The following is a 56,966-nucleotide window of genomic DNA, read 5'->3' on the forward strand; positions in this document are numbered from 1 at the left end:
TCATCACGCGCACCGAGGCGTCGTTCTGCAGCACGTCGGCCAGCGTGCGCGACTGCTGGTCGCGCATCAGCTGCTCGGTGTAGTTCAGCGTGCTGAACGGGATGTCCATCGCGTCCTGCGAACCCAGGATGCCGACGCTGCCGCGCGAACCCAGGCCGGCCTTCTGGCGCTCGGCCTTGCCCTGCACGGTGACCTTGCCCAGCGCGGTGTTCGACGAGGTCGACGACGTCGAGACGGCGGAAGCGGCCTTGGCCGGAGCGGCGGGTGCCTCGGCGGTCTGAGCCATCACGCCGGCGGCGCCGACGGCCAGGCTGGCGCCCAGCAGCGATTTCAGGGCTGCGGACAGCGGCGTCAGGACAACGGGCAGATCAGATCGGATGGACATGGGCGACGGCATTGTTGCAAATGAGAATTCTTCTCATCATAGAGGCGCAGCATGTGAACGTCGTGAATGCCCGTGCGATTGATGGAAGCGGTGGCAGCGGTACCACCCTTTCCGTCAAGCCTCGAGACCGTCGAGGTTGTCGGGCTACGCGGCGTCGCCCGTCGAGCCCCGCAGCACCAGTTGGAAGCCGATGTCGACGATCGCCGGACCGGAAGCCTCCCCCCGGCCGCGGGCGATGAGCACGTCGGCCGCGCGGCGGCCGATCTCGGCGCCGTCGATGTGGACCGTCGACAAGGACGGGTGCAGGAAGGCAGAGAACTCCGCGCCGCCGAAGCCGATCACCGCCAGATCCTCGGGCACGCGCAGCCCGCGCGCCAGGGCCTCGGTCAACACGCCTTCGGCCATGCCGTCAGAGCTGCAGAACACGGCGCGCAGGTCCGGCGCCTGCGCCAGCAAGGTCGACAGGGCACGTCGTCCGTGCGGCACGCCCGCCGGCACCTCGGTGACGGCGGTGGGGACATCCTTGCCGATCACCGAGAGAAAGCCGGCACGCCGCTGTCCTGCGCGCTGATCGCCTCCGGTGGCCAGGCCCACGCGGGTCCACCCTCGCGCCATGAAGTGGCCTGCCACCGCGGCGCCCACCTGCACATGCGAGAAGCCGACGACCGTGTCGAGCGGCCGTTCGGTCATGTCCCAGGTCTCCACGACCGGCACGCCCAGCCGCGCCAGACGGCGCGCGGTGTCGCCATGCTGCAGCAGTCCCGCCACCACGATGCCGTCGACGCGTCGGCCGATCATCGTGTTCAACAGCGCTTCCTCCCGCGCGTGGTCGTAGCCGGTCTGGCCGAGCAAGACCTGGTACCCCGCGCGATCGAGTTGCTCGGTCAAGACCTGGATCGTGGGCAGGAACTGCGGCACCGAGATCACCGGCACCAACGCCGCCACCGTCATGCTGCGCCGCGACTTCAGCCCGCCCGCCAGCAGGTTGGGGATGTAGCCCGTCTGCGCGACCGCCTGCATCACCTTCTCGCGCGTGGCGGCGGACACCACCTCCGGCGTGCGCAGCGCACGGGATGCGGTCATCAGCGACACGCCCGCCGCGGCGGCAACGTCATGCAGGGTCACGGCTCCAGCGCCGGGGCGGACAGGCGGCATCGATGAGGGCGGGTCGAAGGGGTGGCGCGGCGATTGTCCCGGCTTTGCCAATGGAATCTTGCAAACCCGGTAATGTTACCGTTACCATCGATCATCGCGGCGCTGAACAGCCACGGGCAATGACTGCCCAGTCTTTCAGCGCCTTTTCATTCACCTGAATGTTAACGTTAACAATCATGCCAGGTATCGCCTCCAACGACCGCATCGAGTGGCTCCGGCTCTCGTCGTGCTACCTCCCGCTGGCCACGCCGATCAGCGACGCCAAGGTGCTGACCGGCCGGCAGAAGCCGATGACCGAGATCGCGCTGCTGTTCGTCGAGGTGGTCACGCGGGACGGCCACGAAGGACTCGGATTCAGCTACTCGAAGCGCGCCGGCGGACCGGGTCAGTTCGCCCACGCGAAGGAGATCGCACCCGCGCTGCTCGGCGAGGATCCGAGCGACATCGCCAAGCTCTGGAACAAGCTCTGCTGGGCCGGCGCGTCGGTCGGACGCAGCGGGTTGTCGACGCAGGCGATCGGGGCGTTCGACGTCGCGCTCTACGACCTGAAGGCGCGTCGGGCGCGGCTGCCGCTGGCCAAGCTGCTGGGCGCGTATCGCGACTCGGTCGCCTGCTACAACACCTCGGGCGGCTTCCTGCACACGCCGCTGGAGCAACTGCTGGTCAACGCGTCGGCGTCGATCGAGCGTGGCATCGGCGGCATCAAGCTGAAAGTCGGACAGCCGGACGGCGCGCTCGACCTGAAGCGGGTCGACGCGGTGCGGCGGCACCTCGGCGACAACGTGGCGCTGATGGTCGACGCCAACCAGCAGTGGGACCGGCCAACCGCGCAGCGCATGTGCCGGACCTTCGAGCCGCTGCGGCTCGTGTGGATCGAGGAACCGCTCGACGCCTACGACCACGAGGGGCACGCGGCGCTCGCGGCGACCTTCGACACGCCGATCGCCACCGGCGAGATGCTGACCAGCGCGATGGAGCACGGCGACCTGATCCGTCACCGCGCCGCGGACTACCTGATGCCGGATGCGCCGCGCGTCGGCGGCATCACGCCGTATCTGAAGATCGCCGCGCAGGCGGAACAGGCGGGCCTGATGATCGCGCCCCACTTCGCGATGGAGCTGCATGTGCACCTCGCGGCGACCTATCCGACCGAGCCCTGGGTCGAGCACTTCGACTGGCTCGAACCGCTGTTCAACGAGCGCCTGGAGATCGCCGGCGGCCGGATGCTCGTGCCAGACCGGCCGGGGCTCGGCCTGAGCCTGAGCGAGCAGGCGCGCGTGTGGACGCGTGAACAGGTGGAGGTGGGCAAGCGCCCCTGATCCATTTCAACACGACCCGATCCATCGCCTACACAACGACACCAGGAGACAACGATGATCCGATCCCTTCGCCCCCTCACCCGCGCCTTGAAAGCGGGCGTCGCGCTCGCCCTGCTGAGCGCCTTGTCGATGAACACTGCGCTTGCGCAGACCTGGCCGGCGCGTCCGGTCACGCTGCTCGTGCCCTTCCCGCCCGGCGGTTCCACGGACATGGTCGCGCGCACGCTCGGCGTGAAGCTGCAGGAGAAGCTGGGCGGCACCTTCGTCGTCGACAACAAAGCCGGCGCCGGCGGCATGATCGGCGCGGCGGCGGCCAAGCGCGCAGTGCCCGACGGCTACACGCTGTTCGTGTCCTCGCTCGGTCCGTTCGTCATCGGACCGCACCTGACGAAGACCGCGGGCTACGACCCGCTCAAGGACTTCGACTACATCACCATCGCCGTGCAGGCGCCCAACGTCCTGGCGGTGCCGTCGGGCTCGCGCTTCAAGACCCTGGCCGACGTGATCGCCTTCATGAAGGCCAATCCCGGGCAGATGACCTTCGCCTCTGCGGGGCCCGGCACCTCGGACCATCTCACCGCGGCGCTGTTCTGGCAGGAGACCGGCACCACCGCCACCCACGTGCCCTACAAGGGCGGCGCGCCGGCGATCACCGACCTGCTCGGGGGTCAGGTCGACACCACCTTCATGAACATCAACACCGCCCTGCCCCACATCAAGGCCGGCAAGATGCGCGCGCTGGCCATCACGAGCGCCAAGCGCTCGCCGCTGCTGCCGGACGTGCCCACGATGGAGGAGCTCGGCCACAAGGGCGTGACGGTCTACTCGTGGCAGGCGGTTGCCGCGCCCAAGGGGCTGCCGGCGGATATCAAGACCAAGGTGCGCAGCGCCGTCGTCGAGAGCCTGAACGATCCGGCGGTCAAGCCCAAGCTGCTGGAGCTGGGCTTCGAGATCGTGGGCAACACGCCGGAGCAGTTCACCGCGTTCCAGTCCGCCGAATTCGCGCGCTGGAAGCAGGTGATCGAGCAGGGGAAAATCAGCATCGATTGACGAGCGACGCCCAGGGACGCAAAGCCCTAGACTCGCTCCCCGATGAAAACGCCCGGTCACGCCGGGCGTTCCGCATTCCACGGAGGATCTTCATGCTTCATCACATCTCATTCCCGGCGAGTTCATTGGAGGTCAGCGGCAGGTTCTACGACGCCGCGTTCGGTGCCCTGGGTTATCGCCGCGTCTTCGAGGACGACGAGGCCATCGGCTACGGGCTCGAGGACGACAAGGACCTGTTCTGCCTCAAGCTGCGCTCGCCGGTCGTCGCGCCGGGGCCCGGCTTCCATCTGGCCTTCGCGGCGCCCAGCCGCGCGGCGGTCGATGCCTTCCATGCGGACGCGCTGGCGATCGCCGGTACGGACAACGGCGCCCCGGGCCTGCGACCGGACTACGGCGCCACCTACTACGCCTCCTTCCTCATCGATCCCGACGGGCACCGCATCGAGGCCGTCTTCAAGGGCGCCGCCTGACGTCGCATCGACTTCTGCCCGCTCCAGACAAAGCGCCCGGCCCTGCCGGGCGCTTTGCATTGGGGCGCTGCAGAGGGTCGTGATTGTTGCGAGCGACACAACAACCCATTCGCGTCTGGGCCATTTATGCGATCCGGGCCCGCACCTAACCTTCAGTCATCGGCAAACGAAGCCGGCCCCAGACCCCAGACACCCCGATCCAACGCTCTCTCAAAGGAAACCCATCATGACCGCCAAGACCCTGATCGCCACCGCCCTGATCGCTCTGTCCGCCGCCGCCGTGCCGGCCTTCGCGCAGAGCTACAGCCACCTCGATCCGATCACGCAAAGCCAGAAGAGCCGCGCTGAAGTGCTGGCCGATCTGGAGATCTATCGCGAGTCCGGCCTCGCCGCAGTAGACCGCACCGAAGACTTCGACCTGAGCGCCGGTCAGCGCGCCAAGGCCCAAGCCCGCTACGCCGAGCTGAAGTCCTCGCCGACGTATGCCGCGCTGGTCCAGCGCTTCGCGGCGAAGGACGCCAAGGGTTCGACGACTGAAGGTGTGTCCGCTCGTTGAGCAGCCTCCCCGCCTCTCCTGTCTCCCCGGCCCCAAAGCGCCGGCAGGACTTCGGGTCCTGTCGGCGCTTCGCCTTTTGAGGCTTCGGGCCCAACGGTTCATCCGCCGCGCATGCAGTTCACGCCGCCGCGGTGAAGGTTCGTCGCCAGGCGCTCGAAAGGCGGGGTTCCGATGACGACACTGACTCCATCGACACAGCAAACGCCTTCAGGAGAACGACATGAACGCCACCCGCCTCAGCATCACTTCCGCCACCAGCACCACTGTCAAGGCCGTCGCCTTCGGTGCCATCGCGGCGCTGGCCCTGGGCCTGGGTATCGCTCATGCACAAGGTCAACGCGAGATGCGTGCCTCGATCGTCACGCTGGATCCGGTGGTGATCACCGTGAAGCGCGAACAGCTGCCCACCGTCTACATCACGGGCCGCCGCAGCGCCGACGCCGCCGACACGCAAGTCGCCTCGGCCGAATGAACGCCACAGGTCGCGCTGTTTCGGTGGAGCGATACACGGACTGATAACGACCGGTTCGCTCACGCAAGACGCCTGGCTGATGCCAGGCGTTCTGCATTCTGAGCCGCCGGTCCTTGATCAGGCACCGGCGCGCAGGAAGACCCGGTCGCCCGCGTCGTAGGTCATCAGGTCGGGCGCCGTGGCCGGATCGACCTCCTCGTAGCCGCATGCGATCAACAGCCGGCTGCTTCGCACATTGGCCGGCAGGGTCGTGGCCCAGCATGGCGACTGCGGGGCGACGCGCGACAACTCGTCATGCAGCCAGCCCAGTCCCTCCTGGGCGAAACCATGGCCCCAGTGCAGCGGGGCCAGCAGGAAGGCCACTTCCGCGATCCCGTCGTGCACCGTCGCTTCCAGCCGTCCGATCAGTCGACGGTCCGCGCGAAGTCTCACGGCGTAGTTGAGCCACCGCTCCGACGTCCGTCCGGCTGGAGGACCTGCCAGAGCACGCCGCAGCCCGAGCGCCACCAGGTCGGCGCCTGAAGGCAGACCGCCGATGTGTTCGTAGACACGTTCATCCCAGAGCAGACCCGCCAGTTCATCGATGTCGGCATCGACGAGCGGGGCAAGAGTGAGGCGGGCAGTCTGCATGGATCGGGAACTCTCAAGCGTCGACGGTGGCCAGGATTATTGCGGCCACCACAACGAGGCATTGCGGCGCAACCCGTTTATCCCAACAGGGTCCGCATCTAACCTTCAGTCATCGGCAAACGAAGCCGGCCAAGACAACAGACACCCCGATCCAACGCTCTCTCAAAGGAAACCATCATGACCGCCAAGACCCTGATCGCCACTGCCCTGATCGCCCTGTCCGCCGCCGCCGTGCCGGCCTTCGCTCAGAGCTACAGCCACCTCGACCCGATCACGCAGAGCCAGAAGAGCCGCGCTGAAGTGCTGGCCGATCTGGAGATCTATCGCGAGTCCGGCCTGGCCGCCGTCGACCGCACCGAGGACTTCGACCTGAGCATCGGCCAACGCGCCAAGGCGCAAGCCCGTTACGCTGAGCTGAAGGCTTCGCCGACCTACGCCGCGCTGGTGCAGCGCTACGCAGCCAAGGAAGCCAACCAGGGCGCCGCCACCGAAGGTGTCGCAGCCCGCTGAAATCGCTCGGGCTGCGAAGCCCGGAACGATGAGCGCCGACAGGACCTCGATCCTGCCGGCGTTTTCGCTTGTGACGATTGACAGACCAGTCGTCAGTGATGACCAGCGCGCGCGGCCGCATTGCGCTTGCGCGTCGCCGCGGCCTTCTTCGCGGAGGCTGAGCGCTCCGCCGCCGTGCGGCTGGCCGCGGCCTTGCCGCCCAGGCGCCCGCCCTTGCGGGAGGGCTCATGGTTCTCGGGCTGGCCGCGTCCGGAGCCGGATTTCTTTCCGCCGCCGGTTTCCTTGTTGACCGTGGCCCAGGCGCGCTTCTCCGCTTCGGCCTTGGGGACGCCGCGATCCTCGTAGCCGCTCTCGATGTGCTCGGCCTGCCGCTTCTGCTTGTCCGTGTAGGACGACTTGTCGCCTCTGGGCATGATGATCTCCAGTGGGTCGTCGATCAGCAATGGAGAGCGCCGGCTGATCCCCAGGAGGATCCGCCAGACCCGTCACCGCCTCACTTCATGCGCACTTCGCCGGTCTCGGCCAGGCCGGTGGGCGGCTTGCCGGTCACCGCCGCCTTCGCCATCGCGTAGAGCTGCGTCAGCTTGGACGCCTTCACGTCCCAGTAGCTGGCGTGGCTGATGCGCACGCGCACCACCGCCAGGTCGGGATCGTCGATGCCCTTGGTGAACCAGGCCTCTGCGGCCTTGTTCCAGAGCTCCTGGCGCTTGGCGCGATCCTCGTTGAGCTCCGCGGTGCCGGACACGGAGACGTAGGTGTCCTCGCTCCGATCGGCGAAGCCGACGTTCACCTGCGACGACGACACGATGTCGCTGTAGGGCTCCCCGCTGCGGGACATGAAGAACCACAGCGATTCACCCTCGTCGAGGTCCTTGTTCTGCAGCGTCATCGGGCGCGAGTGCAGATGCCCGTTCGTATGGTGGGTCGTGAACAGTCCGACCTTGACGTCCTTGATGAGATCCCAGAGCTTCTCGCGTCGCTCGGTATCGGAGAGGGGCTTGTCGGTCATGGGTTGCTCCTTGAAAGAGGTGGAAGGTTTCCCTTCTCAACAGCAAGCCCCGCTCCCGGCCTGCCCCGCCCCGCTCATGCGTTCAAGCCGCGCCGTTGCCTCGCACCGGATCGTGGATCGGGCATCGGTTGAACGACGACCGGAACTCGCGAGAGGCCGCCATGACGATCTTGCGCGCGCGGTTCACGCCGCCCAGCGGGCGATGCGCGGCGAGGCCGTTCCACGGGCTGAAGGCCAGCGCGTCCTCTTCGGCCTGCGTCGTGTCGCCCTGCCAGCTGTGCTGCGACGCCAGCGAGAGCGTCGCCACCTGCACCCAGGGGCTCATCTCTTCGTCCCATTCGACGGAGGCATCCTCGATGGGCATCTCGTCGGTGTTCACGCAGAGCTGCACGCGCAACGCCCACTCGACCGGCTCGGTCTGCGCGGCGAAGAACTGCGCGATGGTCTCGCGTTGCGCATCGTCCCCGTCGGTCTCCAGCGCCGCGCCCTTCAGCGCGGTCAACGCGGGTGACAGCGGGGCCAGCGAGAACTTCGCCACGTACGGTCCGAACAGGTAGGGCGTCTGCGAGAAGTAGGTCTCCCCGAGCGGATGCACCTTCGGGTGGCCGCCGAGCGACTTGAGCTTGCCGCTCTCACCGCCGATCGCCTCCAACGCGTGCTCCGCCCCCCGCAACACCGCCGACAGCACTTCCTTGCCTCGCGGCGACTTCTCCGTCGTGGCGGCCAGCATCTTCACGTCCTTCAGGAAGCCGCGCGGATCGGGTCGGGAGAACGCCGGCCCGTTGACCATGAGGAAGTCCTGCGCGTCCGGACCCAACGCGTCCGGCAGGCGATCGCCGGGAACGCCGAGGATCTTGAGCGCGACCGCGCGCGGCGTCGACACGTCATCGGTCAGTTGCTCCGCCGGCGGCGCGGACAGTCGCATCAGCGCCGCGTAGACGCCGGGCCCGGCGAACAGGCCCTGCGCGAAGATTTCCGGCAGTCCGTCCGCCACGGTGAGTTCGCCGCGCAGCAGCCCCTGGCCCTTCGCATGCACGGCGCGGAAGGCGTGGCCTTCGGTGTCGGCCACGGTCCGGGCCATGCCGACGAAGGTCTTCACCAGCTCGGCGATGGTCGTCGCTTCGCTGGGCTCCTCGCGTTCGAGCGCGGACTCGAAACGCACGGGCATCACATCGGTAGAAAGGTTCATGGCGACGGCTCTGAAGTGGAGCCCTCCAAAGGCAACGGCCATGCCCGTGCCCAGGCGGGTATCCACGCCAGTTTCCGTAGGCATCCAGCTTGCTGCTCACTCACACCGACCGATACTTCGCCCCCGCCATCCCGTCGTTCCAGCGCGCGTCGCGCAGATCACCCGAGGTTCCGTCTTGGCCAAACGCCCTGCCCCTGCTCCGCAGCCTTCCCCATCGCCAATGCCCGCACCGACGCCGACGCCGATCGACGATGCCATCGGTGAACGCCCCGGACGCTCCGCCTTCGTGCAGGTCCGCGGCGCGCGCGAGCACAACCTCAAGAACGTCGACGTGGACGTGCCGCGCGACGCGCTCGTGGTCTTCAGCGGCGTGTCGGGTTCCGGCAAGTCCTCCCTCGCCTTCGGCACGATCTACGCGGAAGCGCAGCGGCGCTATTTCGAATCAGTGGCGCCGTACGCGCGACGGCTCATCGACCAGGTCGGCGTGCCCGCCGTCGATTCGATCGACGGCCTGCCGCCCGCCGTCGCGCTGCAGCAGCAGCGCGGCACGCCGAGCGCGCGTTCGTCCGTGGGCAGCGTGACCGGGCTGTCGTCGCTGCTGCGCATGCTGTATTCGCGCGCCGGCCGCTATCCGGCGAAGCAGCCGATGCTGTACGCCGAGGACTTCTCCCCCAACACGCCGCAGGGCGCCTGCCCGCATTGCCACGGGCTGGGACGCGTGTACGAGGTCACCGAGGCCTCGATGGTGCCCGACGACACGCTCACCATCCGCGACCGCGCCGTCGCCGCCTGGCCGCCCGCCTGGCATGGCCAGAACCTGCGCGACATCCTGGTCACGCTGGGCATCGACGTCGACAAGCCCTGGCGCGAGCTGCCGCGCAAGACGCGCGACTGGATCCTGTTCACCGACGAGCAGCCCACCGCGCCCGTCTACGCCGGCTTCACGCCCGCGGAGACCAGGGATGCGCTGCGCCGCAAGATGGAGCCCAGCTACCAGGGCACCTTCAGCAGCGCGCGGCGCTACGTGATGCACACCTTCGCGACCACGCAGAGCGCGCTGATGAAGCGCCGCGTGTCGCGCTACATGATCGGCGGCGCCTGCCCGGTCTGCGACGGCAAGCGGCTCAAGCGCGAGGCCCTGTCCGTCACCTTCGGCGGACTGGACATCGGCGCGCTGTCGCAGTTCCCGCTGGCGCAGCTGGCGGACCACCTCGGCGACGCCGCCACCGACGGGCTCAGCGAGGAGAAGCGCCTCGCCGCCCGGCGGCTGGTCGACGACGTGCTGATGCGGTTGCGTCCGCTGCTGTCGCTCGGACTCGGCCATCTGTCGCTGGACCGCGCGACACCGTCCGTGTCGCCCGGCGAGCTCCAGCGGCTGCGGCTGGCCACGCAGATCTGCTCCAACCTCTTCGGCGTCGTCTATGTGCTCGACGAGCCGTCCGCGGGACTGCATCCGGCCGACAGCGAATCGCTGCTCGCCTCGCTGCGATCGCTGAAGGCGGCGGGGAATTCGGTCTACGTCGTCGAGCACGACCTGACCCTCATGCGCGCGGCGGACTGGATCGTCGACGTTGGGCCGGCCGCCGGAGAACTCGGCGGCCGCGTGCTGTACAGCGGTCCGCCGGACGGACTGCGAGGCCTCGCGGAATCGCGCACCGCCGATTACCTCTTCCCCGATGGCGCCGACGCGGAGGGCCGATCCGGGCGCAAGCACGCGCGCCGTGCGCCGAAGGACTGGCTGCGCCTCGAAGGCATCACGCAGAACAACCTCGTCGATGTCGACGCCGCATTCCCGCTCGGCGTGTTCACGGCGGTGACGGGCGTGTCGGGCTCCGGCAAGTCGTCGCTCGTGAGCCGCGCGCTGGTGGACCTGGTCGGCGCGCACCTCGGGCACGAGCCCGCGTCGACCGAGGATGAAGAGGATGCCGATATCAGCGCCGACCTCCAGGCGGCCACCGGCGGCCGGATCGCCAGCGGCGCCGACACGATCCGCCGGCTGGTGCAGGTCGATCAGAAGCCGATCGGCCGCACGCCGCGCTCCAACCTCGCGACCTACACGGGGTTGTTCGATCACGTGCGCAAGCTCTTCGCCGCGACGCCGGCCGCGCGCACGCGCAAGTTCGACGCGGGGCGCTTCTCCTTCAACGTCGCCAAGGGCCGCTGCGAGACCTGCGAGGGCGAAGGCTTCGTCAGCGTCGAGTTGCTGTTCATGCCCAGCGTCTTCGCGCCCTGCCCCGCCTGCCACGGCGCGCGCTACAACGAGGCCACGCTGAAGATCCGTTACCGCGATCGCAGCATCGCGGAGGTGCTCGGCATGACGGTGGATGCCGCGTTCGAGTTCTTCGCTGAGGAACCCGCGCTCGCGCGACCGCTGGGGCTGCTGAAGGGCATCGGCCTGGGCTATCTGCGGCTGGGCCAGCCGGCGACCGAGCTGTCCGGCGGCGAGGCGCAGCGCATCAAGCTCGTCACCGAGCTGCAGCGCACGCAGCGCGGCCACACGCTCTACGTGCTGGACGAGCCCACCACGGGCCTGCATCCGTCCGACGTCGACAAGCTGATGGTGCAGCTGCGCGATCTCGTCGACGCGGGCCACACGGTCGTGGTCGTCGAGCACGAGATGCGCGTGGTCGCCGCCGCGGATTGGGTCATCGACCTCGGTCCCGGCGCGGGCGGCGACGGCGGTCGGGTCGTGGTCGCGGGAACGCCGGACGAGGTGGCCGCCAGCGCGGACTCGCGCACGGCCCCGCATCTGAAAGCGGCGATCGACAGCGAGCGCTGACGCTGATCATCGACTCGGCTGGAAGCCTTCGGGATCCAGCGCGAACTGCCATGCGCTGGAGCGCTGCAGCGCCGCCTTCAACTCACGCGAACTGGGTCGCACGAGCGCGGACAGCTCCTCGCTGAAGAACTCGCAACCCAGCGCGTGGGCGACGTCGCAGACGACCTCGATGAAGTGGTCGGTCTCGCTCGCGCAGGCGTCCAGGCGCGCGTGCAGTTCGTAGCGGCCATCGGGGTCGGAGACCATGTCGATGCAGTTGCCCGCTTCGTTGCCGAAGTAGCGCCAGCCTTCGAGCATCGGCGTGCTCGGACCGACGCGCGAGGCGAGGTAGTGCATGACATCGGAGCGCGAGGCCGGCAACCACGATGCCGCCGCGCCGCCTTGTGCAAAGGCGAGATCGAATTGCCAGACGGACATGACGGGGGACGCATGAGTCCGAGGAATCTCGATGCTACGCCCCGGTCCCTGGCCTTGTCATGCTGCGCCGCGGCAATGCGCGGCGCCCCGTTCACCGGTGGTTCACTGGTGGACCAGCTCGGGCAGCAGCATGAATTCGAAGGGCCGCAGCAGGCGGTTCACCGCCTCGGCGGACAGGGCGGGCGGACGGTCCTCGTCGGCGAGCAACTGGCTGCGATGCGCGGCCAGCGCGGTGCGCTTGTCTTGCAACGCCCGGGCGTTGAGCGGCAGACGCCGCATCAGATGCCAGGGCACGGCGGCATCGCCGGGACGCGCCCAGTGCCACGCCCAGATCGGCAGCTCGACGAGCGAGGCGCCGGTCAACAGCGCGGCGCGAGCGCAGGCGCGGCCGGTCGCCTCATGATCCGGATGGCCGTCCAGGCGCCACGACGTCAGGACGACGTCGTCCGGCCGCAGACGGCGGCACAACTCGAGCACGAGGTCATCCTCGTGCTCCGCCACGTGCCCGTCCGGCACGCAGAGCGAATGAACCGGCACATGCAGGCCGAGGCGCCGCAGGCCTGACGCGCGCTCGTGACGGCGCTGCACGGCGAGCCGCTGCGGCGTCCAGCGTGGCGAGCCGGGATGGCTGGCTTCGCCGTCGGTCACGGCCACCAGCTCCACGGGCGGCGTGAAGGCTCGATCGGGGGGGAGGCTCGCCCGGTGGCGCGTCACCAGCAGCGACAGCAGGCCCCCGCAGCCGAGGACCTCGTCATCGGGATGCGGCGCGACGACGACGGCGCGACGGCCTTCAGGCACCAGCTCATCGAGCGAGGTCAGCGGCGCGCCCCACAGCGGCTGCCATTGGCGCCAGGCCCATTCGGGCGTGCCCTCGCCGTCGAGGCGGCGATCGGACGGCGAGCGCAACAGCGGCTCGCCGGAGGCGAGACCGGCGGACATGCCCTCGTTCACGGTACGGAACGGGCGTCGATGCATCAGAGCGTCCATGGCGTGGCGGTTCCTTCCAGGTTTTCGGTATCCCGGGCGATCGTCAGTCGATCGCCAAGGGCTGGCGGAGGAACAGAGGCAAAGGGCCTGCCAGGGTCGTGAAACGGTTTGTGTCCGGGGACAGCGTGTACCGCTCAACAGCGTCGGAGCCGTCGGCGCAGCTTGAGTTCACACGCTCGGCTTTTAAAGTCAAACGCTGCGCGCCTCACCGGCACTTCTGGGGAGCGCATGAATAGATTCCTGCGCATCGCCGGTTTCATGTTGGCCACGCTCGCGGCGAGTTCGAACTCGACCGCGCCATCCGTTCCCGCGGTGGCCGGCACCGTCAGCTTTAATGCCGCGACCCAGCTCTACACCTACACGCTCGATGCTTTCCCGGCCATGGCCTTAGCGCCCCGCGTTGTCCGGACTCGCCTTCTCAACGACAGTCACGCGAATCGGAAGATTGCGTGGGACGGGAGGCGCCGCAACCATGTCGCCGGGTCCAGAGCTTCCCGGAAAGAACTGAGGCGGCGGCACATCAATTTCCATGCCTTCGTCTTCTCCGACGAAAAGCACTTTCCAAGCAAGCAGCAAACAGAGGCCGACCGCCGTGGTGAACGGAATCGCGATCTTCAACCGGGAAGGTTGCTGCATTTCGTTCCTCAGGAGACGTAACAGCGGGTGCCGATGGACTACATCGGCAAAATCAACACCACTGATACTAACAATCTATTCCGGACGCGCTTGTGGCGACGACGATGGAGAGAACGTTCCATGACGCCCATAGCGGCCAAACGCGGTTATCGCGGCGGCCCTGAATCTGGTTCAACCAGTGGAAACGGCGTAAAGCATCGTCCTTGGGAGGGTCCCGCGTCGCAGTCATACGTAAAACGAAACCTCCTCACACCTACGCCGATCTGCCCGCAGACTCTGTCGTCCCATTCGCGGAGCGCGTAGGTGACGGACGACTTTGGGACGGGAAGCGCTGTTGATCGCTGCGCCTCGTCCCGCGGATTAATAGCTGGGCCATCGAAACCGGAACGGACGACAGTTCCCGCTATGACGGCAGTCCGATGCTTGCGCTCAACCACATAGTGAGGGGTGTCTCGCGGAGCCGTAAAAGTGACAGCCGAGCATGTTTGGACGTTGACGTCGATCCACACCCAATTGTTCGGAGGTGGCGCGTCGGCTCGCGCCCGTGACGTGATAGCGGCGATCAAAAACAATGAGCAGAGCGCAAGAGCGGAACGGCTCAATTTGAAGCGCGTCCTTCTTTCGATGTCGCCGCAGAACACTGCCATTGGCACCCCCTCCTTGCTCTCAAGCGCAAAGTGGGCATGTTAAGCGCCATGACCAGCGCGTCAACGTGCCAGATATGCAATGCAAGACGCAATGCCGACCACGCGCGCAAAAAAGAAAAAGGGCCCGGACGAAACGTCCGGGCCCTTTCAGGAAGATGGTGGAGCCGGCGGGAATTGAACCCGCGTCCGCAAGCCTTCATCGGGCAGTTCTACATGCTTAGCTCTCTGATTTGGTTCTCACCTACCCGGTCGCGCAGGAGCACGCTACCGGACGGGCCAGCACCCTAAATCTCGCCATCATCCAAGGTGCCCGGATAACAGCCAGCCAATGTGTATAACCTCTCTGTGTCAGGACTTGCGTCCCATCACCCGGCCCATTGGCCAACCGGTGAGAGGTCCGCGGGGTTTAAGCCGCGAGAGCGTACGTGTTATCGTTCGCAGTTGGTTTGTTCCAGATGGATTTACGAGGTGCCTGGCCCTCGGCATGCCCTACTCCAAATCCGTACCCACGTCGAAACCAGGTCGGCCCCAGAGAGAGAAGTCTCACATTATGCCTGCCGCCGGGACTTCAAGAGCCATGTCCGAGCGACTCTACAAAAATAGGCGCTGAAGTTCGACAGGCGTGTGTCACCCGACAAGCACACGCTCAACGCGATGCGCGCAGCCACTCGATCAGTTGCGACGGCGTCTCCAGCACCACGTCCGCCCCCCAGGCCTCGATGGGCTCGCCATCGCCGAGGTAACCCCAACGCACCGCCACCGTGAGCATGCCCGCCGCGCGACCCGCCACGATGTCGCGCGCATCGTCACCGACATAGATGCATTCCTGCGCAGACACGCCGGCACGGCGCGCTGCTTCGAGCAAGGGCGCAGGGTGCGGCTTGCTGTGCGGCGTCGTGTCGCCACCGATGACCGCCGCGGCTTGCACGTCCCAGCCGAGACCCCGCGTCAACGGCAGCGCGAAACGCTCGGACTTGTTGGTCACGATGCCCCAGCTCAGGCTGTCGTCCTTCAGCGACTGCAGCATCTCGGCGACGCCATTGAACGGGAAGGTGGAGCGCAGCAGGCGCTGCTCATATCGATCGAAGAATTCGTCGCGCAGCGCGGGGAACGACCTCTCCATCGGGGACACGCCGAAGGCCACGCCCATCATGCCGCGCGCACCCGTGCCGACCATCGGACGCAGCCGCTCGAACGGGACTTCGGGCAGACCGCGTGCCACCAGCATCTCGTTGGTCGCGCCCGCCAGATCAGGGGCGCTGTCCACCAGCGTGCCGTCGAGATCGAACAGCACCGTCCGGATCGTCGTGCGCACCGGCGCATCGACCGGCGCATCGACCGGCGCATTCAGCATCACCGTGTTCATGCGGGACGGCGGCAGGCCAGCAGGTAGTTCACGTCGGTGTCCGCGTTCAATGCATACCGCTGCGTGATCGGATTGAAGGTCAGCCCCTTGGCGCCCTGCACTTCCAGACCCGCGTCGCGGCACATCTGCGCCAGCTCCGACGGACGGATGAAACGTGCGTATTCGTGCGTGCCGGCCGGCAGCATGCGCAGCACGTATTCAGCCCCGACGATCGCGAAGAGGAAGGACTTGGCGTTGCGGTTCAGGGTCGACAGGAAAACCCATCCACCCGGCTTCACCAGTTGCCCCAGTGCGGTCACCACCGACGCAGGATCCGGCACGTGTTCCAGCATCTCCATGCAGGTCACGACATCGAAGGACGCGGGCCGCTGCGCAGCCAGCTCCTCGACCGCGATCTCCTGGTAGGCGACGTTCTCGGTGCCCGCCTCCATCGCGTGCAGCTCGGCCACGCGCAAGGACTTCGTCGCCAGGTCGATGCCCAGGACGTTCGCGCCCTTGCGCGCCATGGCATCGGTCAGGATGCCGCCGCCGCAGCCGACGTCGAGCGCCGTCTTGCCTTGCAGGCTGCACAACCCGTCGATCCAGTTCAATCTCAAGGGATTGATCTGGTGCAGCGGCTTGAATTCACTTTCGGTATCCCACCAGCGGTGGGCCAGCTCGCTGAACTTCTCGAGCTCTTTTGCATCGACATTCGCCATGGTCGCAATGGTAGCCGAGCAGCGCCGCGGCAATACCCGAGATCGCGCAGATTGCCGATGCCATGCCCCCTCCCGGGCGCCACCCACGTGACACGGGAATGAAAAAACCCCGCGAGCCTGACGGCTGGCGGGGTTTGTCGGATGGCGACCGGAGTCGCCATCGCATCGTCGCTTACTTGACGGCGCGAGTACCGACCACTTCGATTTCGACGCGGCGGTTCTTGGCGCGGCCTTCCGCGGTCTTGTTGTCGGCGATAGGCTGCTTCTTGCCCTTGCCTTCGGTGTAGACGCGGTTCTTTTCCAGACCCTTGGACACCAGGTAGGACTTGACCGATTCAGCACGCTGAACCGACAGCTTCTGGTTGTAGGCGTCGGAACCGATGCCGTCGGTGTGACCCACGGCAATGATCACTTCCAGGTTGATGCCACCGGTCTTGGAGACCAGGTCATCCAGCTTGGCCTTGGCTTCCGGCTTCAGGGTCGACTTGTCGAAGTCGAAGAAGGCGTCAGCGGCGTAGGTGACCTTTTCGCTGGTCGGTGCCACCGGCACCGGCACGACGGCAGGAGCCGCCGGCTTGGCTTCCGGCGCCTTCTCAGGCTGGGCCGCCGGAGCCTGCGCGACCACCGGCTTCAGCGCGCCGTCGCAGTCCTTGGCAGCCGTGGCCGGGGTCCAGAAAGCATCGCGCCAGCACAGTTCGTTGGTACCGTTCTTCCAAACGGTGCCATCGGTAGCGCGCCAGTTATCCACGGTTTGGGCCATAGCGCCCGAGGTGGCGACGGCGGCGACAGCGAAGAGCGCTGCCACGCGGTTCAATTTCTTCATGATTCTCCTCTCAAGGAAAGCCGCAGTTGCCCTGCGAAACGTCCAATGTCGGAACTAAAACCTCAGGAGTCTCCCTGACCAAGGGTTTCTCCTAGGGACGAACCGATTGTGCCATAGGGCAACAGGACGTCTGCATTCTCACGGCAGCCGGGACTTCCGTTCATGAAGCTGTTGCAGAAGCACGACAAGCGCGCGCAATTAGAATCACCGTCTTCCGATCTCTCCAGAGGCCGCGCAGTTCCCTGCGCGCCCCACGCGCATGACCCAGTTCGCCAAGGAAACCCTGCCGATCAGCCTCGAGGAGGAGATGCGCCGCTCCTACCTCGACTACGCGATGAGCGTGATCGTCGGCCGCGCGCTGCCAGACGCCCGCGACGGCCTCAAGCCGGTGCACCGGCGCGTGCTCTTCGCGATGCACGAGCTCAACAACGACTGGAACCGGCCCTACAAGAAGTCGGCCCGTATCGTCGGCGACGTCATCGGTAAATACCACCCGCACGGCGACAGCGCCGTGTACGACACCATCGTGCGGCTGGCGCAGGACTTCTCGCTGCGCCACATGCTGGTGGACGGCCAGGGCAATTTCGGCTCGATCGACGGCGACAACGCCGCGGCCATGCGATACACCGAAATCCGGTTGTCGAAAATCGCCCATGAAATGCTGGCCGATATCGACAAGGAAACCGTCGATTACGGTCCGAACTACGATGGCAGCGAGAAAGAACCGCTGGTATTGCCGGCCCGCCTGCCGAATCTGCTGATCAACGGATCGTCCGGTATTGCGGTCGGCATGGCGACGAATATCCCGCCGCACAACCTGAACGAGTCGGTCGACGCCTGCCTGCATGCGCTGAAGAACCCGGACTGCTCGATCGACGAGCTGATGGAGATCATCCCGGCGCCCGACTTCCCCACCTCCGGGATCATCTACGGCCTGAGCGGCGTGCGCGAGGGCTACCGCACCGGCCGCGGCAAGGTCGTGATGCGCGCCAAGGTCCATTTCGAGGACATCGACCGCGGCCAGCGACAGGCGATCATCGTCGACGAGATCCCCTACCAGGTGAACAAGAAGACCCTGCTCGAGCGCATCGCCGAGCTGGTCCAGGAAAAGAAGATCGAGGGCATCAGCCACATCCAGGACGAGTCCGACAAGGACGGGATGCGCGTGGTGATCGAGCTCAAGCGCGGCGAGGTCCCGGAAGTCGTGCTGAACAACCTGTACAAGCAGACGCAGCTGCAGGACAGCTTCGGCATGAACATGGTGGCGCTGATCGACGGTCAGCCCAAGCTGTGCAACCTGAAGGACCTGATCACGGTCTTCCTGGAGCACCGCCGCGAGGTCGTCACCCGCCGCACCGTCTTCGAACTGCGCAAGGCCCGCGAGCGCGGCCACGTGCTGGAAGGCCTGGCCGTCGCGCTGGCCAACATCGACGACTTCATCGAGATCATCAAGCGCAGCCCCAGCCCGCCGGTCGCCAAGGCCGAGCTGATGGCCCGCGCCTGGGATTCGTCGCTGGTGCGCGAGATGCTGTCGCGCGCCGAGACCGAAGCCGCCGGCGGCCGCAACGCCTACCGTCCGGAAGGCCTGCCCGCGCAGTACGGCATGCAGGACGACGGCCTCTACAAGCTGTCCGATGACCAGGCCGGCGAGATCCTGCAGATGCGTCTGCAACGCCTGACCGGACTGGAGCAGGACAAGATCGTCGGCGAATACCGCGACGTGATGGCCCAGATCGCCGACCTGCTCGACATCCTGGCCACGCCCGCCCGCGTGACGACCATCATCGGCGACGAGCTGGCCTCGGTCCGCCAGGAATTCGGCCAGACCAAGCTGGGCGCGCGCCGCAGCGTGATCGAGCACAACGCGCAGGAACTCGGCACCGAGGACCTGATCACGCCGACCGACATGGTGGTGACGCTCTCGCACACCGGCTACATCAAGAGCCAGGCGCTGAGCGAGTACCGCGCGCAGCGTCGCGGCGGCCGCGGCAAGCAGGCCACCGCCACCAAGGACGACGACTGGATCGACCAGCTCTTCATCGCCAACACGCACGACTGGATGCTGTGCTTCAGCAACCGGGGCCGCGTGTACTGGCTCAAGGTCTGGGAAGTGCCGCAAGGCTCGCGCAATGCGCGCGGCAAGCCGATCGTCAACATGTTCCCGCTGCAGCCGGAAGAGAAGATCAACGTCATCCTGCCGCTGACCGGCGAGTTCCGCACCTTCCCGGAAGACCACTTCATCTTCTTCGCCACGGCGCTGGGCACGGTCAAGAAGACCTCGCTGAAGGACTTCAGCAACCCGCGCAAGGCCGGCATCATCTCGGTCGACCTGGACGAGGGCGACTACCTGATCGGCGCCGCGCTGACCGACGGCCAGCATGACGTGATGCTGTTCTCTGACGGCGGCAAGGCGGTGCGCTTCGACGAGGACGACGTCCGCCCGATGGGCCGCCAGGCCCGCGGCGTGCGCGGCATGATGCTCGAGCCCGACCAGCGCCTGATCGCGATGCTGGTGGCCGAGGACGAGACGCAGAGCGTGCTGACCGCGACCGAGAACGGGTACGGCAAGCGCACCAACATCGCCGAATACACGCGCCACGGCCGCGGCACGAAGGGCATGATCGCCATCCAGCAGAGCGAGCGCAACGGCAAGGTCGTGGCCGCGACGCTGGTCCGGCCGGAAGACGAGATCATGCTGATCACGGACACCGGCGTGCTGGTGCGCACGCGGGTTGCCGAGATCCGCGAGCTGGGTCGCGCCACGCAGGGCGTGACGCTGATCTCGCTGGACGAGGGCGCGAAGCTCTCGGGCCTGCAGCGCATCGTGGAGAACGATGCGGTTGAATCGATCGAACCGACAGAATCGACCGACGCGGACGCCACCGGCGCCGACGGTTCCGATGCCGGAGACGCCACGGGCGCCGCCGGTGACTCCACCCCCGACGTGAAGGAATGACCTTGTTGCTGAAGTCCATCCAAGCCGGCGCCATCGCCGCCTCGCTGCTGGCGAGCCCCGTCGTCTTCGCGCAGAAGGCTGACAGCCCGCAGTCCAAGAAGGATGTCATCGCGAAGATCCTCAAGATCCAGCAGCCCGCGATCGAGGCGCTGACCATGGGCGTGCTGAGCCGCCCGGTCAACGAGCTGGCCGCCAAGGCCGCGCCCGCGCTGCGCAACGTGCCCGAAGCCAAGCGCGAAGCCACCGCCAAGCAGATCGACGCCGACCTGCGCAAGTTCCTGGAAGACAACGCCAAGCCGCTGGTCGACAAGGGCACCAAGCTGGCCCCCTCGACGATGGGCGTGGCGCTGGACGAGAAGTTCACCGAGGACGAGCTCAAGCAGCTGCTGGCCTGGCTCGAATCGCCGGTGAGCAAGAAGTTCGCCGAGTCCTCGGGAGAACTGCAGAGCCTCTACACGAAGAAGCTGATCGACGACAACGGCAAGCAGCTCGACGAGAAGTTCACCGCGCTGCAGCAGAACATCGCCAAGCAGCTCGGCCTGGAAGCGGGGCCGCCGCCGTCGGGCGCCGCCTCGGCACCGAAGCTGAACACCAACAAGCCGGCGACCACGCCCAAGAAGTAAAGCGCCCACACGCTCATGCCCGCTGTCCGCCCGTTCAACTTCTCTGCCGGTCCCGCCGCGCTCCCTCCCGAGGTCCTGAGCCTGGTCGCGGAAGAGATGCTCGACTGGCACGGCTCCGGCATGAGCGTCATGGAGATGAGCCATCGCGGCCGCGAATTCATCTCGATCTATGAAGCCGCCGAAGCGGACCTGCGCGAACTGCTGCAAGTCCCGGCGAACTTCCGCATCCTGTTCATGCAGGGCGGCGGCCTCGGCGAGAACGCCATCCTGCCGTTGAACCTGTCGCGCGGCGGCGCCGTCGACGTGGTCGTCACTGGCTCGTGGTCCAAGAAGAGCGCCGGTGAAGCGAAGCGCTACGCCGACGTGAAGATCGCCGCCAACGCTGCCGAACTGGACAGCGCCGGCGGCCGCTACCTCGACATCCCCGATCCGTCGACCTGGCGGCTGCGCAAGGACGCCGCGTACGTCCACGTCTGCAGCAACGAGACGATCGACGGCATCGAATTCCAGACCCTGCCCGACCTGAAGGCGCTGGGCTGCGACGCCCCGCTGGCGATCGACTTCTCGTCGCATGTGGCCTCGCGCTCCGTGGACTGGCCGAAGGTCGGCATCGCCTTCGCCGGCGCGCAGAAGAACATCGGTCCGGCCGGCCTGACGCTGGTCATCGTCCGCGAGGACCTGCTGGGCCATGCCTTGCCGATCTGCCCGTCCGCCTTCGACTACAAGATCGTGGCCGACGCGGAGTCGATGTACAACACGCCGCCGACCTTCGGCATCTACGTCGCCGGCCTGGTCTTCCAATGGCTCAAGCGCTTCGAGTACGCCGGCAAGACCGGCCTCGCCGCGATCGAGCAACGCAACATCGACAAGGCCGCCCTGCTCTACCAGGCGCTGGACGGCTCCTCCCTCTATGAAAACCGCGTGGCGGCGCATTGCCGCTCGCGGATGAACGTTCCGTTCTTCCTCCGCGACGAGCGTCTGAACGACGCCTTCCTGGCCGGCGCCAAGGAACGCGGACTGCTGCAACTCAAAGGCCACAAGTCGGTGGGCGGCATGCGGGCATCGATCTACAACGCGATGCCGCTGGAGGGCGTACAAGCCCTGGTGAGCCACCTCCAAGACTTCGAGACCCGACATGGCTGACACGCCGTCCCCTTCCGATCCGGTCGAGCCCATCGATCTGGCGGGCGCTCCGGTGCCTCCCGCGCCGGTGGCCGATCCCGAACTGCTCGCGCTGCGCGACCAGATCGACGCGCTCGACTCGCAGCTGCTGACGCTGCTGAACCAGCGCGCCCACGTCGCCGAGCAGGTCGGCGAGATCAAGCGCCGCGACGGCACGCCCTTCTTCCGTCCCGACCGCGTCGCGCAGGTCATCGCCAAGATCAAGACCGCCAACCCCGGTCCGCTGAAGGGCGAGCATGTCGCCGCGATCTGGCGCGAGATCATGTCCGCCTGCCTCGCGCTGGAGTCGCCGCAGCGCGTCGCCGTGCTGGGCCCGTTCGGCACCTTCTGCGAGCAGGCCGCGATCGAATACTTCGGCGGTGCGGCCGACCTCATCTACTGCAACAGCTTCGACGAGGTCTTCCACGCGACCGCCTCCGGCAGCGCGCAGTACGGCGTGGTCGGCGTCGAAAACATGACCGAGGGCGTGGTGACGCGCTCGCTTGACCTCTTCCTGCACACGCCCACGCACGTGGTCGGCGAGGTCAGCCTGCTGATCCGCCACAACCTGCTGCGCAAGGAGAACACGCTCGAGGGCGTGGAGGCCGTGCTGGCCCACCCCCAGGCGCTGGCGCAGTGCCAGAACTGGCTGTCCAAGCACCTGCCCAACGCCGAACGCCGCGCCGTCTCCAGCAACGCCGAAGGCGCCCGGCTGGCCGCCGAGAACCCGGCCTACGCCGCGATCGCCAGCGAGCGCGCGGCCACGCTCTTCGGCCTGCACATCACCGCGCACGCGGTGCAGGACGAGGCGTACAACCGGACCCGTTTCGCCGTGATCTGCCTGCCGCAGACCATGGCCACCCCCCCGGCCACGGGGCGGGACTGCACCAGCCTCATCGTCTCCGTGGCGAACCGCCCCGGCGCGATGCATGATCTGCTGGTTCCTTTGAAGAAGCATGGCGTGTCGATGACACGCCTGGAATCGCGCCCGGCCCGCACCGGTCAGTGGGAGTACTACTTCTACATCGACCTGGACGGCCACCCGTCGCAGCCGCATGTCGCGGCCGCACTGGCGGAGTTGCGGGAGCTGTGCGCGTTCTACAAGGTCATCGGCGCCTACCCGCTGAAGTCCTGACGCTGACGTCCTGAGCGAAAGAGGTTTCTCGCGATGTACAACCAACTCGGCGTGATCGGTTGCGGCCTGATGGGCGGATCGTTTGCGCTGGCCATGAAGAAAGCCGGCCTCGTGCGCCGGGTGGTCGGCTACAGCAAGAGCCCGTCGACGACTGAGACCGCCCGTCGCATGGGCGTGATCGACATCGCCGCGGAGTCGGCGCTGCTGGCTGTGTCCGGCTCGGACATCGTGCTGGTGGCCGTGCCGGTCGCCGCCACGGAGTCGACGCTGAAGGCGATCCGCCACCTGGTGCGCGCGGACGTGCTGCTGATGGACGTGGGTTCGACCAAGAGCGACGTGGTCGACGCCGCCAAGCGCGCGCTGGGCAAGCAGTTCTCCAGCTTCGTGCCCGCGCACCCGATCGCCGGCAAGGAGAGCGCCGGCGTGCAGCACGCCGACGCGGCGCTGTACCAGGGTCGCCAGGTCATCCTGACGCCGCTGGAACAGACCAAGCCGGAGATGGTGCAGAAGGCGACGGACCTCTGGTCCGCGCTGGGCTGCCAGGTGCTCAAGATGGCGCCGCACCACCACGACGAGGCCTTCGCCGCGGTCAGCCACCTGCCGCACCTGCTCGCCTACGCCTACTTCAGCTCGGTGCAGAAGCAGCCGTCGGGCCGCGACTTCCTGAGCTTGGCCGGCCCCGGCTTCCGCGATTTCACCCGCATCGCCGCGAGTGATCCCACGATCTGGCGCGACATCCTGGTGGCCAACAAGCAGGACCTGCTCACGCAGTCGCAACGCTTCCGCGAAGTGCTCGACCAGATGGAACAGGCCATCCGCGAGGGGGACACCCACGCGCTGGAGGCGATGATCCGCCAGGCCTCCGAGGGCAGAGCACAGTGGCAGCTGGGCGCACCCGCGCCGTCCTCGTCGAAGTCCAAGTAGCCCTCTCCTTCTCCTCTTTCTCCGCCGGCACGCCTGCGCGTGCGCGGACAGCGCCATGTACAAGATCCCCTTCCTGGACCTGCCCCCGCTGCGCGGCGCCGCCGGCACCGTGTCGCTGCCCGGCTCCAAGAGCATCTCGAACCGCGTGCTGCTGCTGGCCGGACTGTCCGACGGCGTGACGCGCGTGCACGACCTGCTGGATTCGGACGACACCAAGGTCATGCTCGCCGCGCTGCGCGAGCTCGGCTGCCGGCTTGAGACGGATGCCGACGGCGTGCTGTCGGTGACCGGCATCGGCGGCACGCTGCGGACGAAGGAAGCCAAGCTCTTCCTCGGCAACGCCGGCACGGCGATGCGTCCGCTGACGGCGGCGCTGGCGCTGCTGGCCGCGACGCAGGGCGGCGCGTTCGAGCTCTCCGGCGTGCCCCGCATGCATGAGCGTCCGATCGGTGACCTCGTCGACGCGTTGCGGGCGCTGGGCTGCACCATCGATTGCCTGGGGCAGGAAGGTTATCCGCCGCTGCGCCTGAGCGGGCCGACGACATTGACGCTTGACGCGCCCGTGCGCGTGCGCGGCGACGTGTCCAGCCAGTTCCTGACCGCGCTGCTGCTGGCGCTGCCGCTCGTCGCGGCGAACGACATCGTCATCGAAGTCACCGGCGAACTGATCTCCAAGCCCTACGTCCACATCACACTGGAACTGCTGGCGCGCTTCGGCGTGAATGTCCGCCGCGACGACGATTGGCAGCGCTTCGTGATCCCCGCCGGCAGCCGCTACCGCTCGCCGGGCGAGGTGCACGTCGAGGGCGACGCGTCGTCGGCCTCCTATTTCGTCGCGCTCGGTGCGATCGCGGCCACGGACGCGCCGGTGCGCATCGAGGGCGTGGGCTCGACGTCGGTCCAGGGCGACGTCCGCTTCGTCGAGGCCGCCCAGGCGATGGGCGCGCGCGTCGAGATCGGCCCGAACTGGCTCGAGGTCCGCCGCGGCGCCTGGCCGCTGAAGGCGCTGGACCTCGATTGCAACCACATCCCCGACGCCGCGATGACGCTGGCCGTGATGGCGCTCTACGCCGACGGCCCGACGACGCTGCGCAACATCGCCTCGTGGCGCGTGAAGGAAACCGACCGCATCGCCGCGATGGTGGCGGAACTCGGCAAACTCGGCGCACAGGTCGAGGAAGGCCCCGACTGGCTGCGTGTCCACCCGCTGAAGGCCTGGAAGCCCGCCGCCATCCACACCTACGACGACCATCGTGTGGCGATGTGTTTCTCGCTGGCCACGTTCAACGGTCTGCAGGATGACCAGCAAGGCCCGGCCGTGCCGGTGCGCATCCTCGATCCGCAATGCGTCGCCAAGACCTTCCCAGACTACTTCGAGACGTTGTTCGGCGTGGTCCGCGCGAACGTCGAGGACATCCCCGTCATCACCATCGACGGCCCCACCGCCTCCGGCAAGGGCACGCTGACGGACGAGGTCGCCCAGGCCCTGGGCTACGACGTGCTGGACTCGGGGGCGCTGTACCGGGTGACCGGCCTGGCGGCCTCGCGCAAGGGCATTTCCCTGGACGACGGCGAGGCCGTGGCCGCCGTGGTCCCGACGCTGGACCTGAAGTTCGAATCCGGTCGCGTGCTGCTCGATGACGAAGACGTCTCCGGCGACCTCCGCCAGGAAGCCACCGGTCTGATGGCCTCGCAGGTCGGCGCCCATCCGGCGGTCCGCCGCGCGCTGCATCAGCTGCAGCTCGACTTCCGCCGCCTGCCCGGGCTGGTGGCCGACGGACGGGACATGGGCACCGCGATCTTCCCCGCCGCGCCGCTGAAAGTCTTCCTGACCGCCAGCGCCGCCACGCGGGCCGAGCGGCGCTACAAGCAATTGATTTCCAAGGGCATTTCGGCTAGTATCGAGGGCTTGCGCGCTGATCTTGAGGCGCGGGACGCTCGCGACAAAGGTCGCAGTGCGTCTCCGCTCCAGGCCGCCGCGGACGCGATCGAGCTGGACAACTCGCAGCAGACCATCGGGGAATCCCGTGATCTGGTGTTGAGCTGGTGGAACGAACGGCGTCCGTTCAAGGCCTGACCCTCGCGGTCCGGATCCTCCGCAAGACAGAGCGTCACCCCTCCCTCCGGACGTCAGTCCACTGGGGGTGACGTGTTCTACAACCTAACCCGCAAGTCCGCTTGCAACACACGCCCGCGCACCTCTCGGATCAGGCAGCCTGAATCGCTCTTCAGCGCTCAAGCCGCCGGACGCTCTGTGCCTGGCAAGGAAATCTCACATGTCCCAAATGGAATCTTTCGCCGCCATGTTCGAGGAGTCGCTGCAGCGCGCAAACATGCGCACTGGCGAAGTGATCTCGGCTGAAGTCGTCCGCATCGAGCACAACTTCGTGGTGGTGAACGCCGGCCTGAAGTCGGAAGCCTACGTGCCGGTCGAAGAGTTCAAGAACGACCAGGGCGAAGTCGAAGTCCAGGTCGGCGATTTCATCTCGGTGGCGATCGACGCCATCGAGAACGGCTACGGCGACACCATCCTGTCGCGTGACAAGGCCAAGCGCCTGGCCTCGTGGCTGTCGCTGGAGAACGCGCTGGAATCCGGCGAGTTCGTGACCGGCACCGTCTCCGGCAAGGTCAAGGGCGGCCTGACCGTCCTGGTCAACGGCATCCGCGCCTTCCTGCCCGGTTCGCTGCTCGACACCCGCCCGGTGAAGGACATGAGCCCGTTCGAGGGCAAGACCATGGAGTTCAAGGTCATCAAGCTGGACCGCAAGCGCAACAACGTTGTGCTGTCGCGTCGCGCGGTGGTCGAGGCGTCGATGGGTGAAGAGCGCGCCAAGCTGCTGGAAACGCTGACCGAAGGCGCCATCGTCAACGGCGTGGTCAAGAACATCACCGAGTACGGTGCGTTCGTGGACCTGGGCGGCATCGACGGCCTGCTGCACATCACCGACATGGCCTGGCGCCGTGTCCGTCACCCGAGCGAAGTGGTGACGGTGGGTCAAGAGCTGACCGCCAAGGTCCTGAAGTTCGACGCCGAGAAGAACCGCGTCTCGCTGGGCCTGAAGCAGCTGGGCGACGACCCGTGGTTCGGCGTGTCGCGCCGCTACCCGGCCAACACCCGCCTGTTCGGCAAGGTCACGAACATCGCCGACTACGGCGCGTTCGTCGAGATCGAACCCGGCATCGAAGGCCTGGTGCACGTCTCCGAAATGGACTGGACCAACAAGAACGTCGCGCCTTCCAAGGTCGTCTCGCTGGGCGACGAAGTGGAAGTCATGGTCCTGGAGATCGACGAAGACAAGCGTCGCATCTCGCTGGGCATGAAGCAGTGCCGCGCCAACCCGTGGGAAGAGTTCGCCGAGAACGTCAAGCGCGGCGACCGCGTCAAGGGCCCGATCAAGTCGATCACCGACTTCGGCGTGTTCGTGGGCCTGGCCCAGGGCATCGACGGCCTGGTGCACCTGTCCGACCTGTCGTGGAACGAGCCGGGTGAAACCGCCGTCCGCAACTACAAGAAGGGCCAGGAAGTCGACGCCATCGTGCTGGCCGTGGACGTCGAGCGCGAGCGCATCTCGCTGGGCATCAAGCAGCTGGACGGCGATCCGTTCACGACCTTCGTCTCGGTCAACGACCGCGGCATGATCGTGACCGGCAAGGTCAAGACCGTCGACGCCCGTGGCGCCGAGATCGACCTGGGCGAGGAAGTCACCGGCTACCTGCGTGCTTCGGAAATCGGCCGCGACCGCGTGGAAGATGCCCGCAACGTGCTGAAGGAAGGCGACGAAGTCTCCGCCGTGATCGTCAACGTCGACCGCAAGTCGCGCAGCATCCAGCTGTCGATCAAGGCCAAGGACAACGCCGACGAGCAGCAAGCCATGCAGCGCCTGTCGCAGTCGAACGAGCGTGAAAACGCCGGCACGACCAGCCTGGGCGCCCTGCTGCGCGCCAAGCTGGACAACCAGAACAACGGCTGATCTTCTTGAACATCGGGCGTGGCGCGCAAGCGTCGCGTCCGGTCTCAAGAGAATCCCTTGTTCTGGCTGCAGGCGGGCTGAGTTAGCCTGTCTTCCCAGACGCCAATTCGACGCACAAGCGCTTCGACAGGCTCGCTCCAAGGCGAGCCTGTTTTTCTTCAGATGCCGACAACCATGACCCGATCCGACCTGGTGGCCCACTTGTCCGAGCGCTTCGGCCAGCTCACGCAACGAGACACCGAGTTCGCGGTCAAGACCATCCTGGACGCGATGTCCGACGCGCTGGCCCGTGGCCACCGCATCGAGATCCGCGGCTTCGGGAGCTTCTCGATCAACCGCCGTCCGCCCCGCATGGGCCGCAACCCGCGCAGCGGCGAACAGGTGCTGATCCCCGAGAAGCTGGTGCCCCACTTCAAGCCGGGCAAGGCCCTGCGCGAGGCCGTCGACGCGCAACTGCCCGTCACCGACGACGACCAGCAGGCCGCCTGAGCCGCAGGCGAACACGCACTGAAGCACCGACCAAGGCGCCGCGATCCGCGGCGCTTTTTTTTCGTCCCCGGTTTGCCGAATGTATTCAGGGGTTAACTCGCCCTGCCATCGGTCATGGCGTACTCCGCACGCGCCTAGAATCGCCCCCCATGCGAATCCTGGTCTGGCTCTTCAGAGCATTCCTGTTCTTCTGTCTCTTCGCCTTCGCGCTGAACAACAGCCAGGAGGTCGTCGTGCACTGGTTCTTCGGCCAGTCATGGCGGTCTCCGCTGGTGATCGTGGTGCTGCTCACCTTCGGGATGGGCTGCGCCTTCGGCGTGCTGGCGATGGTCCCGGCCTGGTGGCGCCACAAGCGCGCCGCCGCCCGCTCGTTGCCCCCGGCGGACGACCTCCCGCCTCCTACGGCGACCGCGACCGCCAACGACCCCAAGATCCCCGATGGAATTTGATCTCAGCTGGCTGCTGATCGGCGTGCCCCTGGTTTTCGGACTGGGCTGGCTGGCCTCGAAGCTCGACGCCCGCCAATGGAAGCGCGAACAGCGCGATGCGCCGCGCGCCTACTTCAAGGGCCTGAACCTGCTGCTGAACGAGCAGCAGGACAAGGCCATCGACGCCTTCATCGAAGCGGTGCAGGCCGATCCCGACACGTCCGAGCTGCACTTCGCGCTGGGCAACCTGTTCCGCCGCCGCGGCGAGTACGAGCGCGCCGTGCGCGTGCACCAGCATCTGCTGTCGCGCGGCGACCTGCCGAAGTCCGAGCGCGACCGCGCGCAGTACGCGCTGGCGCAGGACTTCTTCAAGGCCGGGCTGTTCGACCGTGCCGAGTCCGCCTACGAGGCGCTCAAGGGCACGAGCTTCGACCACGACGCGGCACTGGCGCTGCTGTCCCTGTACGAGCGTTCGCGCGAATGGGCGAAGGCGGCCGACGTCTCCGAGCAGCTCGAGGCCGCCGGCACCGGCAGCTTCGCGAGCCGCATCGCCAACTACTGGTGCGAGCTGGCGCTCGAGGCGCAGGCCCGCCAGGACGAGCCGCAGGCCCGCCGCTGGCTGGACCAGGCCCGCGAGCGCGCGCCGCAATCCGCGCGCGCCTACGTGCTGCTGGGCCAGATGCTGGCCCGCCAGGGCGACCAGACCGGCGCGATGGGCCTCTACGGGGATCTGCTGAGCACCAATCCCGACGCCTTCAACCTCGTCGCGCGCGACTACGCGCAGGGCGCGCAGGCCACCGGCACGGTGGCGCAGGCGCTCGCGCTGATCGAGGCCCAGTACCGTCGCCATCCGAGCATGGCGCTGCTCCAGGCCATCGCGCTGCTGGAGCCCGCGCCCGAGGCGCAACGCCGCCGCCTGACCGACCACCTGCGCGTCGAGCCGGCGCTGTCGGCCGCGACGCAGCTGCTGCAGCAGAGCCAGGCGCGCCAGCAGCCGCTCAATGACGACGAGGCCCAACTGGTCGGCACCGCGCTGCAACGCGCCGTGCGGCCGCTGCAGCGCTACCGCTGCGCCGCCTGCGGCTTCGAGTCGCAGCACTATTTCTGGCAATGCCCGGGCTGCCTCAGCTGGGACAGCTATCCGCCCCGCCACGTCGAAGAGCTCTGACTGCCGATGAACACCCCGATGAGCGCCGCACCAGGCCCGGCCACCGCCGCGATGACCGGCACGACGGCCGGCACGCCGGCAAGGACTGACCCCGCGTCCGCCGGCCGCGTCATCCTCTGCATGAAGTGGGGCACGAAGTACGGTCCCGAGTACGTCAACCGCCTGTACGCGATGGTGCGCCGGCATCTGCGCGGCGACTTCCGCTTCGTCTGCCTGACCGATCGCGGCGAAGGCGTGCGGGCCGAGGTCGAATGCCTGCCGATCCCGCCGCTGGACCTGCCGCCCGGCAGCCCCGAGCGCGGCTGGACCAAGCTGACGACCTTCAGCGACGACCTGGTGCAGAAGTACGGCCTGCGCGGCACGGCGCTGTTCCTCGACCTCGACGTGGTGATCGTCGACGACATCACGCCCTTCTTCGAGGAGCCCGGCGAGTTCCTCATCATCCATGACTGGAAGCGCCCCTGGCGCATCACCGGCAACTCCTCGGTCTACCGCTTCACGCTGGGCGCGCACCCTGAGGTGCTGGCCAAGTTCCGGCGCGAGTTCGACACCATCCGGAAGCAGGTCCGCAACGAGCAGGCCTACCTGTCCGACGAGATGCACCGCAAGGGCCTGCTGAAGTACTGGGACGACCGCTGGTGCGCCAGCTTCAAATACCACAGCATCCCGCGCTGGCCGATGAACTACTTCCAGGCGCCCTTCATCCCCGACGGCGCGCGCATCCTGATCTTCCACGGCGTGATGAATCCGCCCGACGCGCTGGCCGGTCGCAGCAACGGCAACTGGCGCCGGCCCAAGCCCGCGCCGTGGATCGCCGACCACTGGCACGAGTGAGCCACGCATCATGAGCCATTCCCTTCCGTCGGCGTCCCCCTGGCTGTCCGTGCTCATCCCCGTGCACAACGTCAAGGACTACCTGCGCGAATGCCTGGACTCGGTGCTGGCGCAGGCCGATGCGGGCGTCGAGGTGCTGATGGTGGACGACTGCTCCACCGACGGCTCCGACGAACTCGTGCGCTCGCTGGTCACGGCCCATGCCGGCGGTCCGGTGCGCGTGCGGGGGCTCTTCCATGAGCAGAACCAGGGGCTGTCCGGCGCGCGCAACACGATGCTGCAGGAGGCCCGCGGCGAGTACGTCTGGTTCCTCGATTCCGACGACTACCTGATGCCCGGCGCGATCCCGCGGCTGCGCCAGATCGTCCAGGGTCACGCGCCGGCGCTGGTGCTGTGCGACTTCTTCATGCTGCGCGAGCGGACGAAGCTCAAGCACCGGCTGCGCGGCGAGCTGCACCGGCGCACCTTCGCCGGTCCGGAGCGCCAGCTGCTGCGCGACCCGTCACCCTTGATCCGCGGGCTGTTCGAGGCCGGCCAGATGCACAGCTGGTCCAAGATCGCGCGGCGCAGCGTCTGGGGCGAGCAGGTGCGCTTCCCGGTCGGCCGCTACTTCGAGGACATGGCGACCACGCCCCTGCTGGCGCTGCTCGCGGAGAGTTCCTGGTACGAGCCGGAAGTCTGGGTGGCCTACCGCCAGCGGGCCGGCTCCATCCTCAGCACGCCCAACATGACGAAGGCGGAGCATCTGGCCCACGCGCTGGCCAACCTGCGCGACGCGGCCCTGGCCGCGCCGCTGGACGACGCGGCGCGTTTCGCCTGGGCGCACTTCGCGGCGCGCAACTTCATCGGCGCCTCGCGCATGGCCGACAAGGCGCAACCCGAGGGCTGCGCGGACCGGGTGGCGATGTTCCGCCAGGCCTTCGAGGAAGCGTCGCCGATCCCGCTGCGCGAACTCGATCGCGCCTACAAGCGCCGAGGCTGGTTCATGCGTGCGATGCGCCTGCGCTACTGGCTGCGTCGGGCCGAGGACCAGCGCAGCGCCGCCACGGCCTGAAGCGGACGATCACGCGGGCGGTCATGCGGACGGTCACGCCGGCGCCGGGCCGGACGATGCCGGCCCCCAGGTGACGCTCCCAGATCAGAGCGCCAGCAGCATGTCCTCGTAGCGCCGCATCATCAGGTCGACGCCGTGCTCCTCGATCGCCCGTGCGCGCGCCGCCGAGCCGAGCCGTCCGGCCAGCGCGGGATCCCGCAGCAGCCGCTCCAGCGCACCGGCCAGCGCCTCCGGATCCGCGGCCGGCACGAGCAGGCCGGTGCGGCCGTCCTCGATCACGCCTTCGACGCCGGGCACCAGCGACGCGACGCAGGCGCAGCCCGCTGCCATCGCCTCCAGCAGCGCCAGCGGCATGCCTTCCCAATGCGTCGACAGCACGAAGATCCGCTGGCTCATCAGCAGACCCGGGATGTCGCCGTGATGCCCCAGGAAGCGCACCTGGTCGCCGAGACCGAGCTGCCGCGTCAGGCGCTCCGTGGCGCGCCGATAGGCCTCCTTGCCGCCGCCGGCCAGGTGCAGCACCGGCTGCAGCCCGCGCTCGCGCAGCAGCGCCAGCGCCCGGATCAGCGTCTGAGGATCCTTCTGCCGTGCGAAGCGGGCCGACATGACGATGCCGGGCTCGCGACGGTCGACCGGATGCTCGTCGGCCGTCGCGAAGCGGTCGAGGCGGATGCCGTTCGGGATCGCCGTGGTCTTCTCCTCCGGCATGCCCAGCGCGACGAGGCGTTGTCGGACGCCCTCCGACACCCCGACCAGCTTCGCGCTGAACCCGCTCAGCCGACGCGCCTGCGCGCGCTTGCAGCGGGTGTAGCGCTCGCGCGAGTTGTGCTCGACCTGCACCAGCACCGGCACGCCGGCCAGTCGCCCGGCGCGACGGCCGAGCAGGTGTTCGGGGAAGCCATGCGCCATCAGCACGTCGGGGTGCAGCTGCATGCAGAGGCGACGCAGCGCCCAGATCGTCGCCAGGTGCGCCCAGCCGGGCACGACGTACACCGGCAAGCCCTGCTCGCGCAGCGCCTGGATGCGGGCCAGCTTGGTGGCGTTCTCGGTGCGCATCTTGCGGCGCAGCACGAGGATGGGTTCGATGCGGTCGCTCTTCAGCTGCGCCAGGCACAGATCCACCGCCACCTGCGTGGCGCCGGAGAAGCCGCCGGTCACGAAGTGCAGCACGCGGCGACGCCCGGGCGACGGCGACGTGCTCGAGGAAATCTCAGACATCGCGGCAGTGTATTCGGGGCACGTTCGGTTACTGGCGAGGTACGGCCGCCCGCCGCAGGAGGTTCGTCGTTGCCGCGGCGCGGCAGCGTGGGGCCCCTCGCCGCGCCAACATAATGGCGGGATGAGCGTTTACTCCGAAGACCGGACGCCTCCCGCGATCCGGCGTCCCGTCGTGCTGGTGTCCTGGGACGGCACCAGCGAACCGCTGAGCCTGGTCCACCTGGACACCGTGCCGGAATTCGACTGGATCCTGTTCGACTACACCGGCCGGCAGGCCCCCGGCCCGCGCATCCTGCGCGGCCAGCCCACGACGGTGCTGTCCGCGAAGACCGAGTGCAAGGGCGAGATCTTCAAGCACCTGGCGGAGCACCTCGGCACCACTGCGGAGAACGCCGGATCAAGTCCCTGGCCCGAGTACGTCGGCGTGATCGACGACGACATCCTGTTGTCCGTCAGCCAGATCAACACCACGCTGCACCTGGGGCGTGCCGAGCGGCTGGACGTGTTCTCGCCCTCGCTGAGCCACGACAGTCCTTACTCGCACCAGTGGATGCGCCATCAGCCCAACCGCCTCTACCGCGAGGTCGACTGGGTCGAGGTGATGATGCCCTTCTACCGCGGCGACCTGTTCATGGCGGCGCGCGCGCACTACCAGGACAACGTCTCGTCCTGGGGGCTGGACCGTTTCCTCATCCCGACCCTGCAGCAGCTGCGCGGCCAGACCCGCACGGCGCTGCTGGACGCGGTGATGGCCAGCCACCGCCGCCCGGTGACGAGCGGCGGCAAGGTCTACCGCAACGGCCGCACCGCGTGGGAGGAACGACAGATCCTGCGCCAGGCCAGCATGGACCTGATCGCGCGCGAAGCGCCGCAGCTCGTGAACGGCCCGTGGTACCACCGCACCTTCGTGCAGCGGGAGACACCCAACAAGTGGATCCGCTGGAAGCGCCGCGCCGCGCGCGTCGTCACGGCCTGGCTCGATGCATCGAGCTGAGCCGCGACTCCGGCACAATCCCCGCTTCCTCCCATCGATCCCCTGGCCGGGGCCGGCGCATCGCGCGCGGCGCCGACCTGCGCCATGACCGACCAAGCCTCCGCCAAAGACAACGATTCGCTCGCTCCCACCGCGAGCCGCCTGTGGCGCTTCATGAAGCCGCACCGCTGGGGGCTGCTGCTGTCGGTGATCTCCTTCGTGCTGGTGGCGCTGACCGAACCGCTGATCCCGCAACTGCTGGGCTTCGCGCTCGGCGAGGGCTTCCAGGGCAAGAGCGCCGCGGCGACCACGCTGCCGGGCGGCGCGGCGGTGCCGGACATGCACGTCCAGTACAGCTTCCCGATCTGGATGGTCCCCATCGTGCTGATCGGCCTGTTCGCGCTGCGCGGCCTGTTCAGCTTCTGCGGCCAGTACATGCTGAACTGGACGATCTCGCGCACCGTCATGGACCTGCGCGCCGCGCTGCTGCAGGTGCTGCTGCGCGCCGACGCCCGCGTCTACACGAGCCTGCAGCCGGCCACCGCGGTCACCAAGGTCGTCAACGATCCGCAGCATGTCGTGACGCTGATCGCCGGCGCGCTGGTCACCATCCTGCGCGACGGACTGCCGGCGCTGGCCTTGATGGGCTACCTGTTCTTCATCAACTGGAAGCTGACGCTGCTGTCGCTGATCACGGTGCCGGGGCTGGCCTTCGTGGTGCGCAAGGTCAACAAGCGCGTGCGGCGCATGGGCACCTGGGCCTATGACGCGCAGCTGCGGCTGGTCTCCGTCGTCGAGGACGTCACCCGCGCCTGGCGCGTGGTGCGCAGCTTCGACGCGGCCGACTACGAGACGCGCCGCTTCGCCGACCGCGCGCGCGAGGTGCAGCGCAGCTCGCTGAAGACGGCGGCGTCGAACGCGATGGCGCAGCCGCTCTCGCAGTTGATGGCCAGCATCGGCATCTCGGTCATCGTGAGCCTGGCGCTCTACCAGTCACGGGTGAACGGCACCGGCGTGGGCGACTTCGCGGCCTTCGTCGCCGCGCTGCTGCTGATGAGCTCGCGGCTGCGGCACCTGAGCGACGTGATGCAGCCCATCACGAACGCGCTCGTGGTCGCGCGCGGCTGCATCGGGCTGCTGGACACCCCCGCCGAGCCCGACACCGGCACGCGCGAATTGACCGACGTGCGCGGCGACATCGCGTTGGAGCAGGTCACGCTGCGTTATCCGGGCGCGAACCGCGACGCGCTCGCCGCGCTGCAACTGCACATCCCGGCGGGCAAGACCACCGCGCTGGTGGGCAGCTCGGGCGCGGGCAAGAGCTCGGTGGTCAACCTGCTGCTGGGCTTCGAGCGTCCGGACAGCGGCCGCATCCTGCTGGACGGCGTCTCCATCGACGAGCTGACGAAGGCCAACCTGAGACGCCAGTTCGCGGTCGTGTCGCAGGACATCGTGCTGTTCGACGCCTCGGTGGCGGACAACATCGCCTACGGCCAGACGCGCGACGACGCGAAGCTGGAGCAGGCCTTGCGCGCCGCGGCGCTGTGGGACTTCGCGCAGGGGCTGCCCGAAGGCCTGGACACGACCGTCGGAGCGAACGGCAGCAAGCTGTCCGGCGGTCAGCGCCAGCGGCTGGCGATCGCGCGCGCGCTGTACAAGGACGCGCCGGTATGGATCTTCGACGAGGCGACCTCGGCGCTGGACACCGAGAGCGAGCGTGCCGTGCAGCAGGCCTTGGAGCAATGGCAGGGCCGCAAGACGCTGATCGTGATCGCGCACCGCCTGTCGACGATCCGTCGCGCGGACTGCATCCAGGTGATGGCCGACGGCCAGGTCGTCGAGTCCGGCGACCACGACGAACTGGTCGCCAAGGGCGGCGTCTACGCGGGCATGGTGAAAGTGCAGCACTGATCGCGAGACGCCGCGGTCCGGGCGGCTGCTTGTCAGCGCTGACACAAAGACGATAAGCCACCGACAAGGCCGATCGGTCCAATGCGGAGCATCCCCTTCAGGAGCGCCGCATGCAGCCTCACCGCCACACCGCACACGAATCCGATACCGAAGCCGGCCATGACCACGATCAAAGTCTGGCGCACGACCTGGCCGTGCTGCAGCAGCGCCGGCGCGCGCTCGGACTGCTGGCGGGCGTTGCCAGCCTCGGCGGCCTGACCCTGCTGGGCTGCGGTGGGGGCGGCTCCGAAGCGGGCACAAGCACAGTGAGCACGGTGAGCACGGGCGGCTCCACGGGCTCCACCGGATCGACGGGCTCCACGGGCTCGACCGGGAGCTGCTCGGTGATCCCGGAAGAGACCGCCGGCCCCTACCCCGGCGACGGCTCCAACAGCAACGGCAGCGGGACCGCCAACGTGCTGGCGCTGAGCGGCATCGTGCGCAGCGACATCCGCACCAGCATCGGTACGGCGAGCGGCACCGCCGGCGGCGTGCCGCTGACCCTCACGCTGAAGCTGGTGAACGCGAGCAGCAGTTGCACCGACCTGTCCGGCTACGCGATCTACCTGTGGCATTGCGACCGCGAGGGTCGCTACTCCCTCTACAGCGCCAGCGTCGTCAACGAGAACTACCTGCGCGGCGTGCAGAGCACCGGCAGCGACGGCACCGTCACCTTCACGACCATCTTCCCCGGCTGCTACGACGGCCGCATGCCCCACATGCACTTCGAGGTCTACCGCAACGCCGGCGCCGCGACCTCGTACGCCAACAAGATCAAGACCTCGCAGATCGCTTTCCCCACGGCGGTCTGCTCCACGGTCTACAGCACCGCCTCGGGCTACGGCAGCAGCCTGACGAATTTCAACCGCATCAGCTTCGCCTCCGACAACGTCTTCAGCGACGGTTACACGACGCAGCTGGCCACGATCACCGGCGATGTCGCGAGCGGTTATGCCGCGACGCTGACGGTGGGCATCGCCGCCTGACCGCCGCAGATGCCGCGCTACATCCCCTCCCCGCGCACCGATGGCTTCCACGGCGCCCACGGCGCCCACAGCACGGACCCCGGTGTATCGTCCACCACGGGGCTGGGCATGCCGCCTAGCCCGCCGGTGGAGAGTTGCATGACGCGGTGTCTGGTGGTCGACGACGATGCGGAGATCCGCCGATCGCTCGAGGAGTATCTGCAGAAGTTCAGCGTCGCGGTGAGCACCGCCGGCGACGGCCGCGACATGCGCCGGCTGATGGCGACGCAGGTCTTCGACGTCGTCGTGCTGGACCTGATGCTGCCCGACGAGAACGGCCTGACGCTGTGCCAGTGGATCCAGCAGCATCACCCGTCGGTGCCGGTGATCATGCTGACGGCGCACGGCGATCCGATCAGCCGCGTGCTCGGCCTGGAGATGGGCGCCGACGACTACCTGGCCAAGCCTTTCGAGCCCCGCGAGCTGGTGGCCCGCATCCATGCGATCCGGCGCCGCGCGCGCCGCGGCGAGCATGAGACGCAGACGCGCCGCGAGTTCCGTTTCGAGGGCTGGGCCTTCGACCGGCTGCTGCGGCAGCTGGTGTCGCCGCAGCAGGTCGTGGTGCCCTTGTCGAGCGCGGAGTTCCGCATGCTGAGCGCGCTGGTCGAGCGACCGGGACGCGTGCTCAGCCGCGAGCAGTTGATCGAGCTGACGCGCGCGCCCGGCGTCGAGGTCAACGATCGCAGCGTGGATCTGACGATCTCGCGGCTGCGGCAGAAGCTGGGCGACTCGCCCAAGGAACCGCGCCTGATCCGCACGATGCGCGGCGAGGGCTACCTCTTCGACGCGCAGGTGCAGGCTTGAGGGATTCCGACCCGAGGACGGACCGCAGCCCGCATCGCATGAAGCGTTGGGGGATCGCGATCCGCGGCGGATTCGCGCGCGCCTTCGGCGACACGCTGGCGCGGCGCATCTTCCTGCTGCTGTGGGTGACGCTGGTGGTCGCGCAGGCGCTGGCGATCGGCGTCGTGACCTGGACCCGCGGCGACCTCTATGCCATGCGGATGCACGGCGCGCCCTCGCTGCCGCCGATACCCGGGCTCATGCGCGGGCCGCAGCCGCAAGGTCCCGGGCCAGGGCCCGGCCCCGAAGCCGGTCCAGGACAGCAAGGCATGGGCGCCGATGCCGGCTTGCGCGAGGAACCGCCACTCCCGGGCGACGTCCCCATGCTGCCGCGCGAAGGCTTCCGCGGTTTTCCGCCGCCCTCGCAGACGCAGGGATCCCAATGGACGCAGGGTCAAGGTCCTCAGCCGCAATGGCGCGGGCCGTTCCGCGCGCTGACCGCGTGGGAGCTGACGCTCGATTACGGCATCCGGCTGCTCGTCACGGGGCTGGCGGCGTGGATCGCCTCGCGCTGGCTGTCGCGTCCGATGCGCGACCTCGTGCGGGCGTCGCAGGAGCTGGGGCAATCGCTGCACAAGCAGGACCGTCTGCCGCTGCTCGACGAGCAGCGCGGCACGCTCGAAGTCCGCGAGAGCGCGCAGGTCTTCAACGCGATGGCGCGCCAGTTGCGCCGGCAGTTCAACGAGCGCGGGCTGATGGTGGCGGCGATCTCGCACGACCTGCGCACGCCGCTGACGCGGCTGCGCATGCGGCTGGAGACGCTGGACATCGAGGAGATCCAGCGCCAGCGCTCCGTCGAGGACATCCGCGAGATGAATGCGCTGGTGGACGCGGTGATGGAGCTGTTCCGCGGCGACGGCCCCGGCGCGGCCGAGCCGCTCGTCGACGTCGACCTCGGCGCGCTGGCGCAGGCGCTGACGGACGACCTCATCGAGCAGGCGATGCCGGTGACCTTCGACGACGGCGGCGGACTGGGGCATGCCGAGCCGGTGCTCGCGAAGGGGCAGCCGATGGCGCTGCGGCGCGTGCTTGGCAACCTGATCGGCAACGCAGTGCGTTATGGCGGCAGCGCGGAAGTCCGCGTCGGCCGGGACACGCAAGGCGTCTGGCTGCGCGTGACCGATCCAGGCCCGGGCATTCCGGAGGACAAGCTGGAAGCGGTGTTCGAGCCGTTCTATCGCCTGGAAGACTCGCGCAACCGCCATACCGGCGGCGCGGGACTGGGGCTCTACATCGCGCGGGAATTGACGCTGAGGCAGCGTGGCACCCTGGTCCTGGGCAACCGGGCCGGAGGCGGATTGATCGCCGAGCTGCGACTGTCGGAGTGATCGTCCGACCGGTTGAAGGTCTGCCAGGGACAAGGCCTGTCCCTCTTCCATCCTCAAGCCTGCGGATGGACTGGCGTGAGTACCGATGGCGCGGCGGGCGCGGGGCGGGACATTGGCGGGAAGCCAATGGGAGGCCGCATGAACGCAGCACAGGACCCTCGCGCACCCGGACCGGGCCGGGCCGACGACAACGGGACGCAGACGCACGCCGGATCGCTGCCGACCAGGGATGATGAAGTCCTGATCGCCGAAGCCATGGCCCTGCTGCCGAGCTTGCGGCACAGGCTGCTCGCGCTGACGCGCCGGATCGACGTGCCGCCGCCGTGGGACCACGAGTCGCTGCGAAACGAGTGGATCCGGCGCCACCCGCGCGTCGGCGATCCGCTGGATTGGGCCGCCTACGAGGATCAGCGCAAGCGGCTCATCGCAGCCCGCCTGCGGTGGCTTCGCGCCTGGATCCATCGCCTCGCCGACGAGGACGCACCGGCGGCGCTCTGCCTGTCGGGCGGCGGCATCCGCAGCGCGACCTTCAGCCTCGGCGTGGTCCAGGGCCTGGCCGCCCAGGGCGTCATGGGCGACTTCCACTATCTTTCCTCGGTCTCGGGCGGCGGCTACCTCGCGAGTCTGCTCTCGGCGTGGATCCGCAACGAGGCGCTGCTGCAACAGGCTAGCGCCGCGGGCCAGAGCCTGGCCGAGTACCTGAGCGCCGGCCTTGGCACGCGGGAACCGATCCGGATGGAGGGCGCGGCCCATCGCGACGCCCGCAACGAGGTGCTGGCCTCTCTCGGCAAGGTCGGCAACGCCCAGGTGGAGGAGCCGCGCCCGGTGCGTCGGCTCCGCGCCTTCAGCAGCTACCTCAGCCCGATGCGCGGTATTTCGGCCGACTTCCTCACGCTGCTGGCGATCTATGCGCGCAACCTCACGCTCAACTGGATGGTGTGGATTCCCGCGCTCCTGTGCGTGCTCGTCATTCCGCGGATCTATCTGGCGTGCCTCCAGGCGACGGCACCCTCCGACGACTGGCGCAAGGCCATGGCGGGCCTGGCCTGGCTGTTGATCGTCTGGACGATCGCCTACATGGCGTCCGACCTGCCCGCGCCGCCAGAGAAGCGCAAGCGCGACGGCACCGGGAACGACCCGGCTCCCGGGGCACGGCCGGCCGGCGGGTCGCCGCCGACAGCGCCCCCGCCGGCCAAGCGGATCGAGGGACCGTCCCCGAAATATCCGGACGACATGTGGCAGATGGTGCTGCCCCTGTTTCTGGCCGCCCTGCTGCTGACCTGTCTCATCGGATGGGAAGCGAAGGGGGCGACGATCCGGTCCGTCTGGCTCCTGTGGCTGCCGGCCCGGGTTCAACTCTGGCTGAACCACAGCGCCCTGCCGACGGAGTGGCAGGTCACGCTGCTCGGTTTCCTGCTGGGCGGCCTCACGCAGGGGGCCGCCTCGCTGCTCGGCGGACTGGGACTCAGGAAGCTGCGCGCGCGGGAGGCGGGCAAGCGCCCTGCGGACCTGTGGGCGTTCTTCGCCGTGATGGTCGCCGGCGGCGCGACCGGCGCCGGCCTGTACTGGCTGATCCGCTGGCTTCTGACGATGTCGCCGCGTCCGGAAGTCCACGCATGGCGGCTGCCCGCGGAGCTCGGCACGCCGCCGCAGGATCTCCGTCTGCTCGCGCTGTGGGCCGTGCCGCTGCTGATGACGCTGTTCTGGCTGGGCGTCACCGTCTACGCCGGCTGGCGTCGACCGGCGGGGCTGGAAGACGAGCGGGAATGGTGGGCGCGGGCCGCCGCGCGCTGGATGCTGCCCTCCGCCGTCTGGATCCTCGGCGTCGGGCTGGTGTTCTATCTGCCGGGCCAGATGCTGGCGATGGCCAAGCTCCAGTCCGGCGAACAGGCGGCCGCGTTCGGCGCCGGCACCGGCCTCCTCGGCGTCCTCCTGGCGGCCATCGGCTTCATCAGCAAGCAAGGGCCCGCCTGGCGCCAGAAGGCGGAGACCCTCGCGGGCAAGACCGGCATGCGGATGGCCGACCTGCTGTCCATCGCGTTCATCGTCATGCTCCTGGCCGGCCTGTCCTATTCGGTCACTGCGATGATGCGCCTGCACGAGCCCTACCTGCAGATGCAGGAATCTCGCATCGCCGTCGATCTGCAGGCGCCGGCCTTCACGCGGATGATCTGCAAGGGCTTGAAGGCGCAGGACCCGGACACCCGTTTCACGCTGGGCACCACCTGCCGTCCGCTCGACTGCGGTCATGCCGACAACCCCTGTGCGCCGTGGACGGACCGCGCAGCCCACTACTACGTCGCCTCGCTGCTGACGCTGGACGATCCGGGACCGCTGTGCATGGCGATGCTCGTCGCCGCCATCCTGGCACTCGGGACTTCGTGGCGCATCGGCGTGAATGCCTTCTCGCTCCACAGTCTCTACGGCAACCGGCTCGTGCGGGCCTATCTGGCGGCGAGTCGACGCGACGAGGATCGCCGCCCGCACTGGTTCACCGGATTCGATCCCCAGGACAACCTGCCCATCCACGAGACCTGGCCGGAGACCGGTGCCGCGGAGGACGCGCGGCCCCGCCTCATGCACATCGTCAACGTGGCCTTGAATCTGGTGAAGGCCTCGGGCAGCCGCCTGGAATGGCAGGACCGCAAGGCGGCGCCCTTCACCATCTCGCCGCTGTTCTCGGGCAGCAGGACCACGGGCTACATCCCTTCCAAGGTCTATCTGCGGACCGAACACATCGACGGCATCAGCCTCGGCTGCGCCATGACGGTGTCCGGGGCCGCGGCGTCGCCCAACATGGGTTATCACAGCTCGATCCCGCTGGCGCTGGTGATGACGCTGTTCAACGTGCGCCTGGGCCTGTGGTCGCCCAATCCGACACGCGCAAAGCCCACGGGCTGGCCCCAGGAGCGCGCAGAGCCCGGACTCGGCTTGACGACGCTGTTCGACGAGGCCATGGGCAACACGTCCTCCGACACCGCTTTCGTGAACCTGTCGGACGGCGGCCATTTCGACAACACGGGGCTCTACGAAATGGTGCGCCGCCGGGTGCGGCACATCGTCGTCGTCGACGCCGGCGCGGACCCCGAGTATCAATACGACGACCTGCTTTCCACGGTGCGCCGCATCCGTGTCGACATGGGCATCGGCATCGAGTTCACGACGAACATGCCGGGGCCGCTGGAGCGCAAGCGATCGGGTGCCGCCGTGGCCCGCGCCCGGATCCGGTACGACCATGCGGACCCGCAGGGCAGGCACGGGACCCTGCTGCTGATCAAGCCCGCGCTGGTGCACGATGACAAGGACGGCCCCTGGCTGCCGCTGGATGTGCGGCGTTATGCCGAAGAGAGTCGACGCGGGACCAACCGCTTTCCACAGCAGCCGACATCGGACCAGTTCTTCGACGAATCCCAGTTCGAGAGCTATCGCATGCTGGGCTTGCACACCGTGCTGGCGGCCTATGGCCCGAAGCAGGGCCCTCAGGCGCCGGACAGCGGCACGCCGCCGCTGGGTCCGCTCGGCTTCGGCGCTTTCGCGGCGGCGGTGGGATCGATCGCGGTCTCCCCCCCGCCGCCGCAGGGGCCTGCGGCCGAAGGCGGTCAGGCCGATGCGGCGCAAGCCTCGGCGCTGAGCAAGCTCATCGGCGGGCTGAGCGACAACGCGCAGATCCTGGCCGCCGGGACCCTGGTGAGCGTCGTCACGGTCACGGGCGTGAGCTCGATCGGTCCGCCCGCCCCGCCTCCGACAGGTCCCGGTACGGCGCCGCCGGTGACCGGCCCGGTCACCTCCGGCGACCCGTCGGTGCAGGTCAACCAGGCCAACATCGCGCTGGCCGAGTTCGTGACCCAGATCCGCAACGCCTCCACGTCGGCGGTGGACTTCTCGATCGAGGTCGGATCGGCGGCCTCGGCGGCCTCGGCGGCGAGCGGTGCGGGCCGGGGTCCCGTCGGCCCTCCGGGACCGAGCGGCGTCGTCAGGCTCAACCAGGCCGATATCGACAAGCTGACCGCCGCCGCGACGAACACCGCCAAGGCGGCGGACAGCGCCGACACGGCCGCATCCAAGGCAGAGAAGGCTGCGGCGGCCGCCGCAGGGGCGGCCCAGGCCATGGAGGGCATGGCCGGCAACATTGCCGACATCAAGCGCGGCGTCACGCAAATGCCGCCGCGGTCCAACGTGCGCGGCGGCGAGGGAGCACGGCAATGAGCGCCGCAAAGAACGAGACCGGCGTCGCCGCCTCCCTTCTGCGTGTGCCGGCACTGTCAGCCGCCCTGTGTCTCACCGCATGCGCGCCCATGCCGCGGATGAGCGCCAACTGGTACACGGTCGTCGATGCGGAACCGGTCGCCAAGCCCGGCATCGGGTCGGCGACCGCTGGCCAGGCCAAGGACAAGAACACCGCACAGACACAGGATGTCTCGCGCCTGCTGCTGGCCATCCTCAACCAGGAGTCCGTCACGGTCGACGTGTCGGACATCGTGATCAACCCGGGATGGAACAAGGAAGGCCAATCGACGCAGAGCTGGAGCTTCACGGGCAAGGCCGCGACGCCCGTCGCTCCCGGCCAGATGTTGTTGCTCGAGATCCATCGGTCGCCGCCATCGGATCCGGTCAAGGAGAAACCCAAGCCGGACACGCGAACGGGCGATCTCAGGACGTGGACCTGCACCATCCCGACGCGGGTCCGGATGAAGGTGAGTTTCACGAGACAAGGCATGCTGGGCAACTGCGATGTCCAGCAGACGATCACCCTGGATCTCCGCAGCCCGATGCCCTCCGCGTTGCCTTACGACTGGCAGCACTGCTGGGAAGAGGCGTCGACCGCTGCCGCTTCCGGGTCAGCGATCGGCGCGAGCCAGCCTGCGGTTTCAGCGCCCGCCGACCGCTGAGCCTGCGACCAATCTTGGCGGCCCCGGCGGATTCGGTGGCACCTGCAGCGCGAAGCCGCCGGCGCGCTTGCGCATCGCGGCGGGGTCCATCTGCGGCGCCTGCGCGGGCCAGTCGAAGAACTTCTGGATCTCGGTGCGTCGGGCCAGCGTGTCCGACATGCCGAGCGTGATCAGCTCGTTGGTGTACTCGGGCTCGAAGAGCAGATAGCTGACCAGCGCTGAGCCGCTGGCGGTGGCGCCCTCCCCCGACACGCCGACGCTGCGCAGCAGCGCGCGGATAGGCGGCGGCAGCGAGCCCTGATGCTCGGCGGCGAGGCTGTCGAGCGGCCGGCTCGGCGCGATGACCAGAGCCTCGATCGGCTTGAGCGGCGTGTTGCGCAGCGCCTCCTCGGGCAGCAGCGCGAGCGTGCTGTTGATGCGCTTGAGGCGTTCGATGTCGACGGCCAGCGCATCCAGGAAGATGTTGGACAGCGCGTGGCCCGCGATCTGCGCGAGGCTGGGATGGCCGGTGGGCGTGGGCCCGTGCTGGCCCTCGCCGCCGGCCTCGTGCATGCGGCCCGCGCCGATGACGAGGACCTTCTCCGCGCCCAGGTGCACGGCCGGCGAGATCGGCGCGGTCTGGCGCATCGAGCCGTCGCCGAACCACTCGACCTCGCCCCCGAGCTCCAGCGGCTCGGCGGGGAAGATGAACGGGATCGCGGACGACGCGACCAGGTGCTCGATCGACAGCTTCGGGATGCGTGTGGCGATGCGTTGCGTGCGGACCCAGGGATCGCGCTGCTGGTGCGTCTGATAGAAGGTGACGTGGTGGCCGGAGGTGTAGCTGGAGCCGGTCACCGCGAGCGCGTCGATGTAGCCCTTGGCGAGCATCTCGTCGAGCCGGTCGAAGTCGATCCACTGGCCGAGGAGGCCGCGCAGCGGCGTGTTGTTCAGCAGGCTGCGCGGGCGGGTGCGGCGCCAGCGGTTCAGCGCCCAGCCCAGCGAGAGCATGCTGAGCCACTTCGCGCCGGAGCGGATGACGCCGAAGGAATCGGCGGCGTAGACCTGGTTGACGTGGATGTTCTGCCAGATGTACATGAGGCCGTCGACGGCGGAGCAGAAGTCGTCGGCCCGGCAGGCGAGCGTGGCGGCGTTGATGGCGCCGGCCGAGGTGCCGGAGATCACCTGGAAGGGGTTGTCGCCGGTGGTGCAGGCGTCGCGGCGCAGCTGCGCGATGGCGGCCAGCACGCCGACCTGGTAGGCCGCGCGTGCGCCTCCTCCGGTAAGGATCAGGCCGGTCCGGGGCTTGGCATCCTGCATGGGGGCAGCTTACGCCTGACACCCCCGGCGTGGGGTGGGGGAAGCACCCGTCAAATGGGGGATGGTCGGCCGACCCGAGTCGCAGTTGCCGACGGGCGATCGGAACTCAACGCCCCCGGGAACTCCGGCGCGACGTGGTGACGGCCGGTCCCTCTGCGTCCAACCAGATCGGCGTCTGGAACGGCAGGTCGTCTTCCTGGAAACCGGCTGAGATCACCTGCTCAGTCCAAAGCGCCGGCGCCTGGCGACGCGCGGAGGCGATGTACTCGCGCGCCTCTTCCTCGACATAGCCGTAGTCCGTGCAGGCGTCGATCAGATTGAAGATGGCACTGGACGCCGCGTGCGTTCGGGACCGGGAGATGTCCATGGATTGCGTGCCCGAAAAGACCATCCCATACGGCGCGATGTCGAACGCCGGAGACAGCGTCCAACCCGTTCCATCGAACAGGAAGCCGGTGTTGCGCGGGTGATCGTCACCGTTGCCCAACACGGCGTTCATAACGATGCGGCGGAAGAGTTCGCGCTTGCCCTCCAACACCGTTTCGCTGTCAGCGCGTCCACGCCACCGCTGCAACTCGTGCGCCAGAGCGAGATAGGAACGCTCACGGCTGCCCCGCACCTGCTTGTCCAGGCCTAGCACGGTATGCGCGCTGGCGAAGAGTCGCCGGGTCACCCGCCGCTGCGCATCCACCTCACGGTCAAAGCGTCGGACCAGGATCACCTCGCGTTGCTCGACCCGTTTGAACTGCACCTCGGCCGCGTTCACGCCGAGCGCTGTCGCCACCCTCATGGCCACGAATTCGCGAAGCGGTGAATGGGGCCGGTCTCCGCGGTCCTGGAGTTTGGCCAGCCACTGCTGCCCCTCATGCATCACGGTGAGCTTGGGACGCTCCCCGCCGGCACTCGTGCCGACGATGCCTTTCACTTCGCGCACGGCATCGCTGGCCGGCCGCGAATCAGGCACGCCCGCGAGAATTTGCAGCAGGTCGTGGGACGGCGGGCAGTGGAAGTCCTGCTTTCGCGCAACGTCGTCGCAGACGGCAATGGCACCGACCGAATCGCCTTCCGACTCTTCCAGCACGGCCATGTGGTCCTCGACGCGAACCTGCCGCAGATGTGCCAGCAGATCGAGCCCATAGCCTTCCGGCTTGGCATCGCGGATCACGCCGAAAAGCCCATCCTGCCTCGTTTCCCTGATCGGCCGCGCGCGAGGACTCAATGCGAGGTGCGCCAGGTCCAGCGCGACGCCGTGCGCGTCCAGGTAGGTCTGCCGATACTCGAAAATGCCGACGCCCTCCTTCAGCGAGAAGACGCCGCATTCCACCGGCACCGCGCTGTGCGGGAGCCAGACCCACACCGGCTTGGCATCGGCGCTCATGGCGACCTCCGTTTGGGCGTACGAACGCGCAGCGGTACGGCGTCGGCCATCAAGGCGGAAAGCTCCTTGTCGGATCCCAGGTTGGACAGGGTGTCGAACGTTCCCTCCAGTCCCAATCCCCACAGCACCATCAACACGGAGCCGATCTGCACGGTCGGGGCGCCGGTCTCGATCGCCACCAGCGTGCTCAGGCCGATGCCCGCCCGGGCCGCCAGGTCCGGCCGGGTCAATCGCCGGGCGCGACGCGCGAGCGAAATCCGTTCGCCGAGTGCGGCGAGCGAGTCCTCGACAATGAACGGAAAGGTTTTAAGACTCATGGAACAATTGTTATAGCCCAAAAAAACTGCCATAACAACTGTTATCACGATCCCGTTTCTACGTCACCCGCCCGAGTCGTACACGATCTCCGCCGGCTTGAGCTGTTCCAGCGCCTCGTCGCTGGGCCAGAACTTGCCCGCGCCGCCCAGGCCCAGTTCCGCGATCGCGCCATTGCGCTTGATCGGGATGCGCAGCTCCAGCCCCTGGCTGAGCACGCCCTGCTCCGTCTCCACGCGCTTGGCCGGCCAGCTCTTGACCAGCTCCAGCACCGCCGAGGCCGGCAGGTTGGGCGCCGTGCGCAGGTAGCGCCCGAAACGCGCCCGCGCCGCCGCCAGGCTGAACACCTGCTGCACGTTCATCCGCAGCCCGCCGGAGAAGCGGTCGTTCTGCACCTTGCCCACCGCGATGATCAGCTCGTCCTCCGCCAGCAGCTCCTTGTTGGCGTTGAGCATCTCCTCGTTGGCCACCGCCTCGATCGCATGGGTCTTGTCGTCGATCTTGAAGATCGCCACCCGGCCGCGCGCGCCGTTGATCACCCGCATGTCCGACACGATGCCCGCCACCGTCGTCGGCTCGCGGCTGTCCTGCAGGTCGACGATGCGGCGCTTCACCATCCGGCGCAGCTCCGTCTCCGACTGGTCGAACAGGTGCCCCGACAGGTAGAACCCGATCGCCGTCTTCTCCAGGCCCAGCCGCTCCTTGATGCCCCACTCGGGCACCTCGACGAAGTCCGGCTCCGCCGTCGACGAGCCGTGCCCGCCGTCGAAGTCGAACAGCCCGCCCTGGTTGACGTTCTGCGCCAGGTTGTCCGCGTAGGTGTAGCCCAGCGAGACGCTCGCCAGCAGCCGCGCGCGGCTCGCGTGCAGCGCGTCGAAGGCGCCGGCCTTGATGAGCGCCTCCACCACGCGCTTGTTCACCGCCTTGCGGTCCACGCGCGCGCAGAAGTCGAAGAAGCTCGTGAAGGGGCCGCCCTCGGTGCGCGCACGCACGATCGCCTCGATCGCACCCGCGCCCGTGCCCTTGATCGCGCCCAGGCTGTAGTTGATCTTGCGCGCACGCGGCGTGGTGCCGGCCTTGCCTTCCTTCGGCGCGGACTTGGACGTGCCTTCGTCCGCGGCCATGGGCTCGAAACGGCCCACGCCCAGGTTGATGTTGGGCGGCTCGAACTCGATGCCGAACAGCTTGGCATCGTTCATCAACACCTTGAGCTTGTCGGTGTCGTCCGATTCGATGGTCATGTTCGCGGCGAAGAACTCCGCCGTGTAATGCACCTTCAGCCAGCCCGTGTGATACGCCAGGAGCGAGTACGCGGCCGCGTGCGACTTGTTGAAGCCGTAGCCCGCGAACTTCTCCATCAGGTCGAAGACCTCGTCGGCCTTGTCCTGGTCGATGCCCTTCTCCGCCGCGCCCTTTCGGAACAGGTCGCGGTGCATGGCCATCTCTTCGGCCTTCTTCTTGCCCATCGCCCGGCGCAGCATGTCCGCGCCGCCGAGCGAGTAGCCGCCCAGCACCTGGGCGGTCTGCATCACCTGCTCCTGGTAGACCATGATCCCGTAGGTCTCGGACAGCACCGGCTCCACCAGCGGATGCGGGTACACCACCACTTCCTTGCCGTGCTTGCGCGCGACGAAGCTGGGGATCAGGTCCATCGGGCCCGGGCGGTACAGCGCGTTCAGCGCGATCAGGTCTTCCAGGCGCGAGGGCTTCGCGTCCTTGAGCATGCGCTGCATGCCGCTCGATTCGAACTGGAACACCGACTCCGTCAGGCCGTCGGAGAACAGCTTGTAGGTCCGCTTGTCGTCCAGCGGGATGGTCTCGAACGCGAAGTCGGCCGCCTCGGGATACCGGCCGACGATGAAGTCCTTGGCCAGCTCGAGGATGGTCAGCGTCGCCAGACCCAGGAAGTCGAACTTCACGAGGCCGATGGCCTCGACGTCGTCCTTGTCGTACTGGCTCACCGCCGAGGTCGAGCCCGGCTGCTGGTACTGCGGGCAGAAGTCGGTGATCTTGCCCGGCGCGATCAGCACGCCGCCGGCGTGCATGCCGATCGAGCGCACCGTGCCCTCCACGCGCGCCGCCATCTCCAGCAGCCCGGCGACTTCCTCGTCCTGCGCCTCGCGCTCTTCGATCTCGGGCGACTCGTGGCGCGCGTAGACCATCTTGGCCTTGTCCGGATCGAAGTCCGGCGGCAGCTTCGCGAGCGTCACCGTCTTGCCCGGAGGCGCCGGCACCAGCTTGGCGATCGAGTCCACATGGCCGAAGCCCATGCCCAGCACGCGGCCGATGTCGCGCAGCGCGCCCTTGGCCGCCATCGTGCCGAAGGTCGCGATCTGGCTCACCGCCGGGCGGCCGTACTTGTCCTTGACGTACTCGATGACGCGGTCGCGGTTGCCCTGGCAGAAGTCGATGTCGAAGTCGGGCATCGAGACCCGTTCCGGGTTCAGGAAGCGCTCGAACAGCAGGTTGTACTGCAGCGGATCCAGGTCGGTGATCAGCAGCACATACGCGACCAGCGAGCCGGCGCCCGAGCCCCGGCCCGGGCCCACAGGGCAGCCGTTGTTCTTCGCCCAGCGGATGAAGTCACCCACGATGAGGAAGTAGCCGGGGAAGCCCATCTTGATGATGGTCTCGAGCTCGAACTCCAGCCGGTCCACATAGCGCTGGCGCACCGCCTCGCGCTTGGCCGGATCGGGATACAGCAGTTGCAGCCGGTCCTCGAGGCCCTCGTGCGAGAGCATGCGGAAGTACTGCTCCATCGGCATCGGCGTGCCGTCGGCCTGGATCGGGGTCGGGAAGTTCGGCAGCTGCGGCTTGCCCAGCACCAGCGTCAGGCTGCAGCGCTTGGCGATCTCCACCGTGTTGGCGATCGCGCTGGGGATGTCGGCGAACAGCGCCTCCATCTCCGCCTGGCTCTTGAAATGCTGGCTCGGCAGGAAACGCTTGACCCGCTTCGGATTGGACAGCGTCTCGCCGTCCGCGACGCACACGCGCGCCTCGTGGGCCTCGAAGTCCTCTTCGCCCAGGAACTGGATCGGATGCGTCGCCACCACCGGCAGCCTCGCCTTCGCGGCCAGCGGCACGAGCTGCCGCAGCAGCGCTTCCTGACCCGGCAGGCCGGCGCGTTGCAGCTCGATGTAGAAGCGGTTCGGATAGATCGCGGCGAGGCGCTGGGCCACGTCCAGCGCGCGGGCCTCGTCGCCCGCGATCAGCGCCTGGCCGACCGGGCCGAACTGCATGCCGCCCAGGCAGATCAGGCCGGCGTTCAGCTCCTGCATCCACTCCAGCTTCAGCAGCGCCTGGTTGCGCTGCACGTTCTGGATCCAGGCACGCGACAGCAGCTCGCTGAGGTTCAGATAGCCCTGGATGTCCTGCACCAGCAGCAGCACGCGCGAGGGCGGGCGGTCCACGGCCTCCGGCTCCAGCCAGGCCTCCACGCCCAGGATCGGCTTCACGCCCTTCTTGCGGCAGGCGTTGTAGAACTTCACCCCGCCGAACATGTTGGCGAGGTCGGTCAGGCCCAGCGCGACCTGGCCGTCCTTGGCGGCCGCGGCGGCGGCGTCGTCGATGCGCAGGGTGCCGTCGACGACGGAAAACTCGGTATGGGAGCGGAGGTGAACGAAAGCCATCGGGCGATTGTAAGAAGGCTATGCTCGCCCTCCATCGAACACTCTCGCGGAGCGCCCGGATGACGATGGACAAGACGACGATGAAGGCCCTGCCCCTCTCCCTGCTGACGGCGCTGGCGCTGTGCGCGCCCGCGGTCTCGCAGGCCGCCGAGCCTGCAAAGGAGGCGAAGGCGGTCAGGCCCGCGACGGCCGCGAAGGCAGCGGCCGTGAAGCCGGCCCAACCGCCGCGCAGCAGCGCCGACATCCTCGCCACCGCGCCCGCCGCCGTCTGGCGCGACGTCGATCCGGACAACCTGCTGGTGATGACGCTGCCTCAGGGTCAGGTCTTCATCGAACTGGCCCCGCGCTTCGCGCCGGCGCATGTCGACAACATCCGCGCGCTGGCCCGGGGCGGCTACTACGACGGCCTCGCCATCGTCCGTGTGCAGGACAACTTCGTCACCCAATGGGGCGACCCCAATGCGGACGACGAGGACACCGGCCTCAAGGGCAAGGGCAAGCCCTTCCCTGCCGGCGCGAAGTCCCACCTTCCGGCGGAGTTCTCCATCCCTCTCAAGGGCGTGCCGATGACGGTGCTGCCGGATGTCGAGGGCTGGGCGCCGCGCGCCGGGCAGGTGGACGGTTTCCCCGCCGCCGCGGACCCAAAGACGGGCGAGGCCTGGCTGGCACATTGCTATGGCGCCGTCGGTGCCGGTCGCGGCAATGCGAAGGACTCCAGCACCGGTGCCGAGCTGTATGCCGTGATCGGCCATGCGCCGCGCGGGCTCGATCTCAACATCACGGTCGTCGGCCGCGTGCTCAAGGGCATGGAGTTCCTGTCCTCGCTGCCGCGCGGTGGTGCGGCGATGGGCTTCTACGACAAGCCTGAGCAGCGGCTGGGCGTCGAACGCGTCTCGCTCGCCTCGGCGTTGCCGGCCGAGCAGCGTCCGGCCCTGCAGGTGCTGCGCACCGACACGCCGACGTGGAACGAACTGCTGAACGCGCGCCGCAACCGTGGAGGCTGGTTCGTGCACAGTGCGGGCTACACGGACCTGTGCAGCGCCGCCGTGCCGGTGCGGATCAAGCCGGTGCCCGCGCCCGACGTGAAGCTCAGCGAGCCCAAGTCCCCGGAAGCCAAACGATGAGAACCTACAATCTTCCGTTTTCCTGACCCTGCCCGGCCACGAGCCGCCGCAACGGCATGAACACTGCTGTCCCGACCGATTCCGACTCCAAGACTGTCCTCAACATCTCCTGCTACCAGTTCGTCGCGATCGACGCGCCGGACGCCTTGCGGGACACGTTGCACGAGCGTGCGCAGGCGCTGGGCCTGAAGGGCACGGTGCTGATCGCGGAGGAAGGCATCAACCTGTTCCTCGCCGGCCCGGCGGACGCGGTGAGGACCTGGGTGGATGCCTTGCGCGGGGACGCTCGCTTCGCTGCGCTGGCGCCCAAGGAAAGCTGGAGCGACGAGGTCCCCTTCCGCAAGCTGCTGGTGAAGGTGAAGCCGGAGATCATCCGGATGAACCACCCGACGATCCGCCCGGACCAAGCGCCGCGCGCGCCCGCGCTGCCGGCCGGGACCTTGAAGCGCTGGCTCGATCAGGGCCATGACGACGAGGGCCGACCGGTCGTCACGCTCGACACGCGCAACGGCTTCGAGGTCGACGTCGGCGCCTTCGACGGTGCGATCGACTGGCGCATCACGAAGTTCAGCGAGTTCCCCGACGCCTTCCAGGCGCATCGGGCTGAGCTGGACGGCAAGACCGTCGTCAGCTACTGCACCGGCGGCATCCGCTGCGAGAAGGCCGCGCTCTACCTCGACCAGGAAGCCGTCCGCCACGGCCTGGACGCCAAGGTCTATCAGCTCGAAGGCGGCATCCTCAAGTACTTCGAGGAAGTCGGCAACGCGCACTACCACGGCGACTGCTTCGTCTTCGACGAGCGCCGCGCGGTCGACCCCGAACTGGCGCCCTCGCCCGACTCCGTCGTCGAATGATCGCGCGGATGACCGAGCGTCCCACCCTCGGCGCCCGGCTGATGAAGCTGCTGGGGTTCGCCGTGCTGGCGACGGCGCTGCTCGCGATGGCTTTCCGCGCGCCGGAAAGGCCGCTGGAAGGTCTGGTCGCCCGCTGGGCACCACCGCCCTCGGACTTCCTCGAACTGAAGCTGCCCGGCGGGCAGATCCAGCTGGTCCACTTCCGCGACGAGGGTCCGAAGACCGACACCACGCCCATCGTGCTGCTGCACGGCACCGCCGCGAGCCTGCACACCTGGGAGGGTTGGGCGAAGTCGCTCAGCGCGACGCGCCGCGTGATCACGCTCGACCTGCCGGGCTTCGGCCTCACCGGCCCCTCCGTCATAGGCGATTACAGCGACGACGCCTATGACTCGTTCCTGTTGTCGTTCTTCCGACAGTTGCAGATTGACCGCATGGTCCTAGTCGGCAATTCGATGGGCGGCGGACTGGCCTGGCAGTACGCGGCACGGCATGCCGAACAGGTCGCCGCGCTGGTGCTGGTCGACGCCGGCGGGCTCGACGTCCGCAGCGAGGCGGTGCCCGCCGGCTTCCGCATTCCCGACTCGCGGGTGCTGCACTGGCTGGCCGGCGTGTTCCTGCCGCGGCCGCTGGTGGACCGCAGCCTGCGCGAGGTCTACGGCGATCCGTCCAAGGTGTCCGCGGCCCTGGTGGACCGCTACTTCGAACTGACCCTGCGCGAAGGCAACCGCGAGGCATTGACGCAACGCCTGGCACAGCGCGCACCGGGACAACACGCCGATCTGCTGCCGCGCATCCAGGCCCCGACCCTCATCCTGTGGGGCGGCAAGGACCGCCTCATCCCCCCCGCCGCGGCCGATCGCTTCCACCAGGCCATCGCGCACAGCACCGTGCAGGTGTTCCCCGAATTAGGGCATGTCCCCCAGGAGGAGGACCCCGCGTCCACCGTCCAGGCGGTTCACACGTTTTTGCACTCTCCTTAACCCTGATGGCCGCCGCACGTGCGGCATTGCAACAATGCCCCCCAGTCCGGATGACCTCTCCGATCTCTGAATCAAGGCGGGCTCGAACCGCCCGAGGTCCTCACCGGATGTCCATTCCACGATCCCTTGCTCAATCACGAGGAGCCTTCATGCAACGACGACAACTGATCGCCCGCGCCGCCCTGGCGGCCTGCGCCCTGCTGGCCACCGCCGGCGCCGCGCACGCCCAGGCCCCTGACTGGAAGAAGATCCGCATCGGCGTCGAAGGGGCTTATCCCCCGTTCTCCGAAGTCGGCGCGGACGGCAAGCTCAAGGGCTTCGAGATCGACCTGGCCCTGGCGCTGTGCGCCGAGCTCAAGGCCGAGTGCACGCTGGTGCAGCAGGACTTCGACGGCCTGATCCCCGCGCTGCAGGCGCGCAAGGTGGACGCGATCATCGCGTCGGTGTCCATCACCGACGAGCGCAAGAAGGTCATCGCCTTCTCCAACCCGTACTACAACACCCCGGCCCGCTTCACCGCCAAGTCCGATGCGAAGTTCGACTTCTCGCCCGCCGGCCTGAAGGGCAAGAAGATCGGCGTGCAGCGCGCGACCATCCATGAGAAGTTCGCCGCCGACACCTTCAAGCAGAGCGAGATCGTCCGCTACGCGACGCAGGACCAGGCCTTCCTGGACCTGAAGTCGGGCCGCGTGGACCTGACGCTGGCCGACCTGGTGGCCGCCGACATGGGCTTCCTGAAGACGCCGGCCGGCAAGGGCTACGCGTTCGTGGGCCCGAGCTACGATGACGTGAAGTACTTCGGCACCGGGAGCGGCGTGGGCCTGCGCAAGGCGGACGAGAAGACGCTGGGCAAGAAGTTCAACGACGCCATCGCGGCCGTGAAGGCCAACGGCACCTTCAAGAAGCTCAACGACAAGTACTTCGAGTACGACATCTCGGGCAAGACGGCCAAGTGATCCCACCGGAGGCGCCGCGCGCGCGGTGTCTCCGCCTCCTGTACGTCGTGGCCCGGCACTGCCGGGCCACGTCCCTTCAGAACGAACAAGGTCCGTCGAATGTTCCTGCACGGTTATCTGCCCAGCCTGCTCGAGGGCGCTGTCCTGACCCTGGGCGTGGCCCTCAGCTCGATGGCGCTGGCCATGGCGCTGGGGCTGATCGGCGCGATGGCCAAGCTGTCGAAGTTCCGCGTCGCCAAGGGCATCGCCACGCTCTACACCACGCTGATCCGCGGCGTGCCCGACCTTGTGCTGATGCTGCTGATCTTCTTCGGCGGCCAGGTCGCCGTGAACGCGATCGCGGCGGCGCTGGGGCACGACGAGTACATCGACATCAACCCCTTCATCGCCGGCGTGGTGACCATCGCGTTCATCTTCGGCGCCTACCTGACCGAAGCCTTCCGCGGCGCCTTCCTCGCCGTGCCGCCGGGGCAGCGCGAGGCCGGACTCGCCTTCGGCATGAGCCCCGCGCAGGTCGCCTGGCGCATCACCCTCCCGCAGATGTTCCGGCATGCGCTGCCGGGGCTGTCCAACAACTGGCTGGTGCTGATCAAGAGCACCGCCATCGTGTCGGTCATCGGGCTGCACGACCTGATGATGCGCGGCTCGCAGGCCGCCGCAGGCACGCGCGAGCCCTTCGTGTTCTACCTGGCCGTGGCGCTGATCTACCTGCTCTTCACGTCCGTGTCCGAACTGGTCTTCGACCAGCTGCAGAAGCGCCTGTCCATCGGCGTGCGTCGCCACTCGCTGTAATCACGATCCCCCATGAACCTGGACGCCATCGTCGAGAACCTCCCGCGCTACCTCGAAGGCGCGGTCATCACCTTCGAGCTGCTGATCGTGTCGCTGCTGATCGGCCTGGCCCTGGCCATCCCGCTCGCCGTGCTGCGCACGCTGCCGGTCAAGTGGCTGTCGCGCACGGTCTGGGCCTACACCTACGTCTTCCGCGGCACGCCGATGCTGGTGCAGCTCTTCCTCATCTATTACGGGCTGGGCCAGTTCGAATGGATGCAGCAGAGCGCGCTGTGGCCGCTGTTCAGCTCGGCGTGGTTCTGCGCCTGCCTGACCTTCGTGCTGAACACCGGCGCCTACACGACGGAGATCATCGCCGGGTCCATCCGCTCGCTGCCGCACGGCGAGGTCGAGGCCGCGAAGGCCCTGGGCATGAGCCGCCGGGTCATGCTGCGCCGCATCGTGCTGCCGCATGCGCTGCGCCGCGCGCTGCCGGCCTACAGCAACGAGGTCATCTTCATGCTGCACGGCACGGCGCTGGCCAGCGTCGTGACCATCATGGACATCACCGGCATCGCCCGCGACGTCAACGCCACCTACTACATCCCCTTCGAGGCCTTCATCACCGCCGCGATCTTCTACTTCACGATGACGCTGGTGCTGGTCGGCCTCTTCCACCAGGCCGAGAAGCGCTGGCTCAAGCCCCTGATGCCGCGCTGAGGCCGCCCTCCTGCCGCCGCGGCGCCGCGCCGGTGCCGCACTAGGACAAGACACTCCCATGCAACTCCGACAACACCCGCTCCCGAGCCCGACTCCGGGCACGCAGCGCGAGCTCGTCTCGCTGCACTACGGCCAGCCCGGCCAGGGCCAGAAGGTCTACATCCAGGCCTCGCTGCATGCCGACGAGCTGCCGGGCATGCTCACCGCCTGGCACCTGCGCCGCCACTTCGACGCGCTGGAGGCGGCGGGCCACCTGCGCGGCGAAGTGATCCTCGTGCCGATGGCCAATCCGATCGGCCTGTCGCAATGGTGGCTGCAGTCTCACCTCGGCCGCTTCGAGGGCCTGTCGGGCGAGAACTTCAACCGCCACTACCCCGAGCACATCGAGGCCGCGGCGCGACACGCGGAGCCGCGCCTGGGCGCCGATCCGGCGCGCAACGTCGCGGTGCTGCGCGCCGCGCTGAAGACCGAGGTGCAGGCTTCGCCGGCCGACACCGAGCTCAAGGCGCTGCGCAAGACGCTGATGCTGATGGCCTGCGACGCGGACGTGGTGCTGGACCTGCACTGCGACGCGCAGGCGGTGATGCACCTCTACACCGAGACGCCCTGCTGGCCGCAATGCGAGCCGCTGGCCGCCTACCTCGGCGCGGGCGTGACGCTGCTGGCGACGGACTCCGGCGACAACCCCTTCGACGAGGCCTGCTCGCAGGTCTGGTGGAAGTGGGCGAAGCACTTCGGCGACCGCTTCCCGATCCCGCAGGCCTGCCTGTCGGTGACGGTCGAGCTGCGCGGCCAGCAGGACGTGCACCACGACCTGGCGGCCAAGGACGCGCAGGCGATCGTGGACTTCCTGATCCATCGCGGCGTGAT

50 protein-coding genes and 1 other RNA gene (2 of these 51 cut by a window edge) are annotated in these 56,966 nt (G+C 68.0%); 34 read left to right on the forward strand and 17 right to left on the reverse strand.

Going from position 1 to position 56,966, the window contains the following annotated elements:
* On the reverse strand, window positions 1–385 hold the 5' end (the start) of the coding sequence (locus tag ABE85_RS11790) for a TonB-dependent siderophore receptor (RefSeq protein WP_067274366.1). Its footprint begins 1,832 nt before the window's first position; 385 of the gene's 2,217 nt are visible here — the first part of the coding sequence; the start codon lies at window positions 383–385; its stop codon lies beyond the left edge, outside the window.
* 144 nt (window positions 386–529) lie between these two features.
* Window positions 530–1,540 (reverse strand): LacI family DNA-binding transcriptional regulator, encoded by a 1,011-nt coding sequence (locus ABE85_RS11795; protein WP_067274369.1) that lies wholly within the window; start codon window positions 1,538–1,540, stop codon window positions 530–532.
* 176 nt (window positions 1,541–1,716) lie between these two features.
* Here ABE85_RS11795 and ABE85_RS11800 point away from each other — a divergent pair, with 176 nt between their 5' ends.
* From ABE85_RS11800 to ABE85_RS11820, 5 genes are all read left to right on the forward strand, one after another.
* Complete coding sequence (locus tag ABE85_RS11800; protein WP_157522254.1) at window positions 1,717–2,859, forward strand: L-talarate/galactarate dehydratase; 1,143 nt, start codon at window positions 1,717–1,719, stop codon at window positions 2,857–2,859.
* A 54-nt stretch (window positions 2,860–2,913) separates the two neighbouring features.
* Window positions 2,914–3,909, forward strand: a complete 996-nt coding sequence (locus tag ABE85_RS11805) for a tripartite tricarboxylate transporter substrate binding protein (RefSeq protein WP_067274376.1) — start codon at window positions 2,914–2,916, stop codon at window positions 3,907–3,909.
* Window positions 3,910–4,001: 92 nt separating this feature from the next.
* Window positions 4,002–4,379, forward strand: a complete 378-nt coding sequence (locus ABE85_RS11810; protein WP_067274380.1) for a VOC family protein — start codon at window positions 4,002–4,004, stop codon at window positions 4,377–4,379.
* Window positions 4,380–4,605: 226 nt separating this feature from the next.
* The gene (locus ABE85_RS11815; RefSeq protein ID WP_067274382.1) at window positions 4,606–4,935 is read left to right on the forward strand and encodes a DUF4148 domain-containing protein; all 330 of its coding nucleotides are present in this window, start codon (window positions 4,606–4,608) and stop codon (window positions 4,933–4,935) included.
* 220 nt (window positions 4,936–5,155) lie between these two features.
* On the forward strand, window positions 5,156–5,407 hold the full coding sequence (locus tag ABE85_RS11820; RefSeq protein WP_067274386.1) for a hypothetical protein: 252 nt from the start codon (window positions 5,156–5,158) through the stop codon (window positions 5,405–5,407).
* 117 nt (window positions 5,408–5,524) lie between these two features.
* Here ABE85_RS11820 and ABE85_RS11825 read toward each other — a convergent pair whose 3' ends face one another.
* Window positions 5,525–6,037: a GNAT family N-acetyltransferase gene (locus ABE85_RS11825; RefSeq protein ID WP_067274389.1), complete on the reverse strand. Its 513-nt coding sequence runs from the start codon at window positions 6,035–6,037 to the stop codon at window positions 5,525–5,527.
* Between the two features lie 177 nt (window positions 6,038–6,214).
* Between ABE85_RS11825 and ABE85_RS11830 the strand changes: the two genes are divergently transcribed.
* The gene (locus ABE85_RS11830) at window positions 6,215–6,547 is read left to right on the forward strand and encodes a DUF4148 domain-containing protein (protein WP_067274392.1); all 333 of its coding nucleotides are present in this window, start codon (window positions 6,215–6,217) and stop codon (window positions 6,545–6,547) included.
* Between the two features lie 92 nt (window positions 6,548–6,639).
* On the opposite strand, the gene ABE85_RS11835 is transcribed toward ABE85_RS11830, so the two are convergent.
* The 3 genes from ABE85_RS11835 to ABE85_RS11845 form a co-directional block, all read right to left on the reverse strand.
* The gene (locus ABE85_RS11835) at window positions 6,640–6,960 is read right to left on the reverse strand and encodes a plasmid stabilization protein (protein ID WP_067282530.1); all 321 of its coding nucleotides are present in this window, start codon (window positions 6,958–6,960) and stop codon (window positions 6,640–6,642) included.
* An 80-nt stretch (window positions 6,961–7,040) separates the two neighbouring features.
* A complete protein-coding gene (locus ABE85_RS11840) occupies window positions 7,041–7,556 on the reverse strand; it encodes a pyridoxamine 5'-phosphate oxidase family protein (protein WP_067274394.1) in 516 nt (171 codons plus the stop codon).
* An 82-nt stretch (window positions 7,557–7,638) separates the two neighbouring features.
* Complete coding sequence (locus ABE85_RS11845; RefSeq protein ID WP_067274397.1) at window positions 7,639–8,745, reverse strand: catalase family protein; 1,107 nt, start codon at window positions 8,743–8,745, stop codon at window positions 7,639–7,641.
* Window positions 8,746–8,965: 220 nt separating this feature from the next.
* Here ABE85_RS11845 and ABE85_RS11850 point away from each other — a divergent pair, with 220 nt between their 5' ends.
* Window positions 8,966–11,524, forward strand: a complete 2,559-nt coding sequence (locus ABE85_RS11850; RefSeq protein WP_067274401.1) for an excinuclease ABC subunit UvrA — start codon at window positions 8,966–8,968, stop codon at window positions 11,522–11,524.
* 6 nt (window positions 11,525–11,530) lie between these two features.
* On the opposite strand, the gene ABE85_RS11855 is transcribed toward ABE85_RS11850, so the two are convergent.
* Window positions 11,531–11,941 carry a hypothetical protein gene (locus ABE85_RS11855; RefSeq protein WP_067274404.1) on the reverse strand — a complete coding sequence of 137 codons (411 nt, stop codon included), beginning with the start codon at window positions 11,939–11,941 and terminating at the stop codon, window positions 11,531–11,533.
* A gap of 102 nt (window positions 11,942–12,043) precedes the next feature.
* Window positions 12,044–12,928 (reverse strand): PIG-L deacetylase family protein, encoded by an 885-nt coding sequence (locus ABE85_RS11860; protein ID WP_231993286.1) that lies wholly within the window; start codon window positions 12,926–12,928, stop codon window positions 12,044–12,046.
* A 228-nt stretch (window positions 12,929–13,156) separates the two neighbouring features.
* Between ABE85_RS11860 and ABE85_RS11865 the strand changes: the two genes are divergently transcribed.
* A complete protein-coding gene (locus ABE85_RS11865; protein ID WP_067274407.1) occupies window positions 13,157–13,585 on the forward strand; it encodes a hypothetical protein in 429 nt (142 codons plus the stop codon).
* Window positions 13,586–14,367: 782 nt separating this feature from the next.
* Here ABE85_RS11865 and ssrA read toward each other — a convergent pair.
* From ssrA to ompA, 4 genes are all read right to left on the reverse strand, one after another.
* Window positions 14,368–14,741: a transfer-messenger RNA gene (ssrA, locus tag ABE85_RS11870) on the reverse strand.
* Between the two features lie 116 nt (window positions 14,742–14,857).
* On the reverse strand, window positions 14,858–15,577 hold the full coding sequence (gph, locus tag ABE85_RS11875) for a phosphoglycolate phosphatase (RefSeq protein ID WP_310732605.1): 720 nt from the start codon (window positions 15,575–15,577) through the stop codon (window positions 14,858–14,860).
* On the reverse strand, window positions 15,574–16,275 hold the full coding sequence (ubiG, locus tag ABE85_RS11880; RefSeq protein ID WP_067274410.1) for a bifunctional 2-polyprenyl-6-hydroxyphenol methylase/3-demethylubiquinol 3-O-methyltransferase UbiG: 702 nt from the start codon (window positions 16,273–16,275) through the stop codon (window positions 15,574–15,576). The genes gph and ubiG overlap by 4 nt, the downstream gene beginning before the upstream one ends.
* Before the next feature lie 172 nt (window positions 16,276–16,447).
* Complete coding sequence (gene ompA / locus ABE85_RS11885; RefSeq protein WP_067274416.1) at window positions 16,448–17,098, reverse strand: outer membrane protein OmpA; 651 nt, start codon at window positions 17,096–17,098, stop codon at window positions 16,448–16,450.
* Between the two features lie 259 nt (window positions 17,099–17,357).
* Between ompA and gyrA the strand changes: the two genes are divergently transcribed.
* The 12 genes from gyrA (at window position 17,358) to ABE85_RS11945 (ending at window position 31,841) form a co-directional block, all read left to right on the forward strand.
* The gene (gene gyrA, locus ABE85_RS11890) at window positions 17,358–20,054 is read left to right on the forward strand and encodes a DNA gyrase subunit A (protein WP_067274419.1); all 2,697 of its coding nucleotides are present in this window, start codon (window positions 17,358–17,360) and stop codon (window positions 20,052–20,054) included.
* A gap of 5 nt (window positions 20,055–20,059) precedes the next feature.
* A complete protein-coding gene (locus tag ABE85_RS11895) occupies window positions 20,060–20,677 on the forward strand; it encodes a DUF2059 domain-containing protein (RefSeq protein ID WP_197507305.1) in 618 nt (205 codons plus the stop codon).
* Window positions 20,678–20,692: 15 nt separating this feature from the next.
* Window positions 20,693–21,820, forward strand: coding sequence for a 3-phosphoserine/phosphohydroxythreonine transaminase (gene serC / locus ABE85_RS11900; RefSeq protein ID WP_067274423.1), 1,128 nt, complete (start codon window positions 20,693–20,695; stop codon window positions 21,818–21,820).
* A complete protein-coding gene (gene pheA / locus ABE85_RS11905; protein ID WP_082938555.1) occupies window positions 21,813–22,973 on the forward strand; it encodes a prephenate dehydratase in 1,161 nt (386 codons plus the stop codon). The genes serC and pheA overlap by 8 nt, the downstream gene beginning before the upstream one ends.
* Window positions 22,974–23,006: 33 nt before the next feature.
* On the forward strand, window positions 23,007–23,897 hold the full coding sequence (locus ABE85_RS11910) for a prephenate dehydrogenase/arogenate dehydrogenase family protein (RefSeq protein WP_067274426.1): 891 nt from the start codon (window positions 23,007–23,009) through the stop codon (window positions 23,895–23,897).
* Between the two features lie 55 nt (window positions 23,898–23,952).
* The gene (locus ABE85_RS11915; protein ID WP_067274429.1) at window positions 23,953–25,974 is read left to right on the forward strand and encodes a bifunctional 3-phosphoshikimate 1-carboxyvinyltransferase/cytidylate kinase; all 2,022 of its coding nucleotides are present in this window, start codon (window positions 23,953–23,955) and stop codon (window positions 25,972–25,974) included.
* A 208-nt stretch (window positions 25,975–26,182) separates the two neighbouring features.
* Window positions 26,183–27,868, forward strand: a complete 1,686-nt coding sequence (gene rpsA, locus ABE85_RS11920) for a 30S ribosomal protein S1 (protein ID WP_067274432.1) — start codon at window positions 26,183–26,185, stop codon at window positions 27,866–27,868.
* Window positions 27,869–28,042: 174 nt separating this feature from the next.
* Window positions 28,043–28,357: an integration host factor subunit beta gene (locus ABE85_RS11925; protein WP_067282544.1), complete on the forward strand. Its 315-nt coding sequence runs from the start codon at window positions 28,043–28,045 to the stop codon at window positions 28,355–28,357.
* Window positions 28,358–28,506: 149 nt separating this feature from the next.
* Window positions 28,507–28,806 (forward strand): lipopolysaccharide assembly LapA domain-containing protein, encoded by a 300-nt coding sequence (locus ABE85_RS11930; protein WP_067274435.1) that lies wholly within the window; start codon window positions 28,507–28,509, stop codon window positions 28,804–28,806.
* Window positions 28,796–29,953 carry a lipopolysaccharide assembly protein LapB gene (gene lapB / locus ABE85_RS11935; protein ID WP_067274438.1) on the forward strand — a complete coding sequence of 386 codons (1,158 nt, stop codon included), beginning with the start codon at window positions 28,796–28,798 and terminating at the stop codon, window positions 29,951–29,953. The genes ABE85_RS11930 and lapB overlap by 11 nt, the downstream gene beginning before the upstream one ends.
* Window positions 29,954–30,004: 51 nt before the next feature.
* Window positions 30,005–30,787: a glycosyltransferase gene (locus ABE85_RS11940; protein ID WP_157523050.1), complete on the forward strand. Its 783-nt coding sequence runs from the start codon at window positions 30,005–30,007 to the stop codon at window positions 30,785–30,787.
* 10 nt (window positions 30,788–30,797) lie between these two features.
* Window positions 30,798–31,841 (forward strand): glycosyltransferase family 2 protein, encoded by a 1,044-nt coding sequence (locus tag ABE85_RS11945; RefSeq protein WP_067274445.1) that lies wholly within the window; start codon window positions 30,798–30,800, stop codon window positions 31,839–31,841.
* An 84-nt stretch (window positions 31,842–31,925) separates the two neighbouring features.
* On the opposite strand, the gene ABE85_RS11950 is transcribed toward ABE85_RS11945, so the two are convergent.
* Window positions 31,926–33,059 carry a glycosyltransferase gene (locus ABE85_RS11950; RefSeq protein ID WP_067274448.1) on the reverse strand — a complete coding sequence of 378 codons (1,134 nt, stop codon included), beginning with the start codon at window positions 33,057–33,059 and terminating at the stop codon, window positions 31,926–31,928.
* Window positions 33,060–33,180: 121 nt separating this feature from the next.
* On the opposite strand from ABE85_RS11950, the gene ABE85_RS11955 reads away from it, so the two are divergent.
* From ABE85_RS11955 to ABE85_RS11985, 7 genes are all read left to right on the forward strand, one after another.
* On the forward strand, window positions 33,181–34,053 hold the full coding sequence (locus ABE85_RS11955; RefSeq protein ID WP_067274450.1) for a hypothetical protein: 873 nt from the start codon (window positions 33,181–33,183) through the stop codon (window positions 34,051–34,053).
* 84 nt (window positions 34,054–34,137) lie between these two features.
* Window positions 34,138–35,943, forward strand: a complete 1,806-nt coding sequence (msbA, locus tag ABE85_RS11960; protein ID WP_067274463.1) for a lipid A export permease/ATP-binding protein MsbA — start codon at window positions 34,138–34,140, stop codon at window positions 35,941–35,943.
* Window positions 35,944–36,053: 110 nt separating this feature from the next.
* Window positions 36,054–36,968: an intradiol ring-cleavage dioxygenase gene (locus ABE85_RS11965; RefSeq protein ID WP_067274466.1), complete on the forward strand. Its 915-nt coding sequence runs from the start codon at window positions 36,054–36,056 to the stop codon at window positions 36,966–36,968.
* A 9-nt stretch (window positions 36,969–36,977) separates the two neighbouring features.
* A complete protein-coding gene (locus tag ABE85_RS11970) occupies window positions 36,978–37,811 on the forward strand; it encodes a response regulator transcription factor (protein WP_231993287.1) in 834 nt (277 codons plus the stop codon).
* 38 nt (window positions 37,812–37,849) lie between these two features.
* A complete protein-coding gene (locus tag ABE85_RS11975) occupies window positions 37,850–39,178 on the forward strand; it encodes an ATP-binding protein (RefSeq protein WP_067274470.1) in 1,329 nt (442 codons plus the stop codon).
* A gap of 138 nt (window positions 39,179–39,316) precedes the next feature.
* Window positions 39,317–43,384: a patatin-like phospholipase family protein gene (locus ABE85_RS27955; protein WP_067274473.1), complete on the forward strand. Its 4,068-nt coding sequence runs from the start codon at window positions 39,317–39,319 to the stop codon at window positions 43,382–43,384.
* Entirely contained in the window at window positions 43,381–44,067 is a 687-nt protein-coding gene (locus tag ABE85_RS11985; RefSeq protein WP_067274476.1) for a hypothetical protein, read from the forward strand. Before ABE85_RS27955 ends, ABE85_RS11985 begins: the two co-directional genes overlap by 4 nt.
* Here ABE85_RS11985 and ABE85_RS11990 read toward each other — a convergent pair.
* The 4 genes from ABE85_RS11990 to dnaE all read right to left on the reverse strand — a co-directional run bounded on the left by ABE85_RS11990 (window position 44,047) and on the right by dnaE (window position 50,688).
* Window positions 44,047–45,366: a patatin-like phospholipase family protein gene (locus ABE85_RS11990; protein WP_067274480.1), complete on the reverse strand. Its 1,320-nt coding sequence runs from the start codon at window positions 45,364–45,366 to the stop codon at window positions 44,047–44,049. The genes ABE85_RS11985 and ABE85_RS11990 overlap by 21 nt on opposite strands.
* A 106-nt stretch (window positions 45,367–45,472) precedes the next feature.
* A complete protein-coding gene (locus tag ABE85_RS11995) occupies window positions 45,473–46,744 on the reverse strand; it encodes a type II toxin-antitoxin system HipA family toxin (protein WP_067274484.1) in 1,272 nt (423 codons plus the stop codon).
* Window positions 46,741–47,061, reverse strand: coding sequence for a helix-turn-helix domain-containing protein (locus ABE85_RS12000; RefSeq protein ID WP_067274488.1), 321 nt, complete (start codon window positions 47,059–47,061; stop codon window positions 46,741–46,743). Before ABE85_RS12000 ends, ABE85_RS11995 begins: the two co-directional genes overlap by 4 nt.
* A gap of 63 nt (window positions 47,062–47,124) precedes the next feature.
* Entirely contained in the window at window positions 47,125–50,688 is a 3,564-nt protein-coding gene (dnaE, locus tag ABE85_RS12005; protein WP_067274491.1) for a DNA polymerase III subunit alpha, read from the reverse strand.
* A 59-nt stretch (window positions 50,689–50,747) separates the two neighbouring features.
* Between dnaE and ABE85_RS12010 the strand changes: the two genes are divergently transcribed.
* The 7 genes from ABE85_RS12010 to ABE85_RS12040 form a co-directional block, all read left to right on the forward strand.
* Entirely contained in the window at window positions 50,748–51,812 is a 1,065-nt protein-coding gene (locus ABE85_RS12010; protein WP_231993288.1) for a peptidylprolyl isomerase, read from the forward strand.
* Between the two features lie 56 nt (window positions 51,813–51,868).
* Window positions 51,869–52,666 (forward strand): sulfurtransferase, encoded by a 798-nt coding sequence (locus ABE85_RS12015; protein WP_067274493.1) that lies wholly within the window; start codon window positions 51,869–51,871, stop codon window positions 52,664–52,666.
* Window positions 52,667–52,674: 8 nt separating this feature from the next.
* Entirely contained in the window at window positions 52,675–53,649 is a 975-nt protein-coding gene (locus tag ABE85_RS12020; RefSeq protein WP_067282550.1) for an alpha/beta fold hydrolase, read from the forward strand.
* A 149-nt stretch (window positions 53,650–53,798) separates the two neighbouring features.
* Entirely contained in the window at window positions 53,799–54,605 is an 807-nt protein-coding gene (locus ABE85_RS12025; RefSeq protein ID WP_067274496.1) for an ABC transporter substrate-binding protein, read from the forward strand.
* A 99-nt stretch (window positions 54,606–54,704) separates the two neighbouring features.
* The gene (locus ABE85_RS12030; protein ID WP_067274500.1) at window positions 54,705–55,397 is read left to right on the forward strand and encodes an ABC transporter permease; all 693 of its coding nucleotides are present in this window, start codon (window positions 54,705–54,707) and stop codon (window positions 55,395–55,397) included.
* Between the two features lie 12 nt (window positions 55,398–55,409).
* Window positions 55,410–56,096, forward strand: a complete 687-nt coding sequence (locus ABE85_RS12035) for an ABC transporter permease (RefSeq protein WP_067274502.1) — start codon at window positions 55,410–55,412, stop codon at window positions 56,094–56,096.
* A gap of 58 nt (window positions 56,097–56,154) precedes the next feature.
* Window positions 56,155–56,966 carry the 5' portion of a M14 family metallopeptidase gene (locus ABE85_RS12040; protein ID WP_067274505.1) on the forward strand. The gene runs 325 nt beyond the window's last position, so only the first 812 of its 1,137 coding nucleotides appear in the window; the start codon lies at window positions 56,155–56,157; its stop codon lies off the right edge, out of view.

The organism is Mitsuaria sp. 7 (assembly GCF_001653795.1).
Lineage (GTDB): Bacteria > Pseudomonadota > Gammaproteobacteria > Burkholderiales > Burkholderiaceae_C > Roseateles.

Bases quoted from the DNA above. Each gene is read 5' to 3' on its own strand.
- ABE85_RS12010 (WP_231993288.1), top strand. From the start codon at position 50,748: ATGACGATGGACAAGACGACGATGAAGGCCCTGCCCCTCTCCCTGCTG.
- ABE85_RS11950 (WP_067274448.1), bottom strand. From the start codon at position 33,059: ATGTCTGAGATTTCCTCGAGCACGTCGCCGTCGCCCGGGCGTCGCCGC.
- ABE85_RS11800 (WP_157522254.1), top strand. From the start codon at position 1,717: ATGCCAGGTATCGCCTCCAACGACCGCATCGAGTGGCTCCGGCTCTCG.
- ABE85_RS11910 (WP_067274426.1), top strand. From the start codon at position 23,007: ATGTACAACCAACTCGGCGTGATCGGTTGCGGCCTGATGGGCGGATCG.
- ABE85_RS11815 (WP_067274382.1), top strand. From the start codon at position 4,606: ATGACCGCCAAGACCCTGATCGCCACCGCCCTGATCGCTCTGTCCGCC.
- ABE85_RS11965 (WP_067274466.1), top strand. From the start codon at position 36,054: ATGCAGCCTCACCGCCACACCGCACACGAATCCGATACCGAAGCCGGC.
- ABE85_RS11940 (WP_157523050.1), top strand. From the start codon at position 30,005: ATGACCGGCACGACGGCCGGCACGCCGGCAAGGACTGACCCCGCGTCC.
- ABE85_RS12035 (WP_067274502.1), top strand. From the start codon at position 55,410: ATGAACCTGGACGCCATCGTCGAGAACCTCCCGCGCTACCTCGAAGGC.
- ABE85_RS11860 (WP_231993286.1), bottom strand. From the start codon at position 12,928: ATGGACGCTCTGATGCATCGACGCCCGTTCCGTACCGTGAACGAGGGC.
- ABE85_RS11985 (WP_067274476.1), top strand. From the start codon at position 43,381: ATGAGCGCCGCAAAGAACGAGACCGGCGTCGCCGCCTCCCTTCTGCGT.
- ABE85_RS11955 (WP_067274450.1), top strand. From the start codon at position 33,181: ATGAGCGTTTACTCCGAAGACCGGACGCCTCCCGCGATCCGGCGTCCC.
- ABE85_RS12030 (WP_067274500.1), top strand. From the start codon at position 54,705: ATGTTCCTGCACGGTTATCTGCCCAGCCTGCTCGAGGGCGCTGTCCTG.
- ABE85_RS11930 (WP_067274435.1), top strand. From the start codon at position 28,507: ATGCGAATCCTGGTCTGGCTCTTCAGAGCATTCCTGTTCTTCTGTCTC.
- ABE85_RS11845 (WP_067274397.1), bottom strand. From the start codon at position 8,745: ATGAACCTTTCTACCGATGTGATGCCCGTGCGTTTCGAGTCCGCGCTC.
- ABE85_RS11975 (WP_067274470.1), top strand. From the start codon at position 37,850: ATGAAGCGTTGGGGGATCGCGATCCGCGGCGGATTCGCGCGCGCCTTC.
- ABE85_RS11835 (WP_067282530.1), bottom strand. From the start codon at position 6,960: ATGCCCAGAGGCGACAAGTCGTCCTACACGGACAAGCAGAAGCGGCAG.
- gph (WP_310732605.1), bottom strand. From the start codon at position 15,577: ATGAACACGGTGATGCTGAATGCGCCGGTCGATGCGCCGGTCGATGCG.
- dnaE (WP_067274491.1), bottom strand. From the start codon at position 50,688: ATGGCTTTCGTTCACCTCCGCTCCCATACCGAGTTTTCCGTCGTCGAC.
- ABE85_RS11855 (WP_067274404.1), bottom strand. From the start codon at position 11,941: ATGTCCGTCTGGCAATTCGATCTCGCCTTTGCACAAGGCGGCGCGGCG.
- ABE85_RS11915 (WP_067274429.1), top strand. From the start codon at position 23,953: ATGTACAAGATCCCCTTCCTGGACCTGCCCCCGCTGCGCGGCGCCGCC.
- ABE85_RS11830 (WP_067274392.1), top strand. From the start codon at position 6,215: ATGACCGCCAAGACCCTGATCGCCACTGCCCTGATCGCCCTGTCCGCC.
- ABE85_RS12000 (WP_067274488.1), bottom strand. From the start codon at position 47,061: ATGAGTCTTAAAACCTTTCCGTTCATTGTCGAGGACTCGCTCGCCGCA.
- ABE85_RS11810 (WP_067274380.1), top strand. From the start codon at position 4,002: ATGCTTCATCACATCTCATTCCCGGCGAGTTCATTGGAGGTCAGCGGC.
- ABE85_RS27955 (WP_067274473.1), top strand. From the start codon at position 39,317: ATGAACGCAGCACAGGACCCTCGCGCACCCGGACCGGGCCGGGCCGAC.
- ABE85_RS11795 (WP_067274369.1), bottom strand. From the start codon at position 1,540: ATGCCGCCTGTCCGCCCCGGCGCTGGAGCCGTGACCCTGCATGACGTT.
- ABE85_RS11970 (WP_231993287.1), top strand. From the start codon at position 36,978: ATGCCGCGCTACATCCCCTCCCCGCGCACCGATGGCTTCCACGGCGCC.
- ABE85_RS12020 (WP_067282550.1), top strand. From the start codon at position 52,675: ATGACCGAGCGTCCCACCCTCGGCGCCCGGCTGATGAAGCTGCTGGGG.
- ABE85_RS12025 (WP_067274496.1), top strand. From the start codon at position 53,799: ATGCAACGACGACAACTGATCGCCCGCGCCGCCCTGGCGGCCTGCGCC.
- ABE85_RS11805 (WP_067274376.1), top strand. From the start codon at position 2,914: ATGATCCGATCCCTTCGCCCCCTCACCCGCGCCTTGAAAGCGGGCGTC.
- ABE85_RS11840 (WP_067274394.1), bottom strand. From the start codon at position 7,556: ATGACCGACAAGCCCCTCTCCGATACCGAGCGACGCGAGAAGCTCTGG.
- ABE85_RS11995 (WP_067274484.1), bottom strand. From the start codon at position 46,744: ATGAGCGCCGATGCCAAGCCGGTGTGGGTCTGGCTCCCGCACAGCGCG.
- msbA (WP_067274463.1), top strand. From the start codon at position 34,138: ATGACCGACCAAGCCTCCGCCAAAGACAACGATTCGCTCGCTCCCACC.
- gyrA (WP_067274419.1), top strand. From the start codon at position 17,358: ATGACCCAGTTCGCCAAGGAAACCCTGCCGATCAGCCTCGAGGAGGAG.
- rpsA (WP_067274432.1), top strand. From the start codon at position 26,183: ATGGAATCTTTCGCCGCCATGTTCGAGGAGTCGCTGCAGCGCGCAAAC.
- ABE85_RS11850 (WP_067274401.1), top strand. From the start codon at position 8,966: ATGCCCGCACCGACGCCGACGCCGATCGACGATGCCATCGGTGAACGC.
- pheA (WP_082938555.1), top strand. From the start codon at position 21,813: ATGGCTGACACGCCGTCCCCTTCCGATCCGGTCGAGCCCATCGATCTG.
- ABE85_RS11945 (WP_067274445.1), top strand. From the start codon at position 30,798: ATGAGCCATTCCCTTCCGTCGGCGTCCCCCTGGCTGTCCGTGCTCATC.
- serC (WP_067274423.1), top strand. From the start codon at position 20,693: ATGCCCGCTGTCCGCCCGTTCAACTTCTCTGCCGGTCCCGCCGCGCTC.
- ABE85_RS11925 (WP_067282544.1), top strand. From the start codon at position 28,043: ATGACCCGATCCGACCTGGTGGCCCACTTGTCCGAGCGCTTCGGCCAG.
- ubiG (WP_067274410.1), bottom strand. From the start codon at position 16,275: ATGGCGAATGTCGATGCAAAAGAGCTCGAGAAGTTCAGCGAGCTGGCC.
- ABE85_RS11825 (WP_067274389.1), bottom strand. From the start codon at position 6,037: ATGCAGACTGCCCGCCTCACTCTTGCCCCGCTCGTCGATGCCGACATC.
- ABE85_RS11990 (WP_067274480.1), bottom strand. From the start codon at position 45,366: ATGCAGGATGCCAAGCCCCGGACCGGCCTGATCCTTACCGGAGGAGGC.
- ABE85_RS11820 (WP_067274386.1), top strand. From the start codon at position 5,156: ATGAACGCCACCCGCCTCAGCATCACTTCCGCCACCAGCACCACTGTC.
- ABE85_RS12015 (WP_067274493.1), top strand. From the start codon at position 51,869: ATGAACACTGCTGTCCCGACCGATTCCGACTCCAAGACTGTCCTCAAC.
- ABE85_RS11865 (WP_067274407.1), top strand. From the start codon at position 13,157: ATGAATAGATTCCTGCGCATCGCCGGTTTCATGTTGGCCACGCTCGCG.
- lapB (WP_067274438.1), top strand. From the start codon at position 28,796: ATGGAATTTGATCTCAGCTGGCTGCTGATCGGCGTGCCCCTGGTTTTC.
- ompA (WP_067274416.1), bottom strand. From the start codon at position 17,098: ATGAAGAAATTGAACCGCGTGGCAGCGCTCTTCGCTGTCGCCGCCGTC.